This window comes from Niastella caeni (assembly GCF_004834005.1).
In the GTDB taxonomy this organism is placed as follows: Bacteria; Bacteroidota; Bacteroidia; order Chitinophagales; family Chitinophagaceae; genus Niastella; species Niastella caeni.
On the sequence record NZ_STFF01000001.1, the window covers coordinates 881,732 to 939,402 of the forward strand.

General features: G+C 42.6%; 41 protein-coding genes and 1 pseudogene (2 of these 42 running past the window's edge). 13 read left to right on the top strand and 29 right to left on the bottom strand.

The window, feature by feature from the left end:
* A protein-coding gene (locus tag FAM09_RS03385) for an MBL fold metallo-hydrolase (protein WP_243751578.1) crosses the window boundary here: on the bottom strand, window positions 1-814 show its 5' portion. 224 nt of this gene lie to the left of the window's left edge; only the first 814 of its 1,038 coding nucleotides appear in the window; its start codon is at window positions 812-814; its stop codon lies beyond the left edge, outside the window.
* Between the two features lie 278 nt (window positions 815-1,092).
* Here FAM09_RS03385 and FAM09_RS03390 point away from each other — a divergent pair, with 278 nt between their 5' ends.
* Genes FAM09_RS03390 through FAM09_RS03410 form a run of 5 tightly spaced genes read left to right on the top strand, consistent with a single transcriptional unit; the run spans window position 1,093 to window position 6,267 of the window.
* The gene (locus tag FAM09_RS03390; RefSeq protein ID WP_136575660.1) at window positions 1,093-1,515 is read left to right on the top strand and encodes a hypothetical protein; all 423 of its coding nucleotides are present in this window, start codon (window positions 1,093-1,095) and stop codon (window positions 1,513-1,515) included.
* A 36-nt stretch (window positions 1,516-1,551) separates the two neighbouring features.
* Entirely contained in the window at window positions 1,552-2,388 is an 837-nt protein-coding gene (locus FAM09_RS03395; RefSeq protein WP_136575661.1) for a M12 family metallopeptidase, read from the top strand.
* A gap of 36 nt (window positions 2,389-2,424) precedes the next feature.
* The gene (locus FAM09_RS03400; RefSeq protein WP_136575662.1) at window positions 2,425-2,784 is read left to right on the top strand and encodes a YbaY family lipoprotein; all 360 of its coding nucleotides are present in this window, start codon (window positions 2,425-2,427) and stop codon (window positions 2,782-2,784) included.
* Between the two features lie 35 nt (window positions 2,785-2,819).
* Entirely contained in the window at window positions 2,820-3,968 is a 1,149-nt protein-coding gene (locus tag FAM09_RS03405) for a caspase family protein (RefSeq protein WP_136575663.1), read from the top strand.
* Window positions 3,946-6,267 (top strand): hypothetical protein, encoded by a 2,322-nt coding sequence (locus FAM09_RS03410; protein ID WP_136575664.1) that lies wholly within the window; start codon window positions 3,946-3,948, stop codon window positions 6,265-6,267. Before FAM09_RS03405 ends, FAM09_RS03410 begins: the two co-directional genes overlap by 23 nt.
* A 124-nt stretch (window positions 6,268-6,391) precedes the next feature.
* On the opposite strand, the gene FAM09_RS03415 is transcribed toward FAM09_RS03410, so the two are convergent.
* Window positions 6,392-8,086: a right-handed parallel beta-helix repeat-containing protein gene (locus tag FAM09_RS03415; protein ID WP_136575665.1), complete on the bottom strand. Its 1,695-nt coding sequence runs from the start codon at window positions 8,084-8,086 to the stop codon at window positions 6,392-6,394.
* A 274-nt stretch (window positions 8,087-8,360) separates the two neighbouring features.
* Between FAM09_RS03415 and FAM09_RS03420 the strand changes: the two genes are divergently transcribed.
* The 5 genes from FAM09_RS03420 to FAM09_RS03440 all read left to right on the top strand — a co-directional run bounded on the left by FAM09_RS03420 (window position 8,361) and on the right by FAM09_RS03440 (window position 12,817).
* The gene (locus FAM09_RS03420; protein ID WP_136575666.1) at window positions 8,361-9,092 is read left to right on the top strand and encodes a uracil-DNA glycosylase family protein; all 732 of its coding nucleotides are present in this window, start codon (window positions 8,361-8,363) and stop codon (window positions 9,090-9,092) included.
* Between the two features lie 788 nt (window positions 9,093-9,880).
* Window positions 9,881-10,111 (top strand): helix-turn-helix domain-containing protein, encoded by a 231-nt coding sequence (locus tag FAM09_RS03425; protein WP_136575667.1) that lies wholly within the window; start codon window positions 9,881-9,883, stop codon window positions 10,109-10,111.
* A 2-nt stretch (window positions 10,112-10,113) separates the two neighbouring features.
* Window positions 10,114-11,169 (top strand): hypothetical protein, encoded by a 1,056-nt coding sequence (locus FAM09_RS03430; RefSeq protein WP_136575668.1) that lies wholly within the window; start codon window positions 10,114-10,116, stop codon window positions 11,167-11,169.
* Entirely contained in the window at window positions 11,169-11,768 is a 600-nt protein-coding gene (locus FAM09_RS03435) for a hypothetical protein (RefSeq protein ID WP_136575669.1), read from the top strand. Before FAM09_RS03430 ends, FAM09_RS03435 begins: the two co-directional genes overlap by 1 nt.
* Complete coding sequence (locus tag FAM09_RS03440) at window positions 11,756-12,817, top strand: 4Fe-4S binding protein (RefSeq protein ID WP_136575670.1); 1,062 nt, start codon at window positions 11,756-11,758, stop codon at window positions 12,815-12,817. Before FAM09_RS03435 ends, FAM09_RS03440 begins: the two co-directional genes overlap by 13 nt.
* Here FAM09_RS03440 and FAM09_RS03445 read toward each other — a convergent pair.
* The 4 genes from FAM09_RS03445 to FAM09_RS03460 form a co-directional block, all read right to left on the bottom strand.
* Window positions 12,753-13,583, bottom strand: coding sequence for a DNA-methyltransferase (locus tag FAM09_RS03445; RefSeq protein WP_136575671.1), 831 nt, complete (start codon window positions 13,581-13,583; stop codon window positions 12,753-12,755). The two genes, FAM09_RS03440 and FAM09_RS03445, sit on opposite strands and share 65 nt — an antisense overlap.
* Entirely contained in the window at window positions 13,583-14,638 is a 1,056-nt protein-coding gene (locus FAM09_RS03450; RefSeq protein WP_136575672.1) for a DNA methyltransferase, read from the bottom strand. The genes FAM09_RS03445 and FAM09_RS03450 overlap by 1 nt, the downstream gene beginning before the upstream one ends.
* 543 nt (window positions 14,639-15,181) lie before the next feature.
* The gene (locus FAM09_RS03455; RefSeq protein WP_136575673.1) at window positions 15,182-17,038 is read right to left on the bottom strand and encodes a DUF262 domain-containing protein; all 1,857 of its coding nucleotides are present in this window, start codon (window positions 17,036-17,038) and stop codon (window positions 15,182-15,184) included.
* Window positions 17,039-17,122: 84 nt separating this feature from the next.
* Window positions 17,123-17,371, bottom strand: coding sequence for a helix-turn-helix domain-containing protein (locus FAM09_RS03460; protein ID WP_136575674.1), 249 nt, complete (start codon window positions 17,369-17,371; stop codon window positions 17,123-17,125).
* Between the two features lie 366 nt (window positions 17,372-17,737).
* Here FAM09_RS03460 and FAM09_RS03465 point away from each other — a divergent pair, with 366 nt between their 5' ends.
* Window positions 17,738-18,655: a hypothetical protein gene (locus FAM09_RS03465; RefSeq protein WP_136575675.1), complete on the top strand. Its 918-nt coding sequence runs from the start codon at window positions 17,738-17,740 to the stop codon at window positions 18,653-18,655.
* 2,185 nt (window positions 18,656-20,840) lie between these two features.
* Here FAM09_RS03465 and FAM09_RS03470 read toward each other — a convergent pair.
* The 9 genes and pseudogenes from FAM09_RS03470 to FAM09_RS03510 form a co-directional block, all read right to left on the bottom strand.
* A complete protein-coding gene (locus FAM09_RS03470) occupies window positions 20,841-21,605 on the bottom strand; it encodes a metallophosphoesterase (protein WP_136575676.1) in 765 nt (254 codons plus the stop codon).
* Between the two features lie 136 nt (window positions 21,606-21,741).
* Window positions 21,742-22,440 (bottom strand): LamG domain-containing protein, encoded by a 699-nt coding sequence (locus FAM09_RS03475; protein WP_136575677.1) that lies wholly within the window; start codon window positions 22,438-22,440, stop codon window positions 21,742-21,744.
* 550 nt (window positions 22,441-22,990) lie between these two features.
* Window positions 22,991-23,161 (bottom strand): annotated as a pseudogene (locus tag FAM09_RS03480) (winged helix-turn-helix domain-containing protein); the annotation flags it as partial.
* Window positions 23,162-23,358: 197 nt separating this feature from the next.
* On the bottom strand, window positions 23,359-23,760 hold the full coding sequence (locus FAM09_RS03485; protein ID WP_136575679.1) for a hypothetical protein: 402 nt from the start codon (window positions 23,758-23,760) through the stop codon (window positions 23,359-23,361).
* Between the two features lie 45 nt (window positions 23,761-23,805).
* Window positions 23,806-24,663 carry a M35 family metallo-endopeptidase gene (locus FAM09_RS03490; protein ID WP_136575680.1) on the bottom strand — a complete coding sequence of 286 codons (858 nt, stop codon included), beginning with the start codon at window positions 24,661-24,663 and terminating at the stop codon, window positions 23,806-23,808.
* Between the two features lie 389 nt (window positions 24,664-25,052).
* Entirely contained in the window at window positions 25,053-26,039 is a 987-nt protein-coding gene (rhuM, locus tag FAM09_RS03495) for a virulence protein RhuM/Fic/DOC family protein (RefSeq protein ID WP_136575681.1), read from the bottom strand.
* A 151-nt stretch (window positions 26,040-26,190) separates the two neighbouring features.
* A complete protein-coding gene (locus FAM09_RS03500) occupies window positions 26,191-26,820 on the bottom strand; it encodes an HAD family hydrolase (protein WP_166437014.1) in 630 nt (209 codons plus the stop codon).
* 47 nt (window positions 26,821-26,867) lie between these two features.
* A complete protein-coding gene (locus FAM09_RS03505; RefSeq protein ID WP_136575682.1) occupies window positions 26,868-27,389 on the bottom strand; it encodes a hypothetical protein in 522 nt (173 codons plus the stop codon).
* Window positions 27,390-27,507: 118 nt separating this feature from the next.
* Window positions 27,508-28,605 carry a mechanosensitive ion channel family protein gene (locus FAM09_RS03510; RefSeq protein WP_243751579.1) on the bottom strand — a complete coding sequence of 366 codons (1,098 nt, stop codon included), beginning with the start codon at window positions 28,603-28,605 and terminating at the stop codon, window positions 27,508-27,510.
* Window positions 28,606-28,690: 85 nt separating this feature from the next.
* Here FAM09_RS03510 and FAM09_RS03515 point away from each other — a divergent pair, with 85 nt between their 5' ends.
* Entirely contained in the window at window positions 28,691-29,137 is a 447-nt protein-coding gene (locus FAM09_RS03515) for a lipocalin-like domain-containing protein (protein ID WP_136575683.1), read from the top strand.
* Window positions 29,138-29,141: 4 nt separating this feature from the next.
* Here the strand turns inward: FAM09_RS03515 and FAM09_RS03520 are convergent, their stop codons facing one another.
* The 10 genes from FAM09_RS03520 to FAM09_RS03565 all read right to left on the bottom strand — a co-directional run bounded on the left by FAM09_RS03520 (window position 29,142) and on the right by FAM09_RS03565 (window position 48,932).
* The gene (locus FAM09_RS03520) at window positions 29,142-30,575 is read right to left on the bottom strand and encodes a TolC family protein (protein WP_136575684.1); all 1,434 of its coding nucleotides are present in this window, start codon (window positions 30,573-30,575) and stop codon (window positions 29,142-29,144) included.
* A 138-nt stretch (window positions 30,576-30,713) separates the two neighbouring features.
* Window positions 30,714-33,893 (bottom strand): efflux RND transporter permease subunit, encoded by a 3,180-nt coding sequence (locus tag FAM09_RS03525; RefSeq protein WP_136575685.1) that lies wholly within the window; start codon window positions 33,891-33,893, stop codon window positions 30,714-30,716.
* A gap of 63 nt (window positions 33,894-33,956) precedes the next feature.
* Window positions 33,957-35,075 carry an efflux RND transporter periplasmic adaptor subunit gene (locus FAM09_RS03530; RefSeq protein ID WP_136575686.1) on the bottom strand — a complete coding sequence of 373 codons (1,119 nt, stop codon included), beginning with the start codon at window positions 35,073-35,075 and terminating at the stop codon, window positions 33,957-33,959.
* A 134-nt stretch (window positions 35,076-35,209) separates the two neighbouring features.
* Entirely contained in the window at window positions 35,210-35,527 is a 318-nt protein-coding gene (locus FAM09_RS03535) for a hypothetical protein (protein WP_136575687.1), read from the bottom strand.
* A 352-nt stretch (window positions 35,528-35,879) separates the two neighbouring features.
* Window positions 35,880-38,036: an endo-1,4-beta-xylanase gene (locus FAM09_RS03540; protein WP_136575688.1), complete on the bottom strand. Its 2,157-nt coding sequence runs from the start codon at window positions 38,034-38,036 to the stop codon at window positions 35,880-35,882.
* A 33-nt stretch (window positions 38,037-38,069) separates the two neighbouring features.
* Window positions 38,070-39,026 carry a DUF5627 domain-containing protein gene (locus tag FAM09_RS03545; RefSeq protein ID WP_136575689.1) on the bottom strand — a complete coding sequence of 319 codons (957 nt, stop codon included), beginning with the start codon at window positions 39,024-39,026 and terminating at the stop codon, window positions 38,070-38,072.
* Window positions 39,027-39,153: 127 nt separating this feature from the next.
* Window positions 39,154-40,926, bottom strand: coding sequence for a RagB/SusD family nutrient uptake outer membrane protein (locus tag FAM09_RS03550; protein WP_136575690.1), 1,773 nt, complete (start codon window positions 40,924-40,926; stop codon window positions 39,154-39,156).
* Window positions 40,927-40,957: 31 nt separating this feature from the next.
* Window positions 40,958-43,780 carry a SusC/RagA family TonB-linked outer membrane protein gene (locus tag FAM09_RS03555; RefSeq protein ID WP_136575691.1) on the bottom strand — a complete coding sequence of 941 codons (2,823 nt, stop codon included), beginning with the start codon at window positions 43,778-43,780 and terminating at the stop codon, window positions 40,958-40,960.
* 116 nt (window positions 43,781-43,896) lie between these two features.
* The gene (locus FAM09_RS03560; protein WP_136575692.1) at window positions 43,897-45,777 is read right to left on the bottom strand and encodes a RagB/SusD family nutrient uptake outer membrane protein; all 1,881 of its coding nucleotides are present in this window, start codon (window positions 45,775-45,777) and stop codon (window positions 43,897-43,899) included.
* Between the two features lie 11 nt (window positions 45,778-45,788).
* Window positions 45,789-48,932 (bottom strand): SusC/RagA family TonB-linked outer membrane protein, encoded by a 3,144-nt coding sequence (locus FAM09_RS03565; protein ID WP_136575693.1) that lies wholly within the window; start codon window positions 48,930-48,932, stop codon window positions 45,789-45,791.
* 22 nt (window positions 48,933-48,954) lie between these two features.
* Here FAM09_RS03565 and FAM09_RS31365 point away from each other — a divergent pair, with 22 nt between their 5' ends.
* Complete coding sequence (locus tag FAM09_RS31365; protein WP_262711633.1) at window positions 48,955-49,077, top strand: hypothetical protein; 123 nt, start codon at window positions 48,955-48,957, stop codon at window positions 49,075-49,077.
* Window positions 49,078-49,461: 384 nt separating this feature from the next.
* Here the strand turns inward: FAM09_RS31365 and FAM09_RS03570 are convergent, their stop codons facing one another.
* The 4 genes from FAM09_RS03570 to FAM09_RS03585 all read right to left on the bottom strand — a co-directional run.
* A complete protein-coding gene (locus tag FAM09_RS03570) occupies window positions 49,462-53,589 on the bottom strand; it encodes a hybrid sensor histidine kinase/response regulator transcription factor (RefSeq protein ID WP_136575694.1) in 4,128 nt (1,375 codons plus the stop codon).
* 181 nt (window positions 53,590-53,770) lie between these two features.
* Window positions 53,771-55,363 carry a GH39 family glycosyl hydrolase gene (locus tag FAM09_RS03575; RefSeq protein WP_136575695.1) on the bottom strand — a complete coding sequence of 531 codons (1,593 nt, stop codon included), beginning with the start codon at window positions 55,361-55,363 and terminating at the stop codon, window positions 53,771-53,773.
* Window positions 55,364-55,469: 106 nt separating this feature from the next.
* Window positions 55,470-56,315 (bottom strand): hypothetical protein, encoded by an 846-nt coding sequence (locus tag FAM09_RS03580; RefSeq protein WP_136575696.1) that lies wholly within the window; start codon window positions 56,313-56,315, stop codon window positions 55,470-55,472.
* 50 nt (window positions 56,316-56,365) lie between these two features.
* A protein-coding gene (locus FAM09_RS03585; RefSeq protein WP_136575697.1) for a RagB/SusD family nutrient uptake outer membrane protein crosses the window boundary here: on the bottom strand, window positions 56,366-57,671 show its 3' portion. 287 nt of this gene lie beyond the right edge of the window; 1,306 of the gene's 1,593 nt are visible here — the last part of the coding sequence; its start codon lies off the right edge, out of view; its stop codon occupies window positions 56,366-56,368.

Genomic DNA, 57,671 nt, shown 5'->3' on the forward strand with positions numbered 1-57,671 from the left:
CGGGCCCCATGTGTATATCGGCCCAGTTTTCATTATAGGCGCCTACTTCCAACATGGTTATATCAAACGGGCCATAAGCTTCCCCAATTTCATGAAACCCGTCAAACCAGCCTGAATCGGCGCCATAGTAAATGTTATGTGTAGCTGTTTTAATTGCAAAGGACGACCACAACGTTTCAAACCGGTTGAATAAACTCCTGCCTGAAAAATGGCGGGCCGGCAGTGCGGTTATCGTACAATTATTGGCAATCGTTCTACTGTCGGTCCAGTTCAACTCCGTTATTCGCTCTTTTTGTATGCCCCAGGCCATTAAATATTGGGCAACACCCAATGAACAATAAAACGGCACATTGGAAGCGGCAAATTGTGGTATTACACTTCTGTCGAGGTGATCGTAATGATCATGTGATATAATGATCGCATCGAGCGGCGGTAGATCTTTTATAGCCAACGGTGCAGGAAAAAAACGTTGAGGCCCAATGCGGGAAGAAAAGGAGGCGCGTTTACTCCACACCGGATCGGTTAGCAGGCGCAGTCCATCAATTTCTATTAACAGGCTTGAATGGCCCACCCAGGTGATGCGCAAGCCTGATGCAGCCGGTTGCTGGTAAATGGACACATCGGTGCTGAATGGTCCTAATTTTTGTTTAGGGAATGTCTCCGCCGAATTGGTGAGGAACTTCCATAAAACGCCTAACATATTTCCGCCGGTATCAACTTTTGTAGGCACCGGGTTCAAATACTTTTTGCCTTCTTTTACAGCCGGGTATAAAAACTTCATGGTTAATGTGCTTACTGTAAAATTAAGGGTCATGCCCGTAAAAGGGTAATTTTTACAACTAAATTGCTGCTTTCACAATAAGTAGATCCGGTACTTGCCAATACGATTGATCCCTGCTATGATATTGATTGCCAGAAATAGTTGCTGCCTGTTGTCATTAAAGCCCCCCAACAGCCATTCGCAAAAGGGGTGTTTTTCCCGTAAAATACACCTTTACATTTCAGTAAATTACAGTAGATTTTTTTGAATGAATTATTTGCCTGGTATGCACATACCGGCTTTACACATTACATCTCTAAATCTTTGAAAGTATGGGAAGAACAATCATTACCAAAGCCCGGTTTGCCGAAGTTCAAAGTGACGACGCAACCGGCCAGGCCCCCGACAACTATGCTTCGCAAATTGTGAAACTGATCCCCATTGAAATAGTAGGCGTATATCTCGGCATCAGTAACCTCATCAAAGGCCAGGACCTGGTTCAATGGATCATCTTTCTTATTATTCTCATTATTACCCCTTTTTACCTGAAGAAAGTAGCTAATATAAGCGACAGGATACAAATAATAATAGCCACTATATCTTATATCATTTGGGCAATATCGTTAGGCGGCCCCTTTGAGAACTTCCTTCAGCCAAAGCTGCCACCCAACTTCACCGTGCAAACCTTAGGGGGCATATTGATCATGCTGTACACGCTGATCGTCCCTATTTTTTACCGGCCTGCAAAAGCTTAATAATAACCGATCTTCTCACCACACAAATAAAATAGTATGGCACCGAACGATAACCTGCAAAGCAACAATGGCGAATTTGATCTGCCGGCCGAAATGTTCCGCTCCAGCGATCATGCCAATAAGGTTCATTTAAAAGTTCCCAGGCCGCATTTGGGCCTTATTGAACAGGGAAAAGAAGTTGAATATTCAGAAATTGATGAACTGGCAATTTATGAAGGCGACATTGTGCTGGGAACCGTTGAAGAAATAGAAAAAGCCAAGAACGATCCTGCCGGTATGGGAGTCACCATCGATGGAAGAAAATTCAGATGGGGCACCCCTGTAAATGGAAGGATCACGGAAGTGATCGTACCGTTCACCACCATTCCTGCCCTGGAACAAACCGTAAGTAAAGCCATCCAGCACTGGGAAGGCCATACGCCCATCCGCTTCAAAAAAAGGGAGGACGAAAATGATTTTATCTCCTTTGAGGCCCTGGGCGGCTGCTTTTCACGGGTAGGTAAGCAGGGCGGCAAACAGGTGATCTCCCTTCACCCCGGATGCGGGTTAGGCGGGGCCATTCATGAAATTGGCCATGCGTTGGGATTGTGGCACGAACAAAGCAGGGAAGACAGGGACGATCATGTTGAGATCGTACATGCCAATATAAACCCTCAGTTCGTACACAATTTTGATAAACATGTGCTTGACGCCAGTGACCAGGGCAATTATGATTTTGGTTCTATCATGCATTACCCGGCAAAAGCTTTCAGCATAAACGGAAAGGATACCATTCGCGCGAGGGGCGGGCAACCCATTGGCCAACGCAATGGATTAAGCGCCGGCGATATTGCAGCCATTAAAGCAATTTACCCCGATCTCAACTGGGCTTAACAGGTAACAGCGGTTGCGGAAAGGAAATATTAATTTATGAACTCAACTCTTCCGCATATAGAAGGGCAATTGATCTTCCGGCAAACGGTGCCTGCATTCCACAACGCAACAGTTCATGTTTATTTGGAAGATGTTTCTTATGCAGATACAACTGCTACAGCACTGGCACATGTTATTATTCCCGGTGTATCTCATAGTAAAGAGGAAACAGTAATTGCTTTCCGGCTCGAGCTAAAAAGTAATATAACAATTAACAGTACCGCTGATTACAGTATACGGGTCTGGGTAAATAAGAACAATGACGGTGTGCTGCATTCGCACGACCTGTTTAGCGATACCCGCTGCCCTGTATTAACCCATGGCTATGGAAACCAGGTTGACATCCTATTCCACTAATTAACCCGTGTTTCAGTAATAAACCATAGTTGTTTATGCCAGAAAATGTTCTGCATTTAAATGAAGAGGACCATGCGCTTTTAATAGGGATCGACAACTATTTATTTTTGGACCCGCTAAAAGGAGCGCAGGACGATATTGCCAAATTTCAAAAGTGGCTCATCGATGAGAACGGGGGCGCTGTTCCGCCTAAGAACATTCATACGGTTCTTTCACCCGTTGAACAGGACGATGAAGATCCACAACCTGTTCAGGATAAAATAAACCAGAAGCTGAGGAAGATAGGCGTTATGAAAGGCCGGCGAATTGGCAGAAGGTTATACTTTTATTTTTCCGGGCATGGTTATGGCACCATCGATGATGTAGCCATGCTCATGGGCAACGCCTCCCCGTTTGAGCTTAAAAATAACATCGGGCTCAGGAATTACAGGAATTTCCTGCTGCAATGGGGATTTTTTGACGAGATCATATTCATACTGGATTGTTGCCGCGATCCTATTCGCCATGCCGAAACAGGAATACCTTCTTTTACGCTTCCTGAAAACATGATCCCCAACCCGCCTCCCAAAGTAACACATTATACCATACTTGCCTGCCCGTATGGGGAGAAGTCGTTTATGGTACCGCAGAAACCAGGCGATCCTGAAAAACGAGGCATACTCTCAACGGCCATTTTTGAAGGATTGATGAACCGGCAGGCCACAGATGCATCGGGTGATGTAACCATCAATTCGCTGATGGATTATTTGCATACCCGTGTTCCCCAACTGGCAGGCGACAACCGCATCAACCAGCAACCTGAGTTTGACGCCCTGCGGTTTCAACAGAATATCACGCTGCAAAAAGGCCCGCTCATGAATCAGACGATTGCCATTTTTCTTCCGGCAACTGTCAATAAGCTGGCCATTACCAACAAGGATGCTGTTGAGATAGCGGAATACAATTTCACCAATAATGCCTGGGACTTCAGGTATCTTACTGCAGAAGCCGACAAGCAGAAATATGTACTCAGGATCGATGAAACAGCGGCCCCGCCTGCAGAGGGCAATGGTACTATCATCAGGCTTAAATTAATTCAGAACTGTTGGTACGACCTGGAATGTTCTGACGGGAAAACAGAGATACTTGATTTAAGAAAAATTCCTTCAAACGACATTAACCATGTTTTCAGATTCAAACAGTAGCCAGGAGCCGTTGAAGCAAGGCATTCTTAAAATAAGTGTGCCCCATTGGCTTACACAGGTGAAGCTATACGATAACAATTATACGCTCATTAAATTTGTAAATGAATTCACAGAGAATCACCAAACGGGCTGTTATGAAGGGCAGGTAGAATTAAATGCGGGCATTTTCGAAATTGAAGTGTCGCTGGCCAATAAAGTAGACCGGACACTTGTAAAAATAAAAGCCGGGCATACCACTATATTTGAAGCGCCGAAAACAATGAGCGGGCATTCTGATGCGGTTGAAAGCAATACAGGTAAAACGGCTGACAAAAATGTTTTGTGGAATTTGTATAAAAGCGAATCGGCCGGGGATGCCAATTTATGTGTTCATGTTTTGGTTCCGGGAAACAGGTTGAAGGAAGCTTCGCCACCTGTTGACTCCATCTTCAACCTGCACCGAATAGCGGATATCACCCGCTCCTGTTCACCATCATCTTATATTCCTGCAATTGATTTCCATTCAGACCTGCGCGTATCGGCAGAACAGGGAGAAATATTTTTGAATAAAGACCTGCAGCCGGGGTATTATATTATTGAATGGTCGCTTTCAGAAAAAGAAAAATGCCATCAACTTTTGTATGTACACCGGGGATGGACAACCCGGGTATTTATTACCACGCATTCACCGGTTACGAATTCATTCTACATGTGCATAGCAGCGATGGATGCCGTTTTCAACAGGGATAATGAAGAAGAAATAGTTGCACAAGCCATACTGGCCTCTTTCAACCAGGAATCAGGGCGCAGTCTTTTCAGGAAAGACCAGATGAAATTCTTATTATCCCGCGAATGCCAGAATCCCTGGCTGGGTGTATTGGCGGCGTATGCGTTGGCGCCGGACCTGTGGAAAAAGACCGGCACCACTGAAGAGGATCTGCAAAACCAGGCATTGTTTACAGATGTACTTGCTTTTTTGCAACAAATGTTACCCGATCATCCGGATGTACAGGCGTTAGGATTGACCTGGGACATTCCGGCTGCAGGGCCATTTTATTGTCCGCCCCTGCTGTACAAAGGGCTGCAGCGCGTGAATAAACATGCCGAATTATTTGAATCCACTTTTCCTTCCGGTTGTTTAACCGATATTCTTCTACGATCGGCTTTACTAAACTCCCCCTGGGTAAACTGGCGGGAGCTGTCGACTGTTGGTACCGCCGCCTTACAAAGCAATGAGGCCATGGCTGATGATTTTGGTTTTGAAAAAATAGCAGTACCTGTATCAACCATCGATCTGAAAGGGATTATTACGCCTAAAGCGCCGGTATTTAATTTATCGAAGAAACAGTTGTCTTCCGCTGCTATTGTTAAAACAGACATTGCTTCTCCCCTGTCGTGCTCTTTCTCCACGTTGAAAGAAGCCTCCCTGATCAATACCATGCAGGGAATTACGAAGAACAATTATTACCATGGGATGCCTGATACGTTGACCACCAATTCAATTGATTCACTCTTCAACTCGCTGGAAAAAGGGAACACGACCAATATTGTAAATGCCACCAACCTGCCCATCTCGCGGGTGAATGCCGGCATTTCAAGTATCATGGAGAAAAAAAAGCAATTGACCGGGCAGATGGGTCAGATACAATTCAACACTGATGAACAGTTGATAATAAGGTATGCGTTGCAAAACCAGGAAATGGTTGAAAACAACATGGAGGATGATGAAGATTCTGAAAACAATATAGAAGAATGTTTTTCGAGGATAAAGACGGAAGCCAACCGGATAGCAAAGGGTACCGTTGAAAAAAGTTCCTACTATCTCGAAAACAGCCGGGCTATTGCCCATGACCTAATGCGAATAGCAACGGAGATCTTAAAACGGGCCGACTTTATCATCACTACCAATGCTGAAGGCAAGATCATTTATGGCAATGGGGCTTTTATTCATTTGTTATCGGAAGATGAGACAAGCGCAAAATCCCAACGAAACGAACGGCTGTTGGCCTGGGAGGATGCTTTACAAACTATTCCATTAGGTAAAAGCCAATTGCATACCCCTTTCAGAAATAATCTATTTGACATTTGGGAAGTGAAACGTTCGGAAGTAAACGAAAAAGACCAGCCGGGCATCAATTGTTTTATAACTGTGTTGCGAGGCCAGGATGCCCCAAGCCTTACCCCCGATCAATTACAAAAAATAACAGATATAGTAAGTACGCTTGAGTTATTTGCGCCACTTTTTGCTTCGTACCCCGAAGAGGAGTATACGAAAGAGCTGAAAACGATTGTAGAGGGGTTTGAGGAGGTGTTGGGGTGAAGGGGGCTTTGGCTCACGTTTTTCTGTATTAGATCTTGTCTAATTTATTTTTTCTGCCACAAAAAATTACAATCAATTTAAAATCAATCAAATACAGTTCAGGAAGAAAGGCAGAAAGCCCTTCCTATTTTGTAAATATGGTGCTCTGCGACTGGCCGGTTTTGGTATCAATAAGCTTTACTACAAAAGCACCTTTAGGCAGCATGCTAACGTTCAGCTTTACTTGTGCACCAGCATCGTTTAATTGTTGTTTTTGAAGCACTGCACCAGACATATTTACGAGTAACAGTTCCTTATTAAAAAAATTATTACCCGGCAATTTCAGGTAGATATAATCCTGTGCCGGATTCGGCGAAACGGTGAGTGGGCCCTTCTGTTCACGGTTCTCAACACTAACCAGGCCGGTTGAAGCCGTGGATACGCGGGCGGGTGTAAGGCTGGAATTGCTCTCAGAAATACCCGCATCAGGAACACCGCTGAAAGGTACGGCCTTACCCCAGAAGTCTTTTTCGATGCCGGTCCATTGACCCCAGTTAACGGCAGCAGCAGTTGGCCGCAGATCGTAGTTCCAGGTAAGCGGATCGTATGAGTAACTATTCGCAAACACTTCCAGGTCGTTGGGAAGTTTTTGTTCCGAATAATCCAGATCATATCCGAGGCTGCCACCATTCAGATGAAAGATGTTGCTTTGATGGATCAACTGCGGACCATTGAATGGTTTAAAATTAGGATCTGTGATATTGGAAGAAGTGTTGATCCAGAAGATATTGTTCTTCATTGTAAGCACATTCGCCACCCATGGAGTAGACATAATGCCAATAAGATTGTGAACATCAGGCAGGCGCGGTGTTTTCGTTTCAACAACATTGTTGTTGATGAATTGGAGGTTACGAACATCCAGGGCAAAAAAGCTGGAGGAGTTGATCCAGAATACATGCCCGTTGTTTACGAGCAGGTTATAGCCAACGAGGTTATTGAGCGCATGACCACCCCAGTCGCTCCCAAATTCCATAAAGCCGATGTTATCGCTGGCGGTATTGTACAATATCTTGTTATTGGAAACCGAGCCGAACATTTCAATAGCTCCACCGTCGAGGTTATAATCGTAGCTATTGGCCCAGCAGTCGTGAATTTGATTATGGGTGATGGTATTGTTGGAACCGCCTACCACGATGCCAATGGCGCCGAAGTCGTCCCACATTTGGTAAGAGGTGTTAATGATCATGCGCAAATTGCGGATATCGCAGTTAGTGACGGTATTGTCGCTACCGCCGTCGATACTAATGCCGCAACCGATGCGCGAGAAGGAGCAATTTTTGATCACATTATGCGAACCGCCATCGCCGGGACCTTTATAGACATATACGCCATAGCCAACATTAGCAGGCGTGTAACGATCGTAATCGCGGATGGTATAGTCGCTCATTTCAAAACCATCGACAACGACGTAATTACATTGATTCAGCCGGATAAAGGTGCGGTTATAGACCAATGGATCGGTAAAGTTCCAGGGACCGTATTTAAAGATGGGGGCGGCGCCCTCACCATATGGCATGAACGTAATGGGCGCGCCTTCTCTGCCACTACTATTGATAGACAAGGTACCCCAGTATTGTTGACCACGGCGGAGGTAAACGTTATCGCCCGGTTGAAAATAATTTATCGACCAGGGAATGTCGTTAATGTCGTGCCAGGGGTCATTGTAAGTTCCCAGGTTTCTACCACCCGATGATGGGTCAACGTAGTAGTCAGTCGCATAAGTAAACAATGATGTTGCTACAAGCAGTGTAACAAGGAAACAGGCAATTGAGACTTTCATAGTTTTTCAAAAAGTAGTGAGGCCGAAGAGACCCGCAAAACCATGCCAGTCAGCTGTTTGGGCGGTTACGAAATACGGAAATACGGGGAAGTACTTAGAGGGGGTAACTAATCAGATTATTTCAAACGACAAAAGCGACGTGGTGGCTTTTTTGTCGTTTCATTTACTAACATTTCTCTATCTTTCAAAAATGACTTATGTTTAAAGGTTACATTATAATAAGTCACTTATTCGATAGACACTAGAAAAATAAATAATCGTAAATAATTTATCAGTGCCCCAAAATATCAGAGAATTCCATAGATTTCTAGAAATAGGACAAGCTATACCAGCTCAACGACTCATATTAGGTTCTTTTTCTGTAGCACATTTGACAAATTATGAAACCGGAATAAATCCTTTAAAAAAGAACCATTCAGGACTTGACTTTTTCTATGGGAGTAATAAAAATCAATTTTGGAGATGGTATCAAAAATATTTAGATGTAACAATAGAACCTGCGAATAAAGACAGCATTCTTACAAGTTTAGAAAAAAACCAAATTGCAATTAGCGATTTGATCTCGTCTTGCGAACGAAAAGAATACTCGGCTCTAGATTCTTCTTTATCAAAAATCACATGGAATCTTCCAGGAATAATTCCTTTGTTAAACACGGGCCAAATCAATACCGTATTGTGTACATCGAAATGGGTTATGCAGAATCTAGAAAAAATATTTCTTAAAACGCTAACCTATAAATATAATCCAAATAAATCTTTTCAAATTCAAAAAGATAACTTCCCCTTCATAAAAAAAGACTTATTCCCTCAAAAACCATTAATAACTATATATGAGGGCACTAAAAGTAGTATATGTTTAATTGCACTTCCAACGCCAGGGGGAGGAACATATAGGAGATTAGACAGCTATGGTTATAATTCTAATTTAAATAATTCTTCCGATGAATTTATTGACTTATATCTTAAGGCTTCATTTAAACTCTTTATGACAGGGCAGCACTCATAAAATATTTTATTGAAAATAAATAAGAATAAAATCAAAAATAAACTGAGACTGACCCTACCATTTTTACTAACCCTTGCTTTGTAGGTACACCCCTGTAAGTTCTCACTGCAAGCTCTCAGGAAATCGTCTATAACTCGGTTCTGGAGATCAGTAAGCACCAGAAGCCCAAAACTGAAGCCTATACTTTCCTCAAATATTCCCCCAACAGATCATTTATCCCTCTTGGTTGGCTCCAATGATGCAATGTCCACCATAGTTCATTAGCCGGCTTTCATGCCTGACTTTGTAGTGAATAGAATCCAAGATATCCAGGCTCTAACGACCGGTTATGCCAATCCTGTATCAACAGTAGTATTTTGTCTATTACCCTGGCTGGCTGGAGAAGCTCTTGCGATCACGTGGAGGTTCAATATCCACATGACCTACAAGCGTCTTTTCCCGCTTCTTACCTTTTCCATTCTTTCTGTGAGGTTTGCCTTCAGCCCAATAGGGGCTTCCAACTCGCCATCGAAGGCTTTTTCAAGGAACTCTTCTTAAAAACGGAGTAAATACACTAACGCGACCCAAGAGGGTCTTGCGCTTTTTAAGGGTTCTACGGCATCCTTCTTGAATGCTCAAAATCGAATTGTTTCTTTTCCTTTTTTATGTCAGTTTTAAAATTACTTAACTTTTAACTAATACAGTTTTGAAAAGCTCTCGGTTTTTCTTCCCTAATAAAACACTTAATTATTCCAAAATGGCATATTCATTTACTGTTTTTATATTGCATTTTGGAATATTCATTTTTTATGTCTCCTAAAAAGTATGAACAATATCACAAATTTATTACGGAAAGGTTAGTTAAAGCTAGAGAAGAGGCAGAACTAACCCAAAAGGCAGTGGCTGAGACATTGATTATCAGTCAAAGTGAACTATCTAAGATTGAGAATGGCCAACGTCAAATTGACTTCATTATGCTTATTGCTTTATCTGAATTATATAATAAGAATGTGTCATTCTTTATCCCACCTAAATTATAACTATGAGTGTTCTTCGGTTCCCCAATCCTGGTTCTGATATTAGTAAAATGATATTTACATACATAGCCATTTTTAAAGAACTTGAAACTAAAAGAAATTTTACTCATGACGATGCAAGGGATGCAATGATAAAATATGGCCTTGTGTCATCCTCTGGTGCGATAGGGCAGGAAGCAGTGAGGCGCTCAGTTAGAGATGATCGTTCGAGAGATTCATTATATAATCAACATAAAATGTATTCAGAATTTTATCGGATGTTAGGTTGGTACAAACCAGGAACAATGAATACCAATTTTAATTTTACTGAGCTTTCGTCTTATATAGCTAAGGCTGAACAGGATTACTCAAAGCGAATATTTGAAGAATGTTTGCTTTCCATTGTTTTTCCTAATCCTTTAGTTGAAAACAAAAAAGGTAATATTATAAGACCTTTTCCTTTCATTCTAAGATTAGCATCTAATTTAGAGGGAGTAATTTTTCGCGATGAATTAATTGTAGCTGTATTGGCTTTACAAAATGATACATTGGTAGATATTTTTGAAAAAACCGTAACGTATATTAAAGACCTAAGAAAGAACAAAAGGAAGTTATCTGCTGAACTAAAGAAATTGTCGCAAAATACAGGAATACAAACAAATACCTTACAAAATTATACCAGAATTCCTTTAGGTAGCTTAAAATACACAGGATGGTTCAATAGAAAAACAATAAGAGGAATTTATTCCGCTGCAATGACAGGTTTTGAATTGACAAAAAATGGTCAAGAAAAGACGAAGCTTTTAACAATGTTAAAAGATATTCGTCATGAAGAAATTGAAAATTTTGATATAAATGAACGAGGTAGTTTCACATTATTATCATCCTTTGTATTCATGGAAAGATGTGGCTATGACATAACAAATTTTGAACCTATTATTATTGACTTAACCCAAAAAAGCAATAACCTTCTAAATCATTTGGGGATCAGACATCATTCAAGTATATTTTATTCTCCTTACCAACAAGCAACTGAAGAAGAATTAAACTTTGCAAAAGAATTAGATTCAAAATATGAATAATGCGAATATTTGAACCAAAAATTCCTTATACAAAATTGACTCCTCAAAATTTCTTTGAGAGATATGCAGGTGCAATTGAAATAAACAACGACAACAAGCCTAATATTTTTCAGGTTATAATGGAGGCAATAAGAATACAAGACCAGAAGCAATTTTATCCTTTAATTGAAGAATTATTTGGCTATTTAGGATTTAATTGTAAAGCTACACGTGCTGGCGATACTAACAACAGATCAGATGCATACATAATTGACGATGAACATTCAATTCCAATTGAAATTAAATCACCTACCGAAGTGCTATATATTAATAATAAATCGATTCGTCAAGCAATAGAAAATAAAACAATATTGTTGTCAAGAAAATTTTACAACACGAACTATACTACAACCTCTTTGGCAGTAGGCTTTAGTTATCCCGCTGATCGTAGTGGCGTATATGATCTTGTAGAGGATGTATACAAAGCTTATGGATATAACATTGGATTTATAAGCATAAATGATATTTTAGAGGTAGTTTGGGATGTACTTATAAAAGGAAGAGAATTTAATAAAGAAAGAATTATTTTTTTAAAAGGGGAATTTAAATGCGAAAACTAAAAGCTAAATCAAATAAATCTTTTGGGGTCTTAAAAGATAAATCTATCCACCCGATTAAGGCTACTTATAATTTATTTAGCACTAATACAATCGAATTTTCTGATGGTACTATAGAGCAAGCAACTTGTTTAAATTGCTTAAATACACCTTGCATGAATTATGATCAAGCTGAATTGATTATTTCTCTGCTTCCTGAAATGCCCAATAACAACACTTCAAAGGTATGCCCAACAGATGCTATAGGTTTCGATGAGAATATTTTTCCTACGATTAATGCTACCGCTTGCATTGGTTGTGGCCTTTGTATCCAAAGATGTCCTTATGGTGCAATTGAATGGCAAGAATATAAAGCTTATATTTCTAAATCTTTCTCTAACATGTATTCATGGGTCAATGACCTATCAATGGAAGAATATCAAATTCGTCATAAAAAATATATTGACATTCAAAATAAGCCTGCTTTAATAAATCTACCTAAGGAATTCATTACAAAGCTATATAACGATACAATAAACTACTGCAAAAAAATAAACGGCTTCGATAATCTATTCGTTCGAAATCTTTTTATTAATCTTGGATTAAGAAATAAAATTAGAGCGATTGGAAACAATTACATTCGATTTGATTTACTAGCAGAATTTGATAATAGCATTATTGTAGGTGAAATAGGACTTAATAACACAGATATCTTAGAAGAGCCAAGGGCAATTCTTGATGATATTGCCATTCTGTTCTCTCGATATAACATTCCTAAAGAAACCATAATACCCATAATTATAACTTTAGCCTTCCCAAACAAACGATCTGATGTATATGAAGTTATTACGGATATAAACAATGTACTTTCAATTCAAATAAGAACAATCCCCTTTCATCTTCTAGTCATGATGAATTTATTTCATTTAAGGTTAGAACCAACACAATTCTTTAAACTATTTAACATTGACAAAAACAACTTAAGCTCTATAAATGACTCTTTGAAAATTATTCCAGAGTTAAAGACAATTGATCCTTATTTAAATCATTCTTTTTACCAGGCGACGAAATAACTTGTAGGGTGGATAAATATTGATTAATCCTTTCTTTAGCTATTTTGACGTAGTTCTCATTCATTTCAAATCCTACATAATTTCGATCATTTATCACTGTACTCAAACACTCACTCCCTGATCCTGCAAATGGTATAAGAATTAAATCCCCTTTATTTGAAAAGTGCCTTACGATTCTATCACATATTGCCAACGGTTTTTGAGTAGGATGATCTACTTTTTCATTTTCAAACCTTTTGCCTGCTAAGACGGGAATGTTCCATACATCTCCGGCTTGTTTACCTTCAGGATGAGGCTGCCATACTTTCCCATTTTTAGTTATTTTATTTTTTAACCTTTCTGTACTTTTATATGGCTCCCTTATTGTGTGGTAAGTAAAATCATTCGTTTTGGAAAACCATAACAAAGGTTCGTAATGTGCAGCCAGTGTATTTTTATAATTGGCAAATCCGTTTTCATAGAACCAAATAATCTGACGACGATAGATTAATTTCAGTTCATAAAGATAAACTTGTATATAACATTGATAATGGTGAATTCCATATATGAAAATAGAACCAGTAGGTTTAAGCTTCCTCACCGCTACAGAAATCCATTCTTTTGACCACTCTAACCAATCTTCCACTCTTTTCCATTTATCACTGTCATTACCAAAATCTTTTTTAAGATTGTATGGAGGATCGGCAATTATTAAATCTACGCTTTCATCATCTAATTTCTGCATCAAATCAATGCAGTCACCATGATAAATATTGTTCAACTCCATTACTTAATCTTTTGAAATATTAACACATTTTGATGATGCATATTAGGCACAAAAGTGAATGGATAACCGTATGGATAAATACTTTTGTGCCTTTGATATAAAATTCTAATGCCTTTCAATTTATAAAATCCATTTTTAGTAATTGCGTTAGCTAAATCGGCGTGGTAGATGTAGTAATCCTCCTTTTTTCTAAAATCTGACACAATAACTGCTAAATACTTTTTGGATTTCATTTTCCTTGCACAACTATTAAAAAACCTAGAAAGCACTTCAATAAAATGCTCATAAGTATCAATATTAGCTAAGTCTAATTCATCTTCACTGTATTTAATATCCAATTTATTGCTAATTCTAGTCTGCTTAACTTTATGATCTACTGTTTCTAATATATTCCAATATGGTGGACTTGTTATAATAAAATCAAAAAAATCATCTTCAAACTTCTCAATTTCTTCTATGCTATTCCCATGAATTACCTTCTGCTTTGATTTATATTGCAACTCATTTGGAACTTCCGTTTTAATCCTTTCTATGGATAAATTGTAATACTTTTCATTTAATTCAATTCCATATCCTTCTCTCTCTTCAAATGCACATGCCTTAAGTGTTGATGCCACACCATTAAAAGGATCTAAAACCTTATCGCCCTTCTTTGTAAAAAACCTCATAAGTTTAGCAACATCTTGAAAAGAGAAAGGTGCTGGATGTTGTTTCTCTATTTGAGCATCTTTACTATTAGCTCCTAGACCTTTCTGACTAAATACAGTAACTGTCTCAGTAAGCCATTCCTTAGATGTAAGTTCATTAAGTTTATTACTTAACTCATAAGTTGTGTTGTCCTTAATTAAGTACAACGCTGTTGCTTTATCAAGATTACCAGCACTATTGAACAAAGCAACATCTCCATTTAATCCTTTAAATTTGTCTGGGATTTGAAATGGTCCCTTACCTGCCATTAATAGTTCAAGCTTCTTTTTAGCTAGTTTATTAGTAGATTCATCTTCCACAGGGACGTAATCTCTCCTGTTCTTCTTATAGAGATAAAATTTTTTCATTAAATACTATACGATAAAATAATATCAACAAATGTAAGTAAGAATATTCCAATTAGGAATTTTTATTATTCTATTTATTAACACAAATCTAAAACCCTTAAATCTAACATATTAGCAACCATCAACTGTAGATTAATAATATAGGAGTCCTTAATCAATATAGGTTTAATCCTAATAATTTACATAATGTATTGGATCGCTAGGATTCAATCAAATTCTTAAAGCTTCTATTTGGGGTTGTATATACAATTCTCCAACTTCTATCCTGAGTATGATCTGGCTCAAGAGGGATATTATTTTGCTTAGGTAAATCTACGCTAAACACAAGCCGTTCTCTATAGAAAAGCTTAATATGAATAGAGTAATATTTAACCGATGATGATCATCTTCAATCCTCTAAACAATTTTGATGGCCTTTACTAACTTTAGAGTTCTGATTTTTGCTCAAGAAAATTGTATAATCATTTCAATATTATTATTTACAAATAAAATCAGTATAATTACTATATCCCGGAACTATGCTATCCTAACTCTTATATCTTATCATTTCCAAATTATTTGTACTATTTGTGCTAGTAATTTATGTCGCTCTTCTAATTCCGCTGGACCAAAAAAATCCATTGCTCGAATTTGTAATCCATGTCTATTCATTAAAGCCTGCAAATCAATATTAGAATGATAAGTGTCTTTATGTAATGTCGCATTCCAATATAAGCTTTGAGCATATGTCTTTAATTTCTCTCCATAAGACTCATTTCCACTAGATTGATTAGAATTGCCCCGAAGTAGCAATAATCCACCAAGCCGGTTTCTTTCCCTTTCAAATACTTCTTCATCATTATTAAAAGCTTGAAGGTTTTCCAAATTATGAGCCAATATATGCTCAACATGGTATCCGTTTACATATCCATTATTTCTAACAAGGTTATCAAAGTTCTGTTGCATTTCGCTATTAGCTTCTTTAGCAATAAAATACTCTATTCGTGAAAAAAAATATCTGCTAAAGCGGGTGGGCAAGTCTGAATAGCCAACATCCTTAAAATAATTATAGTTAAACGCTTCTGAAATTGGAACATCTTTTATCTCGGAAAGTGCTTTTAAAAGGTGCCTTTCAAAAACTCCTGCAATATCTGACGCATTAATTTCTTTAATTTCAATGCTAATAGTATAAACCAAATCTGCTATAATGTTGTTTACATATGCCTTTTGAAGATGCAGAATTGTAAATATTCTATCATATTGATAAGAAATAATTTTTATCTTTTCATCTTCTTCCAGGTCATTTATCTTACAGGCGCTCAATATCAATACAAAGTGGCCAGTCAAATCGTTAAGTTGATTAAAATAAAGGTTTTTATATTCACTATTAAAAGATGAACGCAGTTCCCTTATTCGACTATAAAGTTTTGTAAAGTATATAAATTCGTTTTGAAGAAATTGCTTGGTTCTTCCTGCATTTCTATTAAGTTTAAAATATTCTTCTACTTCACCAATAAATAGAATTCGATGATAATTTTTTGAAGTATACTTTTCTGCAACACCTCTTGTACTTGCAATTTTAGATCGAATAAAAGTTTCAAAAAAATTATCTATTTCATCATTTTCTCCACCACTGTTTGCAACACCCACCAAGTTAACTTGGTTCTCCCAGAGCTTGTTCAAATTCAGTAATTCTAATTCTTGTTTATCAACTTGCCCAAGTAATTTTCCTTTTAGGATTTCATGGGGCTTTAATCTCACTCCTCTGTCGTTAATAACTTCAAACACCATCGGAACATCTGTTTGCATAACCTCCAACTTCACTATTTCCACATTTCTTAACAGATAGTATATAAAAGTATCGAATTGATGGATTGTTTTAAGTTCATTTTCTAACCATATTTTAATAAACTTAGAATTCTCAACCATGTTTTTTGCCGTAATACCAGATTTAATTGGTATTTCGGCTACAGGAAGTCCGACAAGTAAGCCCTCTAAAGCTGATAAATGATTTTGGTGCTGTAGCCAAAAGTTTTTTCTTGCCCCCGAAGTTCCATGGATTCTATCTTTGATCCAATCCGTAAGTTCACTATTTAACTTCCCCCCTAAATGATAAAGCTGTATGAGTATAAGTGTTATTGTTGTAAAACGCTGTTGTCCGTCTACTAAAAAAACCTTATTATTTATAGTGTTAGTAACATATGTGTTTAAAAAATAATAGCCGATTCGGCTGCCAGCAAGTTCCGACGCTAATGATGAATCAATCTTACCATAGTCTTGATTAAACTTATAAAATATATCATCTAGCAGCCTCTCAACAGGTTCTCTATTCCATTTATATTGTCTTTGATAAAAGTCGATATAATAAGTAGTAGATGAAAAAACTTGTTCAATATTTTGGGGAACTGGAGCAATAGCCATAGTATGTTATACAATTATCTGTTAGAAATTTATACTTAATGAGATTACATCCAGCTAATCATAATTTAACTGTCATTTTCTTTTTTACTTTGTCTTAAAATTTACTGAATCAAAAAACTCACTCAAAGTAATCCCCCTCACCATGCAAAACTTATTAATCGAATAAATAGTCGCCCCTCTCCCAGTCTCCAATCTATGCAACGTCTGCTTATCAATACCAAGCTCCAGGGCAAACTCGGTTTGACTTTTACCTGAGCTTTCCCGTAATTCTTTGATCCGTTGCGCAATCTTGTCTCGTAACTCGATATCGATCTTATCTAAGCTGCCTGCCATCTTACAATGTGCCAAGATTTTCGAAAAAAATAGTCAGCCAATTGGCTGACTATTCAAATTAATTACCTAGTTTTAGGATAGTTAAATATTAAAAGCGGCTAAGCTTACGAGTCTCGCCCGACGAACCTGACAATTTCACGAGCGCGGGAGTAAGTAAAGTGCCCAATACCTATATTTATGCTATAGGGTTGGGCCTACTTATACTTCTTTGTGCTCAAACACCGAAAGGTGTGGGCTTTGTCAGGGCCCGTCGGACAAAGAGCAGGTAGGTTCCAATCCTTTACTTTTTGGCCCGTTTTCATCCGTATTCCGGAACCATCTCTCAGAGGCTCATCAACCAATTTTCTAACCTCAATTGCTTACTTTATGAATGAGCCATTAAACACTTCCTCACAAGCGAAAACCTTTATTGGTAAAAGCTACAACCAGATTCCAAATTTAACGAACACTCCCATCCGCCTCACCCAACAAGAAATCACCAACCCCGCCTCCATCCTCGACGACTTCTTCCAATCCTACCACCTCAATGACATCCGCCAAATCATGTGGCAATGGCTGACGGAAGTACTTTCCAACCCCAGGGATTCTGCCAATGACCCGCATGAGCGTAACAATCACATACTCTTTTATGAAAAAATAGAATCCCTGGTGGAAGCTGCCTGGGTAATGAGGCGGGGAAATAATCAGGAACCAAAACCGGTAAGTAAAGCGCAGGTAAAACAAATACGTACACCCGACGCGAAGGAAAATAAAACCGCACAGCCTGTCCGCTTTTCCAAACCGTCCCGATTGATCGAAAAAGCCACAACTCAACCAATTGAGGTAATAACCGAAGTGTTCGACCAGGCCACCCTTAGTGACCTTACCGATTACCTGTTGCCCAACTGGTTACGGGTTGCGTTGGTCAATACACAAAGTCCGTACTCGAATGGGAATGGGCGGGAGATGCTGTATGAATTCTATGAACAGTTAATTCCGTTTGTGGAGGGGTTGAATCTCCTGGCGGAAGACGAGCAACCGGCCGATCCATCACCTGTTGTTACCGGATTTTTCCAGCAATGCCCCATCGATTACATCCGGCGTGAACTGGCCGATTTCCTGGAAGCCGGTATTGGTCATGATGGCTCCTTTCCAAACGGCTTCTCGCCCTGGCAGGCATGGATGACGTATAATCATGTACTTTGTCTTGTGGAAGCAGCTTATCAGTTATACCTCAATCACCAAATTCAGTCAGTTACAAATGTGCGTTGTCTCCAAATGCAGGAATTAGAAGAAGTGGGTTAATCAATTGTCTGGAAATCCTAAAACTTCGTCTCAGTTATCCTCTGTTACTGATCTCTCAGACTTTTTTCAGATAAGCAAAGGCTCATTTCCTGTCATAAATGATCCGGCGCCATTGACAAAAATGTATTTCCGGTAGCGAAGGTTTATTTCCCATCAGAAAAAGCCCATTTCCATTGGCGAAGCATTTTCGCGGATGAGCGAAGGTTAATTTCCCGACGGAAAAAGTTCATTGCCATACGGAAAAAACATTTTTTTCGCGGTGAAGACATAATTTCCGCAAGGAATTATCCATTTCCCACTGGAAATTATCCGATTCCCACGGAAAATATAAAATTCCCACAGGCAATCATCCAATTCCCACTGGCATGATAAAATTTACATTGGCAAAGATGTTTTTCCCGTTGGAAAAACAAAATTTCCAGCTGGAAATGAACCGTTTCCCACTGGAAATTTTGTCTATCACGCTGACTTTAAAACGTAGTTTAAGCAAGACCTGGCATAATGAAGCTCTCTGAAAAATCCGGATAGCTGGATCATCCGGATCTTCCAGAGAGGTCAATTATCGATATATTGAACAATTGAAGCCCGTCACCTTCTGACGTCTAAGAAAGTGATCAAGCTTTTTCAGTATAAAACAGGAGAAAAGGCGGTAGATTTTCCACCTTCGGCGAAGCATATGCTTCGCAACTTCTTTTACATCTCTCTTAGAATCCTTTTAGGCTTGTTCGCAAAATTGCGAAGAACCTGCGAACACTTTGCGAAGAAGGGTAAGCGCTGCCTTTGCTCAGTCCCGGAGAAGGTCAGCAGCATTCTAAGAGGGATCAACATGTCAATGAGCTATTAGCGTTTTGGAACGCTTTTATCAACCAGTGGCTTGACCGCTTCAAACCGGACTGAAAAGAGTTTGTTTCCATACAATACAAACTCACCTACTATACATCAAAAATCCTGCCTTTCAACCCGCAATTGAATTGATAATGATCAAGTTCGCTTAACCAAAACTGCGATAAAACCATGACTTTTTGGAAGTGTTAGAACTGATAGAATAAATTACAAATTGCCGCACGCATGTACCGTTAAACAGTACCTTAAGCGTTCAGGTGAAAGCATAGCATCTGCTTTAGCGTTATAGAAACGATTTTAGCTTATCGCCAGCACCAACGCGCAAGAACGTGGCGTTGAGCAAACCTCGCCGCTCCTATATCGATATAGGAAAACATTTTCAATCTGCTTGCAGCGCGCACATCCGAACCAGCTTCGTTCTTACTTCGTTTTCAGGCTACCCTTTTTCCGGCGTTTTACTACCAAACACTACTCTTTTACTACCCCTTCTCCTTAGGCAAGGGGCAGTAAAAAGGTAGTTTTTCCCTATGAAAGGGGTAGTGTTTGGGTAGTAATCAGGTAGCGTTGGAACGGACGAAGAACGAAAAAGGAATGAAGGAATCCCTCATCAGGGTGCCTACATGAATTGATGCCGGGTTGTGCTGGAGTGCTCTAACAGTGGTCAGGGAGTGGTCTGACAGTTGTCTGAGAGTGGTCATAGAGCAGTACAGTTCCCTGAGAATACCTGTAGGGTGTGCAGGCAATACCCAGGCCATTAAGCTACCAGCCTGGTACAACTCCGGTACCATTATGCTACTGAAGGAAGCCTTACCGGCTTACGAATAACCCGGACTGTAGCCGTATTGCCTATGCATGGCCTGTGCATGGCCTACGTATTGCCTACGTATTGCCTGGAAATGGCCTTACGCGCCAGGGTACCAGTAAGGTCTCCAGGCAATTCCGGTACAATACCCAGGCCATCATCCTACCATGTTGCTACCATGACGGTACAGTTTGTGTGTCGTTTACGCCCTACAAGGCGCCTATCACTTCATAACTCATTGATCCTTTCAACATCGGAGTAAGTACGGCTGTTATACGGCTAGTGTATGGCTGATCATGGCTTAATCTATACTGAGTGTGTAGTGAGTGTATGGCGAGTCTATACTGATCCTATATTGAGTCTGTGCTGAGTCAGTACGGCATCCATGCTTCACCTGTGCTTCAGCCTGATTTGATGATGCGCCCTTTTCGAATTGTTCCCAAAAAGAGAATTCTTGCACTCAGGCTTCGGTGAAGGTTCGGTTAAGCTTCGGTTACGCTTCGGTTGTCCCGGGTTGGGAAATCTGGCACAAGATCGCGCTCAATCCCCCACCTCCACCACCTTCCCCCGGCTAAAACTCCCATGCTCATGCCTCGCCACATACCCCAACTGATTCGTCAGCATAGTGGTGTTTCCAATTTTAAATTCCGGTGTATTGCTATGGTGATGGCCGTAGATCCAGTAATCTGCCCCTGAATCATTAATGAGATCGTGCAACTCAGTTACAAAAGCGCCGTTGAGCGGACTGATCCTGAATTTTCCTGGATAATTTTGTAAGGTTGGGACATGATGCGTGACCACAATTTTTTTCTCCGCACTCACCTCCTTAATCGCTTTTTTTAAAAAAACGATCGCCTGGTTATGCAGCTGGTTGAACTGACGGGTATTAAATGTCTTATTAAACCAATTTATTGAATAGAAATCGGATATGCTCCGCTGTATGTTCAGCGCATTAACGACACCTATTTTACTCCACAATGTGCTGCAAATAAAACTCACTCCCTTGTGGTCAATCACCTGGTTGTTTACCAGCCATACATTATTGCGTAATTTCTCCAATAACGGATCAGCTACCGTGACAGCATCCCATCCATAATATTCATGATTCCCAGGCACCCAATACACCATTTCAAAATTTCCAGCAATAAAATCAATGAAATCAGTTTGTGTTTTATGCAATTTAAAAGGCAAGATATCACCTGCCAGCACCAAAACCTCTCCCACCGGTTCCAGCAGGTGGCGCTTTATGTACTTTTCATTATCGGGCATTTCCAGGTGCAGATCGGAACAGTATTGAATTTTCATAGCAGGAATATAGGGAGTATTCCGGAAATTCCGGTTAACTGAAGCCCGATCACCTTCCTGACGTCGGGAAGGAGATCCCCCACCAACCATTTTCGTGACGTCACGAAAATGGTTCCCACAGATTCGTTTATTCTTTCTATTTGGCTCTAACCTTCAAATCCTTAAAATACCCGATCGTTCCAATATCTACCCACAGGGCTATTGCGCCGCGGGTCATGCTGCCTTTCATTTTATTCACAATAAACGATGGATGCTTTTGATCATTTATATAAAGTCTTGCCTTCTCCCCTTCTATTTCTATCCGGAAAGTGATCCATTCATTTAACCCTATATCAACATAGGTTTCGTATAATCCCGCCGACTCGCGCCTTAACCGGTCGAACTTGTAATGCGGATACGAATAATACTGCACCGTATGGTTGCGCATGAACTGGTCCTCTGCTCTCCCATTCTTTGGCCTTAAGTAAATGGATTCATATGCGGTATCCTTTTCACTTATCCAAAAGGCCAACCCGATAAATCCTCTTGCTGCTTCAAATGGCGATGGGTCCTGGATCCTGCTTAACATTTTCACTTCTATAGTACCGTTTTCCAACACCACATTCTTTAATTTAACATACGTGGGTTCATCTACTGTGGCAGCCAGTTTCTTCTCATCAAATGGCAATACCTTCAGATCCCGCTCCACTTTCAACACTTCTTCTCCATTTACTTTCATAACCGAAGCGGTAACATTCTTTAACTCAAACTCCTGCTTTTTCCAGGTTATTGTTTGCGCCCACGTCGTCAACGCACAAAGGGTTGACAATACAACTAAATTCAATGCCTTTATCATGGTAATGCGTTTTAGATTAATACTGCAAATATCCCACCCGGAATCCTCACGCTACAATGATATTGTTTAAGAATTAGTCTTGTCGTGGTTTAAGGTTCTACCTCAATCACCGCCTTCGCATTAAATTTTCTATTTTCACCATGATGCACATAGCCCAACTGTCATTGATGGAATATAGTGAGTCTTCCGGAAATTTCGGATTGTTAAGTTGTTCGAAATTTCGAATAACTGATATCTGGCTTAACTCCAGTTGTCAAGGATTTCTTTACAACTCACCTTACGACAAATGCAGATAACGACCATTATTCCTGGCGTCAGTAAAATGGTAATTTGAAAACCATTTTGTTGAAATCAACAAAATGGTCACAATTCCGACATTCGATTTTTAAATATAAGCCTACAGGCTTATAATGCACAATTATAAGTCTATAGGCTTATAATCGTGTTATTAAACTACGCAATCGTATAACCACAAAAAAACCAGCTCCGCTGCAGAAGTGGTTGTTAAGAACTTTACGAACGCCTGAAACTTCAATTCGATAAAAGAAAATCATTCCATCACTTCCCAACTTCCGCCAAAAGAAGCCCCTAATCTTATCAACAATTTGTCCTTTTGAAGTTTTTGAATATTTCTTTCAATGGAGCGTTTAGAAACACCAATTTGGGCAGCTAATTCGAGCATAGTGATTTCCGGATTAGCCTTTACCAAATCTAAAATTTTCCTTGACGTTCGACCGACGTCATGCCGACGTTCGACCTACGTTTCACCGACGTTCGACCGACATTCGACCGACGTTTCACCGACTTCTTCCCGACGTTCTACCGCCATTATCTCCGACGCTTCCGCTGGTTTCCCTTTAATCTCCACCATCCATTGCGAAATAACCCTAGTGCCAATTCTACTGCTCTTTATTACCATTAATAATTAACTTCCACCTGATTTGATTCAAGCTTTGTAAAACCTGCTTCATCCATATAAGTTGGATGAAAAACAGAGTACTGGATATTGTACTTATGACCTTTTTCCAATTTATATACTTCATTTAAAACAATCGTAGCTTCTATTTTTTCGCCCGCCTTAAGTGGAACATAATCCTCCGGAACAACTACCCGTTTTACCAGAATTCCTTGATATTGAACTTTATTCTGATTTTCGTCTGTGATATGAAAAACGCTCCTCCTTGTTCTATTATCACTACATATAGTTTTTGTATCTAAAAATATTTCCGTATCGGAATTATTAAAAAATTGTACATGAGCAAGCAATAAATCCTTTTTTATATCAACTGATAAATAAATATCAACAAACTTTTCTTCCATAAAACACATAAATTTTAATTAGCCAAAAATGATGTATACTTTAATTCATGCTATTATAAAAAACTCAAACGTGTCTGCATTGATTAGAGCCAACCCTGGATGATCCTTTGCCAAATTTATGCAACGAGTCTCTCCATAGATAACATCTTCTGTTGGTCCAATATCATTAAAGTGAGATAATTCATGAATTATGACCGAAGCTTTAGAATTTTTTCCTTTAGTATCAGCTCCCCAAAATAAATCCCCAAGAAATATTCGATGTAATTCATCATCATGATAAGCGTTAGCATAATCCTCCTTCTTAGCCTTTTCGTTTATTATTGATGAAAAATTAACTTCCGTTAAACTACGACTCACCTCTAACGACCTTCTAATTCTCGTTAAAATAATTTGCTTTGCTTCATGATCATCCGTTCCAAACCATTTTTTAAACTCCAAAAGTGTATTGCAATCTTCATTTTGTAGCAACGCAAGCTTTTTCTCTAGCAGGCTTATACAATCCTGGATTGCCTGATTAATGATTGCTTTCTTTTCTTCTTCAGAAGGCTCTATAAATTCCTCATCAACTTTTTTAAACCCTGGCAATCTTAAAAGGCTGCGCCCCCCTCGCTCCCCAATCAACACCCTCCCACTCCCTCCTACTACCACCCCGCCATGTGCACATCGATCTCCCATCCGGACTGCCTCTTTGCCTCCTATAATTACACCCGATGAGCCGGTAATTATTTTATCCATTCCGCCATTACAAAGGCAGGTATCATCAACTGTTGCGGCGGGCGCTCCTTCTATCAATACCGTTGGACATCCGGGGCCAACAATCGGTCCACCCGCGTGCGGCACACCACCCGGTGATACCGCCGGACAATTATGCATATCGCCTATTCGTGCTGCCGGTTTACCCAAGCTATGAAATTTTAAATTAAATAGTCTTTTTGCCTGTAAGGCACTCAATTAATGTACTGAAGTGGTTGGACTGTCATGTAGATGATGCGTATTGCAACTAAATCAGAAGTACTTAACGGAGCTTGTAGTTGTGTAATCAAATATATGTATTATTCGATTATTGAAAACAGTTATCATATAATATTTACAATGATCCTCCCGGTATAAATATGAACTGCAATGGCACAAAAAACAACCAGCTCCGCTGCTGCAGAACTGGTTGTTACTTCGACCCTTCGACTTCGCTCAGGGCGCTCAGTATGCGCTTTGCAGGGTCCCGAAACATACTGCGCCTTCGCGAAGCTTCGGCGAAGCAAGGTCGGGCAAAGTGCTATACTGCCTGGCAGTTGTCAATTCTTCAAATTAATCAAATTCACCACCACCTTTGTCATCATGTCTTTTTCTACAGGTTTGCTTTCGGCAATCATCAATGTAATGGCGACTAATGCATTGTCTGCTATCCTTTTTGAACCATCGTGCCGGTACAAAATATGATTCTTCTCCATAAACCATACAAACAGGAATGCAGCGATGCGTTTATTGCCATCTGAGAAGGAATGATTCTTTACAACAAAATATAACAGGTTAGCGGCTTTTTCTTCTACGCTTGGATACACATAATGCCCATCGAAAGTTTGGTAAATAGCAGCTAATGACCCTTGAAATGATTCGTCTTTTTCATTGCCAAAAAGCAAGCTGCCACCGAACTTGTTCCGCAACCCTTTAATAGCCCATATAGCCTCGTCGTAGGTTATCTGATATAATTCATTGGCAGTGGTATCGTGTATTTCAAGTACCTGGTGATCGTATCTATCCAATACATCCAGGGCGTAGGTATAATCAGTAACCACTTTTAATAGGCCGGTAGCTTCATCCGAGGTTAGCTCATGATTGCCGACCACATTTCCCAATAATTTTACAGCTTGTTTAAGATCATCCAACTGCCTGGACTGTTCCTGAAGACGTTTTTCATTTAAAGCATAACCTTTAACCAGATACTCTTTTAAAACTCTGTTGGCCCAAATGCGGAACTGAGTGCCGCGCTGAGATTTTACCCGGTAACCAATTGAGATTACCACATCCAGGTTGAAATATTCAACCTGATAAATTTTACCATCAGATCCAGTTGTTGCATTTTTTGCAACAACTGAATCTCTAACTAATTCAGACTCATTAAATACATTTACTATATGCCTGGAAATCACAGACTTGTCGCGACCAAACAAGGCAGCCATTTGATTTAAACTTAACCATACCGTCTCATTTTCAAGCTTTACATCAATAGACGTATGACCATCCGGCGACTGATACATAACAATCTCTCCTGTACGCTCCATTTTAAAGGGTTTTATGATTTCATAATGAATTAAGCCAAACGATATCGATCGTTTAACCATAGTCGATGAAATCACCCCTTATATAATAACAGTCAGGGTTGTGCTATAAACCAAAATGTTCCGTGATTTTTTTTATCAAGTGCAGATATACTTATAGTGAAGTCAAAATCTGTATCAACTCCTTATAATCGGAGATCTTTCGAACCGAAGGCTTATCCTCATACCGCCCATACTTATCGTACCAAACCGCATCAATGCCTAACTCCTGCGCCGCCTTTATTTCTGATTGCAGGTCATCGCCAATTACCAGCACTGCTTCTTTTGCATAACCATGTCGCTGTACAATATCTGCAAATACATCCTTCTTCACTTTGTTGGTAGTAGAAGGATCAATGATGTGGATCTCTTTAAAATCGGGCGCTAAAGCCAACCTGTCTACTTTACTTTGTTGCATTTTTGGGAAGCCTGTAGTCACTAAGAATTTATCGCATGGTAAATGCCGCACCAATGCAAAATCTTCAAACGGCTCAATGGGCCCGTTATACGTTAATTCCTTTAACACCTCCACGCATTTCCTGGTTAAGCTCTCACTGAATTGATGTTCTTTCGCTACCTGCTGAAAAGGCCGCCGCATCACTTCATCTTTTATTTTATCCAACTCCCCGGCATGGCTTCCCTCCTGTTCTATCAATTCAAACAAGGGTGCAAATAAAGCATCACCGATCTGCGGTACCGGAAAGATGGTGTTATCCAAATCTATTATAAGCGCCTTTTTTATCATAACCCGGTTTTATTTCAAAGCGGTTGCTCTACCCGGAGACAACCACCCTACAAAGGTCTGATAAACGTAATACGCACTCCATTAAAGCAATCATCCGCACAACCATTCTTTGAATATCCACATACTGATATCATGCCATTATTATCCGTTTCAAAATACGTTTTGGCATCAAACCTTTCCAGCAACCAATCGCTCTTTGCTTTCTGGTATAATTCTTCAAGCGTTAATAACTCGTGCCCTTCATTGTGCGTTCCCAACTGGGTCGCATCTTCTTTCCATTCGTTTACTACAGTTAAAACATTGCCCGGCCACCTCATTGCATTCAGGGAATACGACCGCTCAATTATTTTTCCCTGTTTTACCGTGATGGTCGTTTGCTTGCTATATCCTGTCCATGAACTGGATTCCACCTGGTACATATACGAATCTTCAGACCCGGCTTGAAAATCGAGCCAGGCCCGATAGCTTTTTTCATACTCCCCAGAATAGGCAATGCCATCTTTATCTTTTTTACAGGCGCCCAGGGTAATAAATGCAAAAAGCGACAAAACTGCAATCAGCCTTTTCATATGTTAAGTTTGTGTCCCATTGACACCCAATTGCCCGCTTCCGTTGCCTCTTTCATAAATTTATGTGATTAGCCACTTTTCTATGGGGGGAAATCCCTCCACAGCTTGTGGAATAATTTTAGCTTTTAAGTTCCGGTCGTGCAAACGGAACTTCGTTAAATAGCAGCGTTTGTGTTGGTAATGCGAACTGAAGGCCTTCTTTTTTAAATGCATTTAATATGGCCAGGTAAATGGCTTGCTGGCGGTCCATATATAAATTGTAATCGGGACTTAAAATAAAATATACTATTTCAAAGGTTAAACTAAACTGCCCAAACGCTGAGAAATGCGCCCGGTCGAACACTGTTGATTCCTGGGCCTCAATGATCTCTTTTACCAGTACAGGTACTTTTTGTACTTTATCGGGCGGCGTGTTATACACTAATCCAAAGTTGAACTGTACCCGCCGCTTTTCCATACGTTTGTAATTGTGTATGCGGGCGTTCACCAGGTTGGTATTGGAACAGATCAACTGTTCTCCACTCAACGTTCTGATACGGGTGCTTTTTACACCAATGTATTCTATAGCACCCATCTTATCATCTACTATAATAAAATCGCCCACTTCGAAGGGCTTATCAAAGAAGATAACGAAATAATTGAACAGATCGCCGAGAATGTTTTGCGAAGCCAGCGCAATAGCCACGCCCCCTATACCCAAACCGGTTATTACTGAAGTTATGTTATAGCCCAGGTTATTGACCAGGAATACCAGGGCCAATACCCACAATACAATATTTACAATGATGATGATTCCCCTCGCCTGCTTCTTTTTTTCTATATCTTCTGCATTGTGGCCAAGGGCATTACTAATAAGATAGTTTAACGCCGAGGTAATGGTTTTAATAATAATAAAAGTAACCACTACCATTACGGCTATTTGCAGCAGCCGCTCTACCCGGGCACTTAACGTTAAATAAGAAACGCCGGCATACAAGCCGCCTAAATATAATGCGGGGACCAATGCCCCTTCGGCTAATTGTACAATAAAATCATCAAGCGTAGTACGGGTGCTGGTAGAAAACTTTTTAAACCGTTTTAACAACACTACCCTGGCTATACGAATCACCGTCCAGGTTATAACAATGATCCCGATAGCTATTAACCAGTTTAACAGGGTGTTACCCATAAATATCCGCTCCCACCATTGCATGATCCTTGAGGTACAAAATTTCATGCCATTGCCTTACTTAAGAGAAAACAACCATGGTTTTGCTGCTGCTACAAACATTTTGCAATACTTTTAAAGGAAATCAAATCACATGAGGCTAACCACAGGAGCCATTATAATTCTACTGTATATATCATGCACGCACAAAAAACAATCACTGCCTGTTACCGGCACCTGGAAACTGTTGAGCGGAACCATCATAGAAAAGAACGACACCACCATTACCGACTACACGCAAAACAAACAATTCATCAAGATCATCAATGACTCACATTTTGCATTTTTAGGTCATGATCTGAGCAAAGGTAAAGATTCTTCATCGGCCTTCTTTGCTGCCGGCGGTGGCAGGTATACGCTCAAAGACAGTACTTACACCGAACACCTGGAATACTGCAACGATAGAAACTGGGAAGCCAATGAATTTCATTTCACCGTTCATATAAACAATGATACATTGATCCAGCAGGGAGTAGAAAAAGTAGAAGCAACCGGCATTGACCGGTTGAATATTGAGAAGTATGTGCGGGTGAAGGAGTAATTTTTTACTCCCACCCGCCGCCCAGCGACCGGTATAATTGTATCAATGAAAGATAAATGCCTTTCTTCTGCGCCAATAACTGCAACTCAGCATCCAGCACATTTTTTTGCGCAGTGAAAACTTCCAGGTAAGTGGCATACCCGGTAAGGTATAATTCCCGGGCCGACGCTACGGCCTTTTGCAATTCCTGTACTTCCTGCAGCTTAAGCGCATACGATCTTTTGAAGTTATCTACCGCATTCATTTGGGTGACTACCTCGCTGTATGCATTCAGTAATTTCTGCTGATAATTATAAACAGTTTCCTTACTGGCAGCGTTGGCAATTACAAACTGCGCCTTTAACCGCCGTTGCTGAAACAGCGGAGCAGTAAGACCGCCTGCTGCTCCATACGCTATACTCCCGGCATTCATTAATAAAGAAGGGGTAAACGCATTGAGGGCCACATACGGACTAAGAGTTAATGAGGGTAGAAATGCCGCACGGGCAGCCTGCACATTTTCCTTAGCCATCTGCATTTCATATTCTGCCTGTTGAACATCCGGCCTTGCCGATAATAAGCTGGTGGGCAAACCGGTTTCAATAGAAATAGCCACCGATTCGGGCAGCGAAGTATCGCGCATGATCTGGTGCGGGTAATTTCCGGCCATGGCATTTAATTCATTCTCCACCTGTACGCGCTCTTGCAGAATTCTGAATTCTATGCTTTGTGTATTTAACAACTGCGCCCTGAATTGCTGTACTGCCAGTTCATTAGCACGGCCACCCGCTTTTTGCGCCAGTACGATCTCCAGCGCTCTCTGTTGCAGTTCAATATTCTTTCTTACAATTTTCAACTCCGTATCCAGGCCAAGTAAGTTATAATAACCCTCGGCCAGCGTTGCCACCAATGAAGTAATGATCAACTGCTTTCCCTTTTCGGTAGCCCATAATTCTGCCTGTGCTGCTTTTTTAAGATGCTGCAATTTACCCCAGAGATCAATTTCCCAGGTGCTGCTTAAACCTATAAACAGATCAGTAGTTGGCTTTACTGGTATTCGCTGGTCCTTGCTGATATTGGGTGAAAGATTGGTGTCGAAGTTACCTACGCCATTCATTGTGTAATTGCCGTACCTGTCAGCGGCGCCACTAACAACGCCGTTCATCGCTGGTAAAAATGCGCCTTTCCGCTCTGCCAGGCGGGCATGCGCCATGGTTATGCGTTGCAATGCAATATTCAGGTCGGTATTGTCTTTTAATGCCATTGCAATAAAATTATGCAAACAGGTATCGGAGAATATATTTTTGAAAACCAATTTTACCGAATCAGCTGTTGCACTTTTTTCGTCATACTGCCTGGGCAACTGCTTCACCGTGGGCAGTGTGTACGGCGTCATTACTTTGCAACCCGTCGTAATGCCAATTATAAAAACTATGATTAATCGATGAATATGATTCATTAGTTTTTCAAGTTTAATTTATTTACCAGTTGCCATTTACCAGTTACCGGGCCTTGAATGTAGATCAGTCTTCCTTCAATCGGCATCTTCGAACTTTTTACCTGGCAACCGGAATCCGGTAACCGGTAACAACAACATTCACGATTCATCAGCCACTATATGTTCCGTCAGCGGTTCGTCTTCCCTTACCGCCACGTTCTTTTTTCCTTTTTTCTTTGTACGACGATACATGAACAGTCCGTATAAACCCGGCACCAGGAAAATACCAAACAGCGTACCCGCCAGCATACCGCCTGCAGCAGCGTTGCCGATAGATCTATTACCCATAGCGCCTGCGCCATTGGCAATACACAATGGTATCAACCCGGCAATAAAAGCAAATGATGTCATCAGGATAGGACGCAACCTCGATACAGCGCCTTCCTTCGCCGCTTCTATTACCCGCACTCCGGCGCGATGCCTTTGTACTGCTACTTCAACGATCAGGATGGCATTTTTGGCCAGTAGCCCTATCAACATGATCAGCGCTACCTGGGCGTAGATATTATTTTCCAATCCCATTGCCAGCAGCAATGCAAATGCACCGGCAATACCTGCCGGTAACGAAAGGATCACCGCAAGCGGTAATAAAAAGCTTTCATATTGCGCAGCCAGCAGCAGGTACACAAACACCAGGCACACGATGAAAATATAAACAGCCTGATTACCCGAAATGATCTGTTCCCTTGTCATCCCGCTCCATTCATACGTATAGCCTTTGGGCAATACGCTGTCTGCCACATGCTGGATGGCACTAATTGCCTGTCCGCTGGAGAAGCCGGTAGCCGCATCGCCATTGATCATCGCTGCCGTATACATATTATACCGCGTGATCTGCTCGGGACCGAACACCTTTTCCATCCTGATGAAATTTGAATAAGGCACCATTTCGCCCTTGTCGTTTTTGACGTATAACTTCAATACGTCTTCAGGATTGGCGCGGTATTCAGGCAGGGCCTGCAACATCACCTTATACATTTGTTCAAAGCGAATAAAATTGGTTGCATAATAACTTCCCAGCAACGTTTGCAATGTATTCATGGCATTCTCCACACTCACGCCCTGCTTGGCCGCCATTTCCTGGTCAATATGGATGAGGTATTGCGGGAAGTTGGGATCGAAGCTGGTATTGGCGCCTGAAATGGCTGGCTGTTGTTTCAGCGTAGTCAGAAACTTATCCGACACTTCCGCCATTTCCTGCAACCCCGCATTGCGGTTCTTATTCAGCAATCTGAATTCAAAACCGCCGGCATTACCAAAGCCGGGAACAGTGGGCGGTTCAAAATACTCGATCACCGCATCAGCAATATGCGCTGTTTTTATTTTCAGGCCTTTTATAATTTCGGGAATGGTTTCCGTTCTCTCTTCCCAGCTTTTCAAATTGATCATGGCCATGCCATACGATGCACCCGTAACATCGCTCATCAAACTATAGCCCGCTAATGTGCTGATGTTATCTATACTTTTATCGTTGCCGATAGCTTCCTGCACGGCGTCCAACACATCTTCCGTACGTTCTACCGTAGAACCGGGCGGCGTGGTTACATTTACATATACCATGCTCTGGTCTTCGGCCGGAATGAAACCCGAAGGCAAAAATTGTGAAATACCCCAGGTAGCAACGCAGAATAAAACCAGCAACCCGACCGTGATCATTTTCCGTTTCACCAATTGTTGCACCAGGCTGCCATAGGTTTGTTCGGTGCGGTTATACACGCGGTTAAATGAATTAAAGAAACGTTGCAACAGGTTCTTCTTTCGTTTACCCGCATGGTCATGTTTCAACAGCAAAGCACACAGCGCCGGTGTAAGGGTAAGAGCATTGATCCCTGAAATAACAATCGACATGGCCAGGGTAAGCGAGAACTGCCTGTAGAAAACCCCCACCGGACCTGAAAGAAATGCCACCGGCACAAATACGGCCGACATAACTCCGGTGATAGCAATGATAGCGCCACCGATCTCTTTCATCGCTGCAATGGTTGCTTCGGTGGCCGGCAAATGTTCTTCCTGCATTTTCACGTGAACCGCTTCCACCACCACAATCGCATTGTCAACCACAATACCAATAGCCAGCACCAATGCAAACAGCGTAAGCATATTAATGGAGAAGCCCAGCATTTGCATGAACGCAAGCGTTCCTACCAGGGCTACAGGCACTGCCAATGCCGGGATCAGGGTTGAACGGAAATCCTGCAAAAAGATGAACACCACAATGAACACGAGAATAAATGCTTCGAGCAGGGTTCGCAACACTTCGTGAATACTGGCATCGAGAAAACGCGATACATCATAGGCATAGTTATAGGACATACCGGGTGGAAAAGCGGTCGCTTTCAAGTCCTCCATCCTGGCTTTGATTGTTTGAATTACTTCCCGCGCATTGGACCCCGGCCGTTGTTTTATCATAATGGAAGCAGACGGACGGCCATCAGTTTTAGACACCATATCATAACTTACCGTTCCAAACTCCACATCGGCTATATCTTTTAACCGTAATAACGAACCATCTTCGTTTGCCCGCAGGATCACATTGCGGTATTGTTCGGGTGTATTGAACTTACCGGTATATTTCAGGATGTATTGTTTTGCCTGCTTGTCTTTCCCGGAATTTTCGCCGGTTGATCCGGGCGCAGCTTCAATATTCTGATGACGTAATCCTGCTATGATCTCTTCTGTTGAAATATTATAGGCCAATAATTTGTCAGGCTTCAACCAAACGCGCATGGAGTAATCGCGCGAACCCATAATATCAACCAATCCTACGCCATCGATCCTTTTTAATTCCTGCAGTACATTGATGTCAGTGAAATTATAAATAAATTCTTCATCGGCCGTACTGTCGGCACTCATGATGTTCAAATACAGGAGCATCGAGTTCACTTCTTTTTCCGAGGTAACACCGGCTTTAACTACTTCTTCCGGTAGTTCATCCAGTACCGTTATTACCCGGTTTTGGACATTCACGGCTGCCTGGTCGGGATCGGTGCCTACTTCAAAAAACACCTGTATTAAAGTAACACCGTTGTTACTGCTTACAGAGCTCATGTAGGTCATTCCAGGCACGCCATTAATGGCGCGTTCCAATGGAACTGCCACTGCTTTTGTACACACGTCGGCATTCGCTCCATTATAGGTAGCAGTTACCATTACCGAAGGCGGTACGATGTCGGGGAATTGGGTTACCGGTAATGAGAATAAGGCGAGCGCGCCCAGTAATATGATGACAATTGAAATTACTAACGACAACACAGGCCGTTTGATAAAGGTCTCAAACATGCTTTTGGATTTTGCTGCTTTAATAAATGTTGTTGAAATACTTTACGATCGTCTTTACAACAATCATTCTGCAGCAAGAATACTGTCAACAGATATCATGCGTGGTTTAACTGAACTGCCTTCCTTGATATTTTGTACACCTTCGTACACAATGCGGTCGCCTGCTGAAAGCCCCGATTTTACCAATACAAAATCATCAATACGGGCATCAGGCACAAAGCTTTTCATGCGCACTTTGAAATCGTCGCCCAATACAAAAACATAATTCCGGTCCTGAATTTCCAGCACCGCTCTTTGTGGAATTATCAATGCTTTTGAAATAGCGGAGGTCAACAGGATATTCCCGCTGGCGCCATGCTTGAGTAATCCCGATGGATTGGGAAAAACCGCCCGGAATGCAATGGAGCCGGTTTCTTTATCAAACTCCCCTTCCATGGTTTCTATTTTTCCGCGATGTTTATAAACTGTTCCATCGGCCAGCATCAGCTCAGCCGGTTGTTGCACCTGTTTGCCTGCCTGCTTATTCTTTACATAATTTAAATATTCCTGTTCCGACACCTTAAAGTACACGTGCATGGCATGATTATCCGAAACCCTGGTCAGCAAAATACCTTCCGTAACCAAACTACCTAACTTGTGTGGTATGCGGTCAATAATGCCGTCGAACGGCGCTCTTACCGCGGTATAAGAAAGATTGATCTTCGCTTTTTCTTCTTTAGCCAATGCTTCATCTACTTTTGCTTTCGCAGCAGTCAATTTTGCATTAGCCAGGTCCAGCTCTGAATCGGAAACGATCTTCTTGTCAACAAGCGATTGTACCCGGCGCAACTCCACTTCCGCGCTTTTTACTTCGGCCATAGCGCTGGTCAATGAAGCCTTTGCTTCCGACAACTGCACTTTGAATTCTGCATCGTTCAACTGGAACATCAGTTGTCCTTTTTTTACCAATTGCCCTTCATCAACGAGAATACTTTCCAGGAACCCCGATACTTTAGCCCGTAGTTCAACATTTTGATAGGCATTAATGCTGGCCACGTACGACCGGTGAAGCGTTGTATCCTTACTACGCAATTGAAAAACCGGCAACTCAAGATCTTTTATTTTCGTTTCTGTATTACCTTTTACGCCACAACCTGTTAACCAGATTATGCACAAAATAGTCAATGCGGTTAAAGCTTTCATTTTTATACAATAGATTATATGAAGTATTAGATAGGACGGGACAGAGCTATAGATCCCAACCAAAAGAATTTGTGTGGCAAGCAGTTAATGGTTCCAATTAAAAATCAGAAGTGAAAATTCGTATGTGTATACGATCAGAAAGGAGTAAGCCGGAAAAGGAAAACGTAATAAGAAATCGGAATATGGGCTGCATTCCTGCTATACAATTCAGATACTATAGAAGGAAAGGTGGTATTATTCGGTCTGCGTTTATCACTATTGCTTAATCTATAAGAAGATTCTGCACGGAACCTTCGTTTTATTGCGGGAAGCTTTTTCTTAAGCTGGTTATAGGCATAAATAACCACATCATCATTATCAACAACATTGATTTCAAGCGCTGCTCCGGTGTCAGGCAACCTGAATTCGCCATGAAGCAACGGCATATGCTTGCCGGGGTCTGCTATTGCCATGACCCCCAGCAGTAAATAAATAATGAATTGAAAAATATATTTGCTTTTCACCAGCATGAATTATGATCAGGTAAGCTGCACGCACACAAAACCATTCTACAGATTGAAAAAAATATAAAACGGTTGCAATTCACACATTATTATTCATGATTTTTTTGAACCTGGTTATAAGGTTGATAATAATTATGCCAAAACTACTTTCTATCAGGAACGGGTTATAAACAACCATGCATTTCTAATATAATTTTAATGGTATTCCAATGTTGCTTTGATGATGGCTCAAAATAAAACATCCCCAGCTATTCGCCGGGGATATTTTCAAATAACAATGGCAAGCTTCATCAACGATTATCTACTTCGCATTTTCTTCCAACGCTTTGGCAACATAACTGTAAGCCAATTTCCGAACAAATGCTTCCGTCCATAAACCGATGGGTTCACCGGCACGCCAGTAAGAATTAACCGGACTGTCTAAGGGGCTCCAGATAGTAATACCGTAGCGCTGACGGGCGGGGATCAATTCAAAATATTTATCAATTACAAATTTGTACATGTCGGCCTGTGCTTTATAATGTTCAGCAGTGGCTGCAGTTGTTTGTACGCCTACGCCAATGTCGAGCTCAGATATTTTTACCATTTTCCCCGTAGCAGCCAGCAACTTGAACATGTCTACAATCTTCTGTTTATTGGTAGTTGTACTAATGTGCATCTGGGTGCCGATGCCGTCTACTTTTGCTCCCTTGCTTTCAATGTAATTCACATAGGCAATCAGGCCGCGACATTTGTCAAGATTGTACTCAAGGTTATAATCATTTATAAAATGAATATCACTCGCGTTGCCATATTTCCTGGCCATTTTAAAAGCAGTTACCGCATAATCCTTACTCATATAATCCTGCCAGTGGAAAACATCTGCAGGCAAATTCGATTGGCCTATACCGGTTTTAAGTTCATATGGCTTTCCGTCATCCATAGGTTCATTCACCACATCCCATGCCTTTACATGCGATTTGCTTACGCCCAACATACCGGAAATAAATTTATCCATGGCATCCGTTATAATGACAGTTTTTTCTACATCGGTTTTATTTACTACAGTTACGTTACCACCGGTTGCCTTCGAACTTTTGAGCACCACATCATCTATATATACCGTTCCGGCAAATTCACCGTAACTAATTATCAGCCTGGTCCTGTCGGCAGCAGTAACGGTAGTTGCGATGTTTACCTGTGTCCATTGCGTTGTTACGGGCACCTGCCCAAATCCATTGGATGAATAATTGGGGCTTTGCAGCTCGGGCCTGATGACGCCTGCTGCCGTACCCTTCACCCAAAAGCTCAGGTTATAGGTTTCACCATTGGTCAATGCGGCCGCAAAAGGATAGGTTGTTTGAACATCCCAATAATTTGTCGTTTTTGACGGGTTCGTTACAAACAAGGCCTTTCCGGTATTATTCAAACCCAAACCATTTGCCGTGATGCCCCGGGTGGAGTTATTACCCCAGCCGCCCCAGGCGCTACCCGATTCAAAATTCCCATTTGCAACGAGATTGGTAACGATCGGGTTTCCCTGCGTGTCGTACACATACAGGTTATTTACATCGATAGAATAGGTTACATTAGGCTTATACCCAAGGTCGAAGTGCAACTTGATATTATCCGCGGCAAAGTCATTGATCTGAAACCTGATCTCCTTCCAGGAGATCCCTGTAGTGAAAGTAGCGGAAGGCGTTCCGGTTTTCATCCAGTCTATCTGAGGCGTATTATTATTCAACCCTTCGAAAGTGATGCGGCCTTCGCCCGGAACATCTGACTTGATATACACAATCACTTCATACCTGTGTGTTCTGTTTACTGGTATGGCCGGGCTAATCAATTGTAACGCCGTTGCTGAGGAAGAACCGGCAGCAGACACCAACTTCAATGCTTTATTACCGGTGCCCATTCCTTCACCATCGGCAATGGAAATACCGGCGCCGATATTGGCGCGGTTCCAACCATTGAAAGTTTTATCCTGCAAGCCGGCAACATTCAAATCATTTGCGTAAGCAGGCGAGGTCACGGTCATTGGTGCAAGTAGTCCTTTTAAATAGGAAGCATTCTGATTTGCATGCCATACCAGTGTATGGCCGTAAACAGACATACCTGCCTGGCGGGTCGTTTGCAAAAAGTCGGTTACCTTATCTAATGCCAAACTTCCATCGGCCATAACCACGGCGCCATGCTTCATTTCGTACCCTACTGCAAACTCATCGAAATTTTTATTGGCCAACCGGTACATCACCCCTTTATTAAGGTACTCTGATAAATTACCGGCAACCCCGAATTTGAAATCAGGGTGTGCGGTACGGTTTATATACGTTTTCAGCGCCGGGTAAGAATCTATGTCTTCCTGAAGGGTAACGCTTTCAGGCTTGTCGACGTTGAATTCAGCGGCTTTATACTTGTTGCAGGAAGCCACCACTACCAGGGTCGTGAGGCTTACTGCTATTTTATAAAGTGTATTCATATCGGTTGTATAAATTAAAAATGTTGAAATAAATTACTTAACCACCGGCGCAAAAGTTTCCATGGTCACTGCGCGGTCGCGCAATACCAGCGTATCGGTAGAAGACACCTGCATATCGGTTAATGTAACCTGGTAACTCAGGTAAATGGCATCGCGGTCTTTACTACCCCAACTGTTCTTTTCTCCCCGCTTTACAAATTTGCCATTTCCCGTGGCGGTGAAACTACTTGTGGCGGAAGAAACGGTACAATTACCGTCGTTATCAAAGGTGAGCAGCAGGGTACAATTCACATTTACGCCGTTCTTGTCTTTGAATACCACCGGAAACTCAATCACCTTCATCGTTCGCGTGTGCAATTTGTTCACTTCATCATCTTCAACATATGGTTTATGTCTTACCACGGTTTGGTTAACACTTCCGGTTATTACATCCTTCCCTCTGCGCAGGTAATTGCCATGCCATGGATTTACATACTTAATGGCATACAGAATAAAATCTTTGCCGGAAAGAATGGAATCGGCGTTCGACTTGCTTGTCATCCGCAAAGGGATCACGTACGTTTTCTTTATTGAAGCAGGATCATTAAAAAAGGCTTCGGTCAACTGCACTTCTACCCCGCCGGTAAGACCGCCTTCCGGTATAACTATATTATCTGCGGCCAGCGAATAATAATTATTGGGCATGGCCACGATCTGGTCGCCGCCTGCATTGAATAAAAGGGGCCGGGCCAATAAGGAATTGTCTACGGAGATCCCGATCTGTATGTTCCGTTTACTACTGTAAACACCGCCGGTAGTTGCCAGTATTTTGCATTTACCCTGGTTGTCGAGCTCGGTACTAAAAACATCTTCACCGAATGTAATGGTGCGCACCGGGTACTGGTAGGCAAAGTATACCGTCTGGTAATCGTAATCGGGAAACTCCACTTCTTTACTACTGCACGATACAAGTACAAAGAGCAGTATGATTGGTATTAGAAACTTTTTCATTATTAACGTTTTCGATAATTCATTAGAGATTCTATTTGTGATTTGCTTTCTGGGAGCTATGATTTAAATCTAAAAATCTATAAATCCCAAAATCAGCAATCGAAAAAATGCTCCCCGTTAAGGCTGCTTATCTCCATCCCTGGTTTTGCATCAATTCGCTAAACTTCAGGATCTCGCTATAAGGAATGGGACCATAGGTCATAAAGGGTTGAAATTGCCTGGCCTCCACATTTATGGTGGTGTGGTTGCCGTTCTGTATGCTCACCCCTTTAGCCGTTTCAGTAAGGTTCTGTTTCCAACGGCGCAGGTCCCAGAAGCGAAATCCTTCAAAGCACAACTCCAGCCTCCGCTCATTCCTTATCAGCGTCCTCATTTGGTCTTTACTGCCTTTTGCAGCTTCCAGGTAGGGGTCGCCGTTCGTTAAGCCTACACCAGCTCTTCTGCGAATGGCTTTGATAACATCATATGCAGAATACGTATTGGTACCGGTACCCATAGGTCCCCAGGCTTCATTAGCAGCTTCTGCATAATTGAAAAAGATCTCCGTATACCTGATGTGTGGTTTATAATGACGTTGGTTGTTGGCCGAAGTGGGATTCAGGTTTACATCCTGGCGAAGCAACTTGCGCAGGTAGTACCCGGTTCTTGTAGAAGTTTCTACCCGGTTCAACGCATCATTCGTATTACCATTTGCGGTGGTGTTTATAACCGTATTATTAGGTCCGGCCGTACCGCCGTTTACCAAAACATAATGACTTAAGCGAGGGTCCCGATTGTTATAAGGAGCGGCAGGATCAAAACCACTGGCAGGATCTGTAATGGGATATCCATTGGCCATCGGAAAGGCATCCACGAGGTTCTGCGTTGGGTTTATTCGTCCGCTCCCAAAAATGCTGGGCGGATAGTTGGCCTGTTCAAGATCCCTGTTATCGCTATAATTGCTTCTCCATAATATTTCAGCCGGGTTAGTACCGTCGGCCAAACCTGCGATCTCTGAAGCATTGGAATACCAGGTCACTCCATTCGTTGCCAGGGCGCTGAGGCCGCCTTTTAAATTAAGCACTGCGGCTGCATAATTGGCTGCAGTGGCCCAGGTGGTTGAATTACCATTACTAAAGGAAGGGCTGGCTGCCAGCAATGCCACTTTTGACCTGATGGCCTTAGCGATCCTTGCTGTAAGGAACCCGCGAAAAGCGGCGCCAAAGGCACGGTCGTATTGTTCCTTTGTTATTGAACCGCCATACTTCGCCGGGATCTGCGAAGCATTGGGTATATTTTCAAAATCGATGGGCAATAGATCTTCCGCCCTGTCCAGGTCGCTATAAATTTGCTGCATACATTCTTCCAACGTTGCCCTGGGTTTATTGAAATCGGCATTGGGATTTTGCACTTCCAGGTTAACAGGCACGCCAAGCATCATTGAGTTTTCAGAAAGACCTCCATGCGCTTCCAACAAATGATACATGAATAATGCGCGTAAGCCATACGCCTCGCCTTTAATACGCATGGCCATCAAACGGCTTACCGTTGCATCCGTAGCCCACTGCACGGTATCTACCTGACCAAGCATTATATTGAGGTATTGGATGGCAGCATAGGCATTTGTCCACTGGCTAAGCGGGTTATTATTGGCAGCCCATTGCCCGTTAGCGATCTTTAAAAAGGCATTGTTCTGATCGTTGGTTACTGCGTCATCGGTAGCTACATCATTAAATGACCACGAGTTGGTTGGTATGCGGTTGTATGCGTTGAGCAGAATGCCAAATGGAAATCTTGCATCATTAGGAATAAATGCATCCGGGTTCAACTCCCGGTTGTTCTCTATCGCCGGCGTTAAAAGGTCTTTACAACTGCTCAGTGCGATAAGAGCTATCCACAATATTATTATACTTCTTTTCATATTCGTTAACTTGATCGGTTACAACGGCTTTTTAAAACAAAGCTTTGACACCTACATTATATAAGCGGGTTTGCGGCGCACTTTCTATGTTGAGCTCCATTATTTCACGTTCGGGAGAAATGGTCAACAGGTTGAAGCCGCTGATATATACGCCTAAATCCTTTACCAGTTTTTTGTTTTTGAGCATGCCGGTTATATCATAAGAGATCTGCACTTTGCTCAAATCGAACCGGTTGGTTTTGTACAACCAGAAATCGGAAGCGCGGAAATTGTTATCGCTGTTAAATGTGGTTAACCTTGGATACTTAGCCGTGTTTTGGGTTTCGGTTGTCCAGCGGTCACGCACCATAATGGAATATTTATCATCCCCATCTACCCAGAAGTAGGAATTGTTCTTCATGGCATACGCTCCGAAGCGGCCAACCCCCAGCGCAAAAAAGGTAAGGTTCTTCCATTTTGCAGTGAGGTTTATACCCAATGTAAGGGGTGCGCCAAACCAACCGCCTCTGCCGAGATACACTTCGTCCCTGGCGTTGATGATGCCATCCCCATTCTGATCTTTATACTTTATATCACCGGGTTTTACCTGGCCAAAAGTTTGTGATGGAGAATTATTGATATCGTTCTGGTCACTGAAGAATCCCAGGCTCTGCAGCCCCCAAACAGCATCCAGTGGTTTTCCCGCCCGGTACTGGTAGTCATCTTCATACACTTCCGCACGTTTTGCAGCAGTAGTTTTATAATAAGTTCCTGCCACACCCAACGACCAATCTACGCCACCGAGTTTTTTATTGAGGTTGGCGCTAAAGTCAACGCCTACGCGTTTATCGTCGTTATAGTTAACAAAAGGGATGAAGGAAGAGACCGGCCACCCGGTAGTGAAATAAGATGGGTATAAAACAGCAGGCTGAATAATGTTCCCGGTAATCTTGTTTACAAAGAAAGTCCCTTGTAATGTGACCAACTTTTTGAAGAACGATCCTTCCAGGCCAATGCTTATTTCTTCACGCTTAGGGAATTTCATATTGGGGTTATCGCCTCTCCTCGCCTCGGTTGCCTGAATACCGGTACCATCTTTCCAGCCAAACCAGGAACCCTGGCCGGTATAATAACCCTGGTACAGGTAATAAGTTGTAATATCAAGGTCGGTATGCAGGATGCCCGCAGATGCAGTTAACCGAAGATTGTCAATCACCGTAGCGCCGCTCATGAATGGCTCGCTGCTGATGCGCCATCCCAATGAAACAGTAGGTGAAAAAGCCTGCCGGTTGCCTTCGGGCAATTTGGCGGAATGGATCATGGCGCCGCTAAAATCAAGGTAATATTTGTTGAGGTAATTATAGCCCAACTGAAGGCCCAGGTTGGCATTACTGGTTCGGTGATAAACGGCCGACTCTGATTGTTGAAAACCATTGACCAACAAGATGGCCGACAAATTGTGCCTGCTCTTTATTGAATTTACGTAGTTGAACTGGCCGGTAGCTGAAATGGTTTGCCGGTACCAGGTATTGCTTACATTCTGCACGCCCGGTGTAGCATCCTGACCGTATTTTGTAAGATCGCTTATGAGGTCTTCGCCATTGTAATTATTCCAGGTGGGCGCATAGACCGCATAACTGTTGTTGTAGGCCAGGTTGTACGATGAGGTGTAATCTACTGCGAACGTAGACCGAAAAGAAAGCCCTTTCAACACATTCCGCAGATCTGCATTCACTCCGGTATTGAACTGGAACTGCCGGCTGTTGAATTGATTATTGCCGCCTGCATAAATGGCAGCAAACGGATTGGTTTGATCTAACTGGGTTCCGCCCAACAAATATTGACCATCGATGAGATGATTGCTGTTCTTCACTAAAACCTGCGACACTTCATCCTCCGCCTCTATCATGCTCAGGGGAATGAGCGGTGAGAACCGGTGCGGACGCAAAGTAGCGGCACTGCCCCAGTAGTTGGTATTTACGCCGTGACCCGTATAGAAGATACCGCTTGCATCTACATTACACGAAATATAGTTGCTTAAAGTAATGTCAATATTACCACGAACGTTGAAGCGGTCTGCCCGGTTGTTCCTGATGGCTTCGCCAAAGTTGAGCAACGAGCCGGCAGTTTGAAAACCGATGTTTGTATAATAACGGGCCTTATCATTGCCGCCTGAAATTTCAGCAGTAGCATCATAACGGCCATACATTTTCTTCAGGTAATCCGAAGAATAATAGTCAACATTAGGGTAACGGTAAGGGTTACGCCCCGATGCATAATTATAGATAGTCTCCTGGCTATAGAGCTCCGCCAACCCATCATTCCGGCGGGCTTCATTATACAAAATCATGTATTCTGCAGAACCCAGGTACAACGGATATCTTTTAGGCACATTGGCGCCTGCATTGGCCCTGATATCGATCCGGAAGTTGTTGGCCTCCCCTCTTTTGGTTGTAATGTAAATAACGCCTTTGGCAGCGCGGCTCCCATAAAGCGCCACCGCATTTACACCCTTCAAAAAGGTTATCTGATCTATTTCAGTGGGCGATACATTGCCAACCTCGCGGGGAACGCCATCTATTAATACCAGGTAGCCGCCCATGCCCCAGTTGCTGTTGCCATTGTAACCGGGCGCCCATGCTTCCATACCGTCGAGGCCATAGATAAAATAGTTTTTTTGTAAAAGCTCCGCCACATTAACAGCCGACACACCGCCCAACAGGTCACTTTGTTCAACCTTGCGAAAAGCCACCTGCACATCTTTCGGTTTATCTACGGCGTTTGTAATAACCTGTACTGCGGTATCCTGTGCCTTCACCACCGCACCAATGGCAACCAGCGAACATAACACCATTATTATTTTAAAATATTGCATGAATTTCAAGTTTAACATTGCATGATACTTTTAAGGAATTGTTCCCAGGCGTGCCACGGTTCGCTTGCATCTACGGGGTAACCCCCGACTCCATCGGGCAAGCTGTGTAACACCTGCTACCAACCCGGGTTCTGCGGAAACTCCAGGTACATATTGGCATCTGCATTCTTTAAAGGAAGCCAATAATGTTTTTGTGTGTACTTGCGTTCCAGGATAACATTTTCACGTAAGTTAACCACCCGGTTCTCCTTCGGATCGGTGGTGTTGAATGTGCCGGCCCTGTCGAATTCAATTGATTTTTTCAGTGTATACGGGCTTTGGATCAATAACATCCAGCGACGCAGGTCATTGAAGCGATGCCCTTCAAATGAAAGCTCTACCGCCCGTTCGCGCCGCACTTCATTCATGAAAGTATTCAGTAAAGTGAGGAATTGCGGGGCCACATGCCCAACACCAGCCCTGTCGCGAATAAGATTTACCGCATCTTCGGCCGTTTTACTATACCCCTCTGCCTTACCTGCCGCGGAACCATATGCCTGGGCTGCCGCTTCGGCATACATTAAATACACATCTGCCAACCGCATATAGGGCAGGTGAATATTCAGGCTCTTGTCGTAACTATAACCGTTGTCATACTTATTCGCAGTTCTAGGTATGAACTTGTAAAGCAAATACCCCGTGCGGCTTCCGGTGCTGATGTTACGATAGCTGCCGCCGGTAAAAAGGTTGGCATAACGGTTTGCTTCATCCGTAGTGGCTCCCTGTATGCATTTAACGCCGTCAAATACTATATCATTATAAAAACGCGGGTCCCTGCCTTTCCATGGATATGCAGGATCATAGCCCGATTCCGCATCAGCGGTGGTAATGTCTTTTATGGGCAAGCCATTGGCCATGCCATAATAATCAACATAATTGGCAGTAGGCAGAAATTTAACGTCGCCTCCTTCCAGTTGCGGTGCAGGTTGATATTGCTTACTGGTTCCCCAGTTGGAACTATTGGCGCCATAATATGGCCCGCGAAAAATAGCTTCCGTGCCTCCGGGCATCGCCCAGTTCTGGCCATTTGTATAGAAGTTGTTGTAGTACTTCGAAAATTCGATCAGGCTATAGGGCGCCTGTCCTGTTTCGCATAACTGCAATAGTTCAGCAAACGCTTCCGCAGCCTTTTTACAATAACCGGTATTGTATGTCTGGCTTCCTGTTGATGCAAAATTCATTAATGGGCTACCGGCCCACAGATAGTTCTTGCCCAAATAACCAAGGGCCATTATTTTATTGATGCGCAGTTGGTTTTTGCCAAGCGTTTTCTTTCCAGCCGTAGTATTATCCCAGTTTGCCGGCAAAATATTGGCCGCTTCCCTGAAATCCCGGGCGGCGTTATCTGCGCACTCGTGGTAACTAAGGCGTGGCAAGGTTAGTTTCTGATCGCCGGGCAACACCTGGTCTATATAAGGAAGCCCGCCAAAATACTGCATGAACATAAAGTGAAACCACCCTCTGAAAAACAATAACTGTCCTTTGATCAGGTCCCGCTCTTCCTGGGTGGCATCTGTTAACTTGTCAATGTTCTCAAGGCCCAGGTTGGCTTTGCGAATGCCATACCAACCCAACTTCCACAATGACTTTGTAAAACGGTCATCATTAGTTGATGTATTGTTCCTGTCCATCCACCCAGCCTGCCAGCCATCGAATTGCGACTGCCAGCCCCAGAAATCGCCATTATCAATTTTAACTATAAAGTGAAAATCACGGGCAGTAGATTGTATCTCGTCTTCACCCCAGTTCCAGGAGTTGGTCCAATAGGCGTTTGTAAAGTCGGGGATACAATGATAGAGTTCTTCGGCAAAGCCCTGAAAATTGGTGAAGTTCTTAAATGCGTCGTTCGCCGATACAATGGATTGCGGTTCCCTGTCAAGGAATTTTTTACAGGATACCATACCAATGGTAGTAGCAAAGACGACTGTGGAAAGTAATATTTTAAAATATTTACGCATAATAATCCTGTTTAGAAGGTAATGTTAGCTCCGAGGTTATAGCGCTTTACTGTAGGGTAAGCACCCTGGGACGCCCAGCCTGTACCGGCAAAGTTCGATTCACGATCATCAGGCATCTTAGTCCAGGTGGCCAGGTTATTGCCATTCAGGTAGACCCTGATGGACTCAAGCCCCATTTTCTTTACCAGTCCTTTATTGATCGTGTAGGCTACTTCTGCATTTTTCAAACGCACGTAGGCGCCATCGTACATATATTGCGTACCCCGGTAATAGCCTGCAGGCGTGGAAAGCCAGCGGGGCATGGGAACGTCTGCATTGGGATTGTCTTTCGTCCAATAACTGCCCTCATCATACACCGTGTGGCTTTGAGAAGCCAGGCTGTTAAATACCACCTGGCGGGTAGCATTGTTAACACCATAGAACTGCACAAAAGCACTTAAGCCTTTCCAGTCAATGCCAAAGGTGGCGTTGTACGTATTCTGCGGCCAACCGCTATGCCCATACGGAATATTGTCCTGGGCGTCGATTACGCCGTCGCCATTGTAATCAACAATGTAATAGTTACCGGGCAGCTTCTGGTTGTCATTGGTATTGTGAATGGTGCTTCCATACAATTCATCCCAGGTATTGTAATACCCGCTGCTAACATGAGAATATACCTGGCCGATCTGCATGCCTTCCGACTTCTGGTAATCGGGCAGCAAGGCAGGATTATCAGCATCGATAACAGTGTTTTTGGTATGGGTCATATTGAGGTCGCTCCAAAGGCGAATGCCATTGGCAAACGGATAAATGAAATGAAGCTCTATTTCATACCCTTTTGAATTTACCCGCCCCAGGTTGGCTACGGGTGGGTTAGTGCCGTAATAAGAAGGGACCGAGGTTCTGTTCGACAGCAGGATCTTGGAGCGTTTATCCCGGAAGAAATCTAACTTACCTCTTACAAATCCGCGAAACAATTCAAAATCGGCGCCTACGTTTACTTTCTCCGCCTGCTCCCACTGAACGTTTGGATTACCAACCGTTAATTCACGATACCAGTTATAGGGGCTTTGCTCTGCCGCTTCATTCGTCATACCCAGTCGCGATCTGCCGCCATATCCCCATTCGGAAAGGTAAAGGAACCGGCTGCCTGCAAACACATCATCGAAACCTGTTTGCCCATACGAAGCGCGCAGTTTTAAGTTATCGATAAACGTGAGCGAACGCATAAACTCTTCTTTTGACACAAGCCAGTTCACGCCGCCCGATGAAAAGAATGCAAACCGGTTTGCCTCGGCGAACCGTTCAGAACCGTTATAAGCGCCATTATATTCAATGGTATATTTATTATCGAAACTGTACGTAGTACGGAATACCCAGTCTTCGCGGTACGAGGGGATCATGCTACCGTTTGCTGTAATATTGCGGTTGAGCAATCCCATGGCCGTAACATTATGCCGCTGGGCAAATGTTCTTGCATAGTTAAGTTGAAGCTGGTAAAACAACCTGCGCTGATTTCCGGTAACAGCGCCGGGCGCCGGGGCCCACTTGATGCCTTCCTGAAAATCGAAATTGGTAACCCCATCATAAGCCTGTTTATACACCACGGCTCCTGTTTCAGGATCGATCCATTTGCGTTGGGTATCGTTATACAGATCGTTGATACCCCGGTCGCCTTCTACAAACGTATTATCCATAGAAACAGTTCCGTTGAACTTCAACCCTTTCAGCAGCCTGTCTAAATTCTGTTCAAGCGAAAAATCTGTAGTCAGGCGCGTGGTGGTCTGGTATTGAACACCGCCGATGGCCAGGCTTCTTGCCGAATTTTCGGCGCGTCCTTCATTGGGTGCATAGTATCCCCAGGAACCGTCGGCATACACCGGCAGGAACACATCGGGCGCCGTGGTATAGGCATCTATCCACGGACCGTACTGGTTACCCGAAAAACCCCATGGGCTTTTTCTTACCCCGAATGAACCGGAAAGATTTACTTTAAATATGGTGGAAGGCGTTAGTTGAAAATCGAGGTTGGTGCGGGTATTTATCCGGTTAAACCCGAAGCCGGGTTTATAGCCCCTGTTGTTATCATATATTTTGAAAAGGTCGCCTTCATGCAGGAAATCTGCGCTCGTGAAATACTTGACAAACTTTGTTCCGCCGCTGATGTTCAGGTTGGCGTTGTGCGACATTGCATAGTCTTTGAACAAAGTGTTTGCCCAATCTACATTGGGATAACGTTCTGCTTCGGCCTGGTTAGCCGGGTTGCGGTACCTGTTTAAAATATCCTGTGGCAGATAGTCGTTCCAACCTTCCGGCCTAAGCGCTAATTCATATTCGATGGCCTCATTGCGGGTACGCAGGGCGTCATAGGAATCCATTTTCCCGGGCAATTTGGAAGGCACCTTCATAATGGTATTCACCGTACCCCTGATGGAAGCCTTGCCCAGCTTACCTCTTTTTGTTGTAATTAATATTACACCGTTCGCTCCCCGCGATCCGAAGACCGCCGTGGCAGATGCGTCTTTCAGCACTGTTACGGTTTCAACCGAACCTATATCTACACTCGTCATGGGACGCTCTACCCCATCCACCAGTACCAGCGGGCTGGAATTATTCCAGGTGCTGCGGCCGCGGATGATGATCTGCGGGTCTTCTTCGCCGGGCAAGCCCGTACTTTGTGCTGTAATGAGGCCCGGCACATTACCGGTTAACGCAGCGCCGATGTTCGACACACCGCCTGCCCTTTCGAGTACTTTACCTGTGGTTTGGGAAACGGCCGCCACAACACCTTCTTTTTTTTGCTTGCCGTAACCTATCACGATCACATCATCCAAACCGGCAATGCTGTCTTTTAAGGTTATGATCACACTGTTTTGATTGCGGATGTTAACTTCCTGCAGAATCTTTCCAACATAGCTGAAAACCAGTATGTGCTTATCTGATGGAACAGACAGTGAAAATTTTCCATCATTGCCGGTTATAGCAATAACGGTGGTCTGCTTTACCTGAACTGTAGCGCCAGGGATAGCCGTTTTTGTTTCATCGAGCACCACTCCCTGCACAACCCGGGCTTCCTGCGCCTGCAGGGGCGAATGAACAAAAGCAATTGATAGCGTCAACGCTGTTACAAAAAGCCATTTCCATAGCTTTTGTGTACAAATCAAATTTAACATGGGTATTGTGAAAATTTTTAAAGTGAGGACAATAAGAGCCCCGGACAGCCTTGAAAAAGACCATCGCGCCAAAAGGCAACCAGGTTTAACGGCAACGCTTAATGTGCCATATAACCAGGCGGCTTATTTACTGGCTGCTATTTAAATGTAATGGGAACACTAATAACGGTCGAAAGCGGGAATGACGACGAGAGGGTTGTTCAATTTTCATAAGCAAACTTTTAAGTTAATTATTGGTTAGTCAAAATCGTTAGGGCTGTGCATTTGGTCCTTCGACCTGCGCCTCCGCCAAAGCTTCAGCGACACGCGGACGCTTAAAGGATGCTCATACCGGATAATACCACTTACGAATTTACTTTTGTCGTTGCGCAACCGAGGGAAGGAATCTCCAAAAGGAGGGAAATAATGTTTACAATTTTATTTGCATTCAATAACACTTTGATTATCATAAACGATTTATAAAAAAACCTTTGTTCGCGTAGGCCACTCCGTGCATGCCCCTACACACCTTTATATATATTGTTTTTATTTACCGAGGGTTTCCCTTTCTCATTTTTGCTATGTACTCCGAAGGCAGCATGTTGAATTTTTTCCTGAATAGCTTTGAGAAATAGTTAGGAGTAGAGAACCCGACCTGGTAAGCGATCTCGGAAACGGTTAGGTCGCTTTTTTCCAGCAGCGAGGCTGCCCTGTTGAGCCGGTATGAACTGATGTATTCTATCGGGGTTTGACCGGTTAGTTCCAGCAGCTTGTTGTACAGGGAACTCCGGCTCATTCCCACCTCCTTACTTAAACGTTCCACCGACAATTCTGAATTGGCCAGATTTTCTTCGAGGTAAGTGACGATCGTATGCAATAATTTCTCATCTGCCGACTCTATATTCACTTCCGGCGATAACACTTTTATTTGCCGGGTATATGTACTTTTCAGGGTATTGTTCAACAGCAGCAGGTTCCTGATCCTGGCATTGAGGACTTCGAAGTTAAACGGCTTGGTAATATAGTCGTTGGCGCCGGTCTCCAGGCCTGCTATCTGCTGTTCTTCTGCGGTGAGGGCAGTGAGCAGGATAACAGGAATATGGCTGGTCCTTTTATCGGCCTTCAGTTTTTGCACCAGGTCTATTCCATCCATCTCCGGCATGCTGATATCACTTACTATTAATTGGGGATGATGCGCAAGGGCTTTTTGCCATCCTTCTTTTCCATTGGCAGCCTCCAGCACTTTATAGTTATTCCGCAGATTGTCTTTGAGGTAAAACCGGAAATCTTCATTGTCTTCCACCAATAAAACCAATGGCATCCCGAATGTATTGCCCGGGGAGGCTGCTACGGCTATTGTATTTTCGGTTAAACCGGGATCATCATGAAATGATTCTGCTTCCGGCAAAACGGGAAGTTGTTTATTGGCATCTTCCATAACCGGCTTCAGCGGCATCTGTATAATAAAGGCAGAACCCTGGCCAGGCTCGCTCTGCACCTCAATAGTTCCACCGTGCATTTTAATGAATTCTTTTGTAATTGACAGGCCGATCCCTGTTCCCTGGTTAAGGACTGCCGTGTTGGTATTTGTTTGGAAGAAGCGGTCGAAGATCTGGTCTTTTTTGTCTTTGGGAATGCCGACCCCTGAATCTATCACCTTTATGGATACCCACTTATCATTGCCGCCTGAGAAGTTTTCCATTTCCTGTAAATCAACGGTAACAGAACCGCCTTCCAGTGTAAACTTAAAGGCATTGGACAGCAGGTTAAACAGGATCCGTTCCATTTTATCCTGGTCGAACAAGGCATCGAGCTTTGTAATGCCGGTGCTGAAACTAAAATGAATATGCTTCCTTTCAGCAAAGTCTCTGAAAGAATCGGTTACCTCTTTTATAAATGATACAAAGTCGCCATTGGTTAACTGTAACTTCAATTCATGCTCTTCCATTTTCCTGAAATCGAGCAGTTGGTTTACGAGGTTCAGCAATCTTCTCGCATTTCGTTTCACCATGTTCAGTTTTTCGAGCCTGTCATTTGCTTTTTCACCGGTGATCAGTTGATCTACAGGACCCATAATCAGTGAGATCGGCGTTCTGAAATCATGACTCAGGTTTGTAAGGAATTTGATCTTCAACCGGTCGAGCTCCTGTACCCGTTTAACTTCCTGCCTCTCCTGTTCCAGCGCAAACTTTTTTCTTATCCTGGTAATGCCCCGGTACCGGCTATACAACAGTAACCCGCCAATAGCAACCAGGTAAAACAGGTAAGCATAAATAGTGCGCCAGAATGGAGGGTGCACATAGATCTTTATGATGGTATCGTTTGTACTCCATACGCCATCATTATTACTTGCTTTTACACGAAAAGTGTATTCACCGGGATCAAGGTTGGTGTACGAGGCGGTGTTCACAGTTCCTGTATAGTTCCAGTCTTTTTCGAACCCTTCGAGTTTGTAGGCGTAATGATTTTGTTTGGGTATGGTAAAGTTCAGGGCCACAAAGCTGAGGGCAAAATTCTGTTTGTATTCGAGCCGGATATTCTGGGCAACAGAAATATGTTCCCTGATGGGCGCTTCATTGCCGGCAACAACTGTTTTGTTAGATATTCTCAGCTCTGTTAGCAGAACCACCGGTACATTGCGATTAATAGTAAGTTTAGCCGGGTTAAAATAGTTAAAGCCCTGGAGGCCGCCGAAGATCAATTCCCCGTCAGACAACCGCATGCCTGAGGTGTGAACGAAATTACTATTCTGAAGGCCGTTATGATGCGTATAGTTCCGCACTTTTTTTGAAGCAGGATCAAAAGCGCTGATCCCTGTGTTGGTGCTGAACCAGATCTGCCCGTTCAGATCTTCTACTATCTGGTAAATGGTGGCATTTTGTAATCCATCTTTCTCGGAGTAGGTGGTGAACTGATTATTCTTTTTATTCAACAACCCTAATCCTTCGCCGAAGGTGCCCACCCATATGTCACCCTTACTATCGCAGAGCACTACCTGCACTTTATCGCTGGGCAGCCGGCTGTTATTTTGTGTGTAGGTGGTCCATTGACCGTTGCCTGGGTGGTAAACAGCTATTCCGCCGCCGTGCGAACCGATCCAGATATTTCCATCCAGGTCTTCCTCAATGGTCCTGATGTATCCATTAATGGGTAAGGTCATTCCATTACCGGCATCGGGGCCGGGTGTATATTTTGCAATGACTTTATGATCTTTCAAAACATTAACGCCCTGCCCATTTGTGCCCACCCATACATTGCCTTTGCTGTCTTCTTTAATACAAAAAATATCATTAGAGCTCAGGTTGCCATGACCAGGGCCTTTTACCAGTTGCTTTTGGGTACCCGTGGCAGGATTTAATATGATGAGTCCCTGGGCATACGTGCCGAGATACAGTTCGTTTAACCGGGTCTGTTCCATAGTCAATATAGAAAGCGGCCGGTTGCTATTTACCGGTAGCCGGAGATCTACAGGCAGCAACTGCTCTGTTTTTCGGTTGAACTCAAACAAACCACCGCCATCCGTTCCAATAAACACGTTGCCATTCCTGTTTTCAGCAAAAGCGCTGACGTTAGATGAACTGCGTCCATTCTTATAAAAAGCAATACCTGGCTTAAGCGCAAAGAGGTTCAAGGCTTTATCGTATTTATTAATACCACCCTGAAAGGTCCCCAACCAATAGCTGCCTTGCTTATCTATATAGACACATCTGATCACTTTACTGGTCAGGCTATGAATATTGCCTGCTTCCGGTTTGAAATGGATAACTGCTTGTGTTTGGGTATTCAATATATAAAGTCCTTCGGAAGCGCCGATCCATAACTGTCCATCCCCATCCGGCACAATACAATAGATCTCGTTACTGTTTAGGGTAGATAAATTGCCACTGGCATGGGTGTACTGCGCGAAGCCTGAACCATCAGGCAGTAAGGAGCATAAGCCTGTTGATGTACCAATCAATATATTACCGTTCCTGTCCTCTGCAATCGCCCTCACATCATTAATGCCCGGGCTCAACCTGCCTGTATCTTTATGCATGAAATGTTTAACGGAATTGGTCGACCGAACGTATTGGTAAAGTCCTTTCGTGGTAGCTATCCATACCTGCTGCTTACTGTCTACAAAAACGGAGGTAAGCACTTTTTTAGTTGGGGTGCTATTGGTACCGGTCTCCAGGTTGATCTTGGAAGTATGCCGGGTAACCGGATCGATCATAAAAAGGTTTTCGAATTGCGCTACCCACACTTTCCCCGATGCATCGCTGCTGATACCCCTGATCACTGCATTGGGTGGAAGTTGGGGCGTAGCTGCATTTACGGGAAAGTGTATGAATGCATCTTTTTTGCGATCATACAGGCTAATGCCGCCACCACTGGTACCTATCCAGAGGTTACCGGCCTTGTCCTCATGCAATGCCAGTATTTCATTGGCCCGCAAACTGGTGGTATCGCCGTGAATATGCCGGTACACGGTAAAATGCGCGCCATCGAACTTGTTCAAACCATCATCTGTGGCAAACCACATCAGTCCGTAGTGATCTTTTATTATGGCGTTCACCGTATTGGACAACAGTCCGTCCTTTACAGAAATTGAGGTAAAATTTATCAGTTTAGATTGTGCCCAACCTGGTTGAACAATAAGCAGGAAAAAGCAAAGGGCAATGTATTTATACTTAAACATATATGGCTATCGCTATCGTTATCGACAGGCTGGCAGTTAGATTCAGCGTAAATCTAACATTTATTACATTTTTCTGTCGAAAAACAGCGATCTCCATAAAAAAAGCGCCGGGGAACCCCAGCGCTAACGCTCTTGGATCGAAAGTATTTATAATATGTTTATGACTTGTTGCTTTTGCGCATCATAGCCTGATAAGATTAAGAAAGTAAACATCATTCTCCCGGAGCTCCAATTCCTTTGAAAAAGAAATTCCGTTCTTTACCGTAATGATCTCTTTGGAAATGGGTGAGCCATCATTTTGCTTCTTTATTTGTTCTACCTGTTGGCGGCTTAATTGTGCGGGCCTGCCCATGGAAAGATAGGTAGTATAAGCATCGTTGCTACGGTAACCTACCTTGTATACTTCCAACGCATACAGGCCATCAGGCACTTTTGCCATGTTGACTTTTAGTTTTCCTTTTGACTTCGAAGGCAGATCGCGGATATAATACACCTGGTTGTGCATTGAATCGCCGGGATGTGTGTTGGTGAAATCCCATAGCAACGCCTGGATATTTCCGGTTGCGTCTTTGCAAACCCATGAACAGGAATCGGTATTGACCAATTCAACATTTCCCAACCGGTTCATAAACTGGTATGCATAGAATACCGGCTTGTTGATGCCCTGGGTATTTAACATACCAAAGCCACCATGAAAAGGCGTGAAGCGAGGCCCGGCTTCTTCAAAGATGTCGGTAAATACCCAATACGACATGGAGTTGGCCGCATTACCAACCTGTTTCAATTTTTGCAGCACGTACGCGGCTTCGTGATAACTATCGTGAATAGGGTCAGCAGGTGTATAGGAGGCGCTCCATTCGGTGTAATGTAATTCCAGGCCAGGCATTGAAGAACCGGCAATTTCTTTGCGCGATTGCAGCACATCGCCGCTCACGCTCATAGGGTTTTTATCGAGCACCGTGCCCGAATTGCCAAATTCATCGAGGTAGCCCTGCTTTACGCCATAGGCATGGGTGCTTATAAAATCGATGGGTACATTATTCTTTTTGCAATAATCGATCATTTCGGGTTCCCAGGCGGCTCCTGCAGTTCCGGGACCGCCTACGCGGTATTCTTTGTTTACACTTTTAATTCCCTGTGCAGCGTACCTGTACAGTTTAAAATACTCTTCCTGTGTTCCGGTCCAGAATCCCGGCGATAAGTTGGGTTCATTCCAAACTTCAAAATACCAGGTCTTTACTTCTTCGGCACCGTAACGTTCTGTAAAATGTTGCGTAAGGTTTTTGATCAATGCGCCCCATTTTTCATAATCCTTCGGCGGCGTTACATTACCGCGCCACCAAAAAATTGTTTGTGGGCCACTAGCCAATGCCGAAGGCATAAAGCCCAGCTCAACAAAAGGTTTCATGCCGATGCTGTGCAAAAAATCGAACAATACATCAACGTACATAAAATTGTATTCAGGCTCACCATTCTTCCCTTCTTTATAAACTGCCATGTCATCGGTCAGCAATCCGTGCATACGGATATATTTGAAACCACATTCCTTTTTTACATAGGCCAGTTGCTGCTGCCAATCGGCCCTAAGTCCTTCGTTTGCACGACCGGCGCCTACACATTCCCTGAACATGGTATTCAGTGGACCTTTTTGCCGATCGAAATCGATATTAATAACTCTTTCAGGGGTCTCGATCTTCTTCTTAGTTTGGGCTAAAGCGGTAGTTATTGTTAAACCAACAAACACAAATAAAGCAAGCGGAATTCTTTTTAACATATATATATTTCTAGTAAGCTAAAAGACCTGCAGCATGGCCATTATTCATAACCAGTTGCAGGTCTTTTATTATAATTCAGTAAATGAAATCGATCACCGCCAGTTTCTATTTAGCGATATAATTATATATTTCAACTTCATCCTTTGTAGGATGTTTGAATGCAATTTGCATGGAAGTTTCTGTTAAAGATATCAGGGTACCCTTTGTCCAAACCTGGTCCCAGCCAATATTCAGCGGGGTAGCACCCGAGAAACTCACTGTTTTGGCATCCTTGTCCAGATAATAAGTTCCCGAAAAGGTTCCACTGTTAGTGATCATTTTTTGATCTACCGTTACAAACGGGCCGCCTTTAAGGCTGAATGTCATGGTACCATAATCTCCTTTTGGACAAAGCCATTGGTTATCGACCCATTTAGGCGCCCATGTCCAGCAATTACCATTAGGCTTCATGCACTGAAGACCCCAGCCGAGATCATGCCCGCCAAAAATCAAGGGTCCATCAAATGTTTTGGAAACGCCATTGGCGTCTAAGTCCAGCGCCCATGTTTTTTGATTACCGGGACCTCCGCTTATAAGAACCCACAAAGGATCATTCACATAATTAAGGTTGTCTTTTGTAACATGAACGATAACGGAGTCCAGCTCTACCAAACCGGCACCTGAAACCGCGGTGCGTTTAATGATATAATCTCCTTTGAACGCATAGCGTATAGTATCTATCCGGCGGTTCGATTTACCGGTTCCATAATCCCAAACCGGCATAACCTGATTGGTATGGTTGATCAAATAAACCGTGTTGCCACCTGCATCAACAGTGAGGTCTTGTTTCACCTCCATATTGATCTCGGATTTATCGGGCAGCGAGCCTAAGCTGTAGTCTTTCTTTTTACAGGAAAGTACAGTAATTGACGCTATAAAAATAAACAGCGCTATCAGCTTTATGAGTTTCATTGTTTTTCTTTTAATGTTGTTAATGTTTTTCAATAATCCCCATTGCCCGGTTACCAACCCGCATTTTGTTGCAACAAGTTATTCGACAAAGTGATCTGCGTATAGGGTATCTGCGACAGCCCCTTTGTTTCAGTGATCTTCGTTGCCGAAATGGTTTTGGCGGTGTTCACGCCGCCATTTTGAACGGTTACCGATTCAGCAATGGTTGAAGCAGCTACATTCACACCCTGGCGAAGCAGGTCCCAATAGCGTTGTCCTTCCCCTGCAAATTCCAGTCTTCTTTCAGTCATAATATTTGCCTGGCTTACCGTTTTTGCAGGAGCAGTGCCACCAAATGCCCTGTTGCGTACATCATCGAAATATTTCTGTGCGTTGGGAGAACCGAGTTCAGCAGCCATTAACAACACATCTGCATAACGAATGGAAACATAATCCTGATATTGCCCGATCATGAAGTTCACTCCGCCCATTTTCTCTGCCAGGCTTTTTCCTGCAGAATCAGCCATGGGAGAATATTTCTTATTATAATAACCTGTATATTCCCGCTGATCTTTCTTGTTCTGAAAGTCGAGGTTTTCATCAGTGATAGAGGTTATAGTAGCAACTTTGCGGGTATCCCCGGCTTCATAAGCATTCCAGAGTTTTGTATTCACGGTTGCAGCGCCCCAGCCCAATCCGTAGGGATAAATACTTTGGATGCGAATGCCAAACATTACCATCCAGTGATTACCATCTGCATTGCCGTTATAATTGCTGGTAAAGGTATACTTGATGGCAAATACCGTTTCCTTGTTATCTTCCCCTACATAATCTTTAACAGATGCTGCCGGCCATAAATTAGCAAACTTACTCACCAGCCCAAACCCGCCATTGCTGATCACATCCTCGAGGTATGCCAGCGCCTGCGCTTTAGAGACTGTGCCAACCAGGTCTGATTTACCATAGTAACCGGTATAATACAGGAACACCCGGCCTATCAACGATTCAGCGGCCCATTTTGTAACGCGACCATAGGTGGAAGGTGATTGTGCTCCATAATTGGTGGCGGGCAGATTTTCCGTAGCAAATTTCAAATCTTCGGCAATGAGCCTGTATACACTGTCGGCAGGGGCTTGCGGTACATTTTCTGTGCTGGATTTAGTAATTAACGGAATATTGCCCCATAACCGTACCATATCAAAATAACAGTAAGCACGAATAAACCTTGCTTCAGATTCATATACTTTCCGCAAATTATCATTGCCTGCCCAATTAACCTGGTCAAGGTGTGAGATCAGCATATTGGCGTAAAAAATAGCTTTATAATAAGCACTCCAGTTGTCGCCAAACAGGTTTTGATCGGAAGGCGAGCGGAGC

Excerpts from the sequence above, each read along its gene's own strand:
- FAM09_RS03390 (WP_136575660.1), top strand. The coding sequence starts at position 1,093 with ATGGGAAGAACAATCATTACCAAAGCCCGGTTTGCCGAAGTTCAAAGT.
- FAM09_RS03395 (WP_136575661.1), top strand. The coding sequence starts at position 1,552 with ATGGCACCGAACGATAACCTGCAAAGCAACAATGGCGAATTTGATCTG.
- FAM09_RS03400 (WP_136575662.1), top strand. The coding sequence starts at position 2,425 with ATGAACTCAACTCTTCCGCATATAGAAGGGCAATTGATCTTCCGGCAA.
- FAM09_RS03405 (WP_136575663.1), top strand. The coding sequence starts at position 2,820 with ATGCCAGAAAATGTTCTGCATTTAAATGAAGAGGACCATGCGCTTTTA.
- FAM09_RS03410 (WP_136575664.1), top strand. The coding sequence starts at position 3,946 with ATGTTTTCAGATTCAAACAGTAGCCAGGAGCCGTTGAAGCAAGGCATT.
- FAM09_RS03415 (WP_136575665.1), bottom strand. The coding sequence starts at position 8,086 with ATGAAAGTCTCAATTGCCTGTTTCCTTGTTACACTGCTTGTAGCAACA.
- FAM09_RS03425 (WP_136575667.1), top strand. The coding sequence starts at position 9,881 with ATGTCTCCTAAAAAGTATGAACAATATCACAAATTTATTACGGAAAGG.
- FAM09_RS03430 (WP_136575668.1), top strand. The coding sequence starts at position 10,114 with ATGAGTGTTCTTCGGTTCCCCAATCCTGGTTCTGATATTAGTAAAATG.
- FAM09_RS03435 (WP_136575669.1), top strand. The coding sequence starts at position 11,169 with ATGCGAATATTTGAACCAAAAATTCCTTATACAAAATTGACTCCTCAA.
- FAM09_RS03440 (WP_136575670.1), top strand. The coding sequence starts at position 11,756 with ATGCGAAAACTAAAAGCTAAATCAAATAAATCTTTTGGGGTCTTAAAA.
- FAM09_RS03445 (WP_136575671.1), bottom strand. The coding sequence starts at position 13,583 with ATGGAGTTGAACAATATTTATCATGGTGACTGCATTGATTTGATGCAG.
- FAM09_RS03450 (WP_136575672.1), bottom strand. The coding sequence starts at position 14,638 with ATGAAAAAATTTTATCTCTATAAGAAGAACAGGAGAGATTACGTCCCT.
- FAM09_RS03455 (WP_136575673.1), bottom strand. The coding sequence starts at position 17,038 with ATGGCTATTGCTCCAGTTCCCCAAAATATTGAACAAGTTTTTTCATCT.
- FAM09_RS03460 (WP_136575674.1), bottom strand. The coding sequence starts at position 17,371 with ATGGCAGGCAGCTTAGATAAGATCGATATCGAGTTACGAGACAAGATT.
- FAM09_RS03465 (WP_136575675.1), top strand. The coding sequence starts at position 17,738 with ATGAATGAGCCATTAAACACTTCCTCACAAGCGAAAACCTTTATTGGT.
- FAM09_RS03470 (WP_136575676.1), bottom strand. The coding sequence starts at position 21,605 with ATGAAAATTCAATACTGTTCCGATCTGCACCTGGAAATGCCCGATAAT.
- FAM09_RS03475 (WP_136575677.1), bottom strand. The coding sequence starts at position 22,440 with ATGATAAAGGCATTGAATTTAGTTGTATTGTCAACCCTTTGTGCGTTG.
- FAM09_RS03485 (WP_136575679.1), bottom strand. The coding sequence starts at position 23,760 with ATGGAAGAAAAGTTTGTTGATATTTATTTATCAGTTGATATAAAAAAG.
- rhuM (WP_136575681.1), bottom strand. The coding sequence starts at position 26,039 with ATGGAGCGTACAGGAGAGATTGTTATGTATCAGTCGCCGGATGGTCAT.
- FAM09_RS03500 (WP_166437014.1), bottom strand. The coding sequence starts at position 26,820 with ATGATAAAAAAGGCGCTTATAATAGATTTGGATAACACCATCTTTCCG.
- FAM09_RS03505 (WP_136575682.1), bottom strand. The coding sequence starts at position 27,389 with ATGAAAAGGCTGATTGCAGTTTTGTCGCTTTTTGCATTTATTACCCTG.
- FAM09_RS03510 (WP_243751579.1), bottom strand. The coding sequence starts at position 28,605 with ATGAAATTTTGTACCTCAAGGATCATGCAATGGTGGGAGCGGATATTT.
- FAM09_RS03515 (WP_136575683.1), top strand. The coding sequence starts at position 28,691 with ATGAGGCTAACCACAGGAGCCATTATAATTCTACTGTATATATCATGC.
- FAM09_RS03520 (WP_136575684.1), bottom strand. The coding sequence starts at position 30,575 with ATGAATCATATTCATCGATTAATCATAGTTTTTATAATTGGCATTACG.
- FAM09_RS03525 (WP_136575685.1), bottom strand. The coding sequence starts at position 33,893 with ATGTTTGAGACCTTTATCAAACGGCCTGTGTTGTCGTTAGTAATTTCA.
- FAM09_RS03530 (WP_136575686.1), bottom strand. The coding sequence starts at position 35,075 with ATGAAAGCTTTAACCGCATTGACTATTTTGTGCATAATCTGGTTAACA.
- FAM09_RS03535 (WP_136575687.1), bottom strand. The coding sequence starts at position 35,527 with ATGGCAATAGCAGACCCCGGCAAGCATATGCCGTTGCTTCATGGCGAA.
- FAM09_RS03540 (WP_136575688.1), bottom strand. The coding sequence starts at position 38,036 with ATGAATACACTTTATAAAATAGCAGTAAGCCTCACGACCCTGGTAGTG.
- FAM09_RS03545 (WP_136575689.1), bottom strand. The coding sequence starts at position 39,026 with ATGAAAAAGTTTCTAATACCAATCATACTGCTCTTTGTACTTGTATCG.
- FAM09_RS03550 (WP_136575690.1), bottom strand. The coding sequence starts at position 40,926 with ATGAAAAGAAGTATAATAATATTGTGGATAGCTCTTATCGCACTGAGC.
- FAM09_RS03555 (WP_136575691.1), bottom strand. The coding sequence starts at position 43,780 with ATGCAATATTTTAAAATAATAATGGTGTTATGTTCGCTGGTTGCCATT.
- FAM09_RS03560 (WP_136575692.1), bottom strand. The coding sequence starts at position 45,777 with ATGCGTAAATATTTTAAAATATTACTTTCCACAGTCGTCTTTGCTACT.
- FAM09_RS03565 (WP_136575693.1), bottom strand. The coding sequence starts at position 48,932 with ATGTTAAATTTGATTTGTACACAAAAGCTATGGAAATGGCTTTTTGTA.
- FAM09_RS03570 (WP_136575694.1), bottom strand. The coding sequence starts at position 53,589 with ATGTTTAAGTATAAATACATTGCCCTTTGCTTTTTCCTGCTTATTGTT.
- FAM09_RS03575 (WP_136575695.1), bottom strand. The coding sequence starts at position 55,363 with ATGTTAAAAAGAATTCCGCTTGCTTTATTTGTGTTTGTTGGTTTAACA.
- FAM09_RS03580 (WP_136575696.1), bottom strand. The coding sequence starts at position 56,315 with ATGAAACTCATAAAGCTGATAGCGCTGTTTATTTTTATAGCGTCAATT.